Origin of the sequence: Micromonospora sp. NPDC049044, from assembly GCF_040649215.1 — a bacterium.
GTDB lineage: Bacteria > Actinomycetota > Actinomycetes > Mycobacteriales > Micromonosporaceae > Micromonospora.
The window spans coordinates 229,539-273,717 of record NZ_JBEZFA010000002.1; the positions used below are offsets into that span (position 1 = coordinate 229,539).

The 44,179-nt window shown below is 70.9% G+C and carries 41 protein-coding genes and 2 pseudogenes; 21 read left to right on the forward strand and 22 right to left on the reverse strand.

Annotation, left to right across the window (positions count from 1 at the left end):
- Positions 1-83: 83 nt before the first annotated feature.
- Positions 84-344: a hypothetical protein gene (locus AB0B85_RS02605; protein ID WP_357402773.1), complete on the forward strand. Its 261-nt coding sequence runs from the start codon at positions 84-86 to the stop codon at positions 342-344.
- 91 nt (positions 345-435) lie between these two features.
- On the opposite strand, the gene AB0B85_RS02610 is transcribed toward AB0B85_RS02605, so the two are convergent.
- Both AB0B85_RS02610 and AB0B85_RS02615 read right to left on the reverse strand, forming a co-directional pair.
- Positions 436-1,275, reverse strand: a complete 840-nt coding sequence (locus AB0B85_RS02610; protein WP_357402775.1) for an alpha/beta hydrolase — start codon at positions 1,273-1,275, stop codon at positions 436-438.
- Between the two features lie 37 nt (positions 1,276-1,312).
- On the reverse strand, positions 1,313-1,978 hold the full coding sequence (locus AB0B85_RS02615; RefSeq protein WP_357402777.1) for a DUF4097 family beta strand repeat-containing protein: 666 nt from the start codon (positions 1,976-1,978) through the stop codon (positions 1,313-1,315).
- Positions 1,979-2,217: 239 nt separating this feature from the next.
- On the opposite strand from AB0B85_RS02615, the pseudogene AB0B85_RS02620 reads away from it, so the two are divergent.
- Both AB0B85_RS02620 and AB0B85_RS02625 read left to right on the forward strand, forming a co-directional pair.
- Positions 2,218-2,424 (forward strand): annotated as a pseudogene (locus AB0B85_RS02620) (helix-turn-helix domain-containing protein); the annotation flags it as partial.
- Positions 2,425-2,538: 114 nt separating this feature from the next.
- A pseudogene (locus AB0B85_RS02625) lies at positions 2,539-3,030 on the forward strand (MarR family transcriptional regulator); the annotation flags it as partial.
- A 63-nt stretch (positions 3,031-3,093) separates the two neighbouring features.
- On the opposite strand, the gene AB0B85_RS02630 reads toward AB0B85_RS02625, so the two are convergent.
- The 4 genes from AB0B85_RS02630 to AB0B85_RS02645 all read right to left on the reverse strand — a co-directional run bounded on the left by AB0B85_RS02630 (position 3,094) and on the right by AB0B85_RS02645 (position 7,095).
- Positions 3,094-3,603, reverse strand: a complete 510-nt coding sequence (locus tag AB0B85_RS02630) for a hypothetical protein (RefSeq protein ID WP_357402779.1) — start codon at positions 3,601-3,603, stop codon at positions 3,094-3,096.
- A 95-nt stretch (positions 3,604-3,698) separates the two neighbouring features.
- On the reverse strand, positions 3,699-4,982 hold the full coding sequence (locus AB0B85_RS02635) for an MFS transporter (protein WP_357402781.1): 1,284 nt from the start codon (positions 4,980-4,982) through the stop codon (positions 3,699-3,701).
- A gap of 69 nt (positions 4,983-5,051) precedes the next feature.
- A complete protein-coding gene (locus AB0B85_RS02640; protein ID WP_030329638.1) occupies positions 5,052-5,501 on the reverse strand; it encodes a MarR family transcriptional regulator in 450 nt (149 codons plus the stop codon).
- Between the two features lie 115 nt (positions 5,502-5,616).
- Positions 5,617-7,095, reverse strand: coding sequence for an NCS2 family permease (locus AB0B85_RS02645; protein ID WP_357402858.1), 1,479 nt, complete (start codon positions 7,093-7,095; stop codon positions 5,617-5,619).
- Between the two features lie 88 nt (positions 7,096-7,183).
- Here AB0B85_RS02645 and AB0B85_RS02650 point away from each other — a divergent pair, with 88 nt between their 5' ends.
- Positions 7,184-7,429, forward strand: a complete 246-nt coding sequence (locus AB0B85_RS02650) for a DUF2530 domain-containing protein (RefSeq protein WP_278137114.1) — start codon at positions 7,184-7,186, stop codon at positions 7,427-7,429.
- 37 nt (positions 7,430-7,466) lie between these two features.
- On the opposite strand, the gene AB0B85_RS02655 is transcribed toward AB0B85_RS02650, so the two are convergent.
- Positions 7,467-8,288 carry a DUF3027 domain-containing protein gene (locus AB0B85_RS02655; protein ID WP_357402784.1) on the reverse strand — a complete coding sequence of 274 codons (822 nt, stop codon included), beginning with the start codon at positions 8,286-8,288 and terminating at the stop codon, positions 7,467-7,469.
- A gap of 106 nt (positions 8,289-8,394) precedes the next feature.
- On the opposite strand from AB0B85_RS02655, the gene AB0B85_RS02660 reads away from it, so the two are divergent.
- Together AB0B85_RS02660 and AB0B85_RS02665 are read left to right on the forward strand one after the other, a co-directional pair.
- A complete protein-coding gene (locus AB0B85_RS02660) occupies positions 8,395-9,996 on the forward strand; it encodes an MFS transporter (protein ID WP_357402786.1) in 1,602 nt (533 codons plus the stop codon).
- A complete protein-coding gene (locus AB0B85_RS02665) occupies positions 9,993-10,643 on the forward strand; it encodes a futalosine hydrolase (RefSeq protein ID WP_357402788.1) in 651 nt (216 codons plus the stop codon). Before AB0B85_RS02660 ends, AB0B85_RS02665 begins: the two co-directional genes overlap by 4 nt.
- A 7-nt stretch (positions 10,644-10,650) precedes the next feature.
- Here the strand turns inward: AB0B85_RS02665 and AB0B85_RS02670 are convergent, their stop codons facing one another.
- A complete protein-coding gene (locus AB0B85_RS02670) occupies positions 10,651-11,517 on the reverse strand; it encodes a GNAT family N-acetyltransferase (protein ID WP_357402790.1) in 867 nt (288 codons plus the stop codon).
- Between the two features lie 478 nt (positions 11,518-11,995).
- Between AB0B85_RS02670 and AB0B85_RS02675 the strand changes: the two genes are divergently transcribed.
- Positions 11,996-12,844, forward strand: a complete 849-nt coding sequence (locus tag AB0B85_RS02675) for a 1,4-dihydroxy-6-naphthoate synthase (protein WP_357402792.1) — start codon at positions 11,996-11,998, stop codon at positions 12,842-12,844.
- Here AB0B85_RS02675 and AB0B85_RS02680 read toward each other — a convergent pair.
- The gene (locus AB0B85_RS02680; RefSeq protein WP_357402794.1) at positions 12,805-13,191 is read right to left on the reverse strand and encodes a cold shock domain-containing protein; all 387 of its coding nucleotides are present in this window, start codon (positions 13,189-13,191) and stop codon (positions 12,805-12,807) included. The genes AB0B85_RS02675 and AB0B85_RS02680 overlap by 40 nt on opposite strands.
- Positions 13,192-13,218: 27 nt before the next feature.
- On the reverse strand, positions 13,219-13,842 hold the full coding sequence (locus tag AB0B85_RS02685; RefSeq protein ID WP_357402796.1) for an HAD family hydrolase: 624 nt from the start codon (positions 13,840-13,842) through the stop codon (positions 13,219-13,221).
- A gap of 84 nt (positions 13,843-13,926) precedes the next feature.
- Here AB0B85_RS02685 and AB0B85_RS02690 point away from each other — a divergent pair, with 84 nt between their 5' ends.
- Positions 13,927-16,413 carry a helicase-associated domain-containing protein gene (locus AB0B85_RS02690; RefSeq protein WP_357402798.1) on the forward strand — a complete coding sequence of 829 codons (2,487 nt, stop codon included), beginning with the start codon at positions 13,927-13,929 and terminating at the stop codon, positions 16,411-16,413.
- 18 nt (positions 16,414-16,431) lie between these two features.
- Here the strand turns inward: AB0B85_RS02690 and AB0B85_RS02695 are convergent, their stop codons facing one another.
- On the reverse strand, positions 16,432-16,668 hold the full coding sequence (locus AB0B85_RS02695; RefSeq protein WP_357402800.1) for a hypothetical protein: 237 nt from the start codon (positions 16,666-16,668) through the stop codon (positions 16,432-16,434).
- Positions 16,669-16,765: 97 nt separating this feature from the next.
- The gene (locus AB0B85_RS02700; RefSeq protein WP_357402802.1) at positions 16,766-17,653 is read right to left on the reverse strand and encodes a L,D-transpeptidase family protein; all 888 of its coding nucleotides are present in this window, start codon (positions 17,651-17,653) and stop codon (positions 16,766-16,768) included.
- Between the two features lie 172 nt (positions 17,654-17,825).
- Here AB0B85_RS02700 and AB0B85_RS02705 point away from each other — a divergent pair, with 172 nt between their 5' ends.
- Positions 17,826-19,505 carry a DNA repair helicase XPB gene (locus AB0B85_RS02705; protein WP_357402804.1) on the forward strand — a complete coding sequence of 560 codons (1,680 nt, stop codon included), beginning with the start codon at positions 17,826-17,828 and terminating at the stop codon, positions 19,503-19,505.
- A 317-nt stretch (positions 19,506-19,822) separates the two neighbouring features.
- Here AB0B85_RS02705 and AB0B85_RS02710 read toward each other — a convergent pair whose 3' ends face one another.
- Complete coding sequence (locus AB0B85_RS02710; RefSeq protein ID WP_357402806.1) at positions 19,823-20,395, reverse strand: TetR/AcrR family transcriptional regulator; 573 nt, start codon at positions 20,393-20,395, stop codon at positions 19,823-19,825.
- Positions 20,396-20,483: 88 nt separating this feature from the next.
- On the opposite strand from AB0B85_RS02710, the gene AB0B85_RS02715 reads away from it, so the two are divergent.
- On the forward strand, positions 20,484-20,855 hold the full coding sequence (locus AB0B85_RS02715) for a DUF4267 domain-containing protein (RefSeq protein WP_357402808.1): 372 nt from the start codon (positions 20,484-20,486) through the stop codon (positions 20,853-20,855).
- Between the two features lie 135 nt (positions 20,856-20,990).
- Here AB0B85_RS02715 and AB0B85_RS02720 read toward each other — a convergent pair whose 3' ends face one another.
- Positions 20,991-22,256 carry a glycosyltransferase gene (locus AB0B85_RS02720; protein ID WP_357402810.1) on the reverse strand — a complete coding sequence of 422 codons (1,266 nt, stop codon included), beginning with the start codon at positions 22,254-22,256 and terminating at the stop codon, positions 20,991-20,993.
- 4 nt (positions 22,257-22,260) lie between these two features.
- Positions 22,261-22,836, reverse strand: coding sequence for a tetratricopeptide repeat protein (locus tag AB0B85_RS02725; RefSeq protein ID WP_357402812.1), 576 nt, complete (start codon positions 22,834-22,836; stop codon positions 22,261-22,263).
- 264 nt (positions 22,837-23,100) lie between these two features.
- On the opposite strand from AB0B85_RS02725, the gene AB0B85_RS02730 reads away from it, so the two are divergent.
- A complete protein-coding gene (locus AB0B85_RS02730) occupies positions 23,101-24,231 on the forward strand; it encodes a hypothetical protein (RefSeq protein ID WP_357402814.1) in 1,131 nt (376 codons plus the stop codon).
- 671 nt (positions 24,232-24,902) lie between these two features.
- On the opposite strand, the gene AB0B85_RS02735 is transcribed toward AB0B85_RS02730, so the two are convergent.
- Positions 24,903-25,865, reverse strand: a complete 963-nt coding sequence (locus tag AB0B85_RS02735) for a zinc metalloprotease (RefSeq protein ID WP_357402816.1) — start codon at positions 25,863-25,865, stop codon at positions 24,903-24,905.
- 156 nt (positions 25,866-26,021) lie between these two features.
- Positions 26,022-26,774, reverse strand: coding sequence for a TIGR03089 family protein (locus AB0B85_RS02740; RefSeq protein ID WP_357402818.1), 753 nt, complete (start codon positions 26,772-26,774; stop codon positions 26,022-26,024).
- A gap of 144 nt (positions 26,775-26,918) precedes the next feature.
- Here AB0B85_RS02740 and AB0B85_RS02745 point away from each other — a divergent pair, with 144 nt between their 5' ends.
- Entirely contained in the window at positions 26,919-27,989 is a 1,071-nt protein-coding gene (locus AB0B85_RS02745; RefSeq protein WP_357402820.1) for a hypothetical protein, read from the forward strand.
- Between the two features lie 54 nt (positions 27,990-28,043).
- Entirely contained in the window at positions 28,044-30,341 is a 2,298-nt protein-coding gene (locus tag AB0B85_RS02750) for an esterase-like activity of phytase family protein (protein WP_357402822.1), read from the forward strand.
- Positions 30,342-30,742: 401 nt separating this feature from the next.
- On the opposite strand, the gene ligD (AB0B85_RS02755) is transcribed toward AB0B85_RS02750, so the two are convergent.
- On the reverse strand, positions 30,743-31,657 hold the full coding sequence (gene ligD, locus AB0B85_RS02755) for a non-homologous end-joining DNA ligase (protein ID WP_357402825.1): 915 nt from the start codon (positions 31,655-31,657) through the stop codon (positions 30,743-30,745).
- Positions 31,647-32,588 carry a non-homologous end-joining DNA ligase gene (gene ligD, locus AB0B85_RS02760; RefSeq protein WP_357402827.1) on the reverse strand — a complete coding sequence of 314 codons (942 nt, stop codon included), beginning with the start codon at positions 32,586-32,588 and terminating at the stop codon, positions 31,647-31,649. The genes ligD (AB0B85_RS02755) and ligD (AB0B85_RS02760) overlap by 11 nt, the downstream gene beginning before the upstream one ends.
- 85 nt (positions 32,589-32,673) lie before the next feature.
- On the opposite strand from ligD (AB0B85_RS02760), the gene AB0B85_RS02765 reads away from it, so the two are divergent.
- The 6 genes from AB0B85_RS02765 to AB0B85_RS02790 all read left to right on the forward strand — a co-directional run bounded on the left by AB0B85_RS02765 (position 32,674) and on the right by AB0B85_RS02790 (position 38,006).
- Entirely contained in the window at positions 32,674-33,702 is a 1,029-nt protein-coding gene (locus AB0B85_RS02765) for a Ku protein (protein ID WP_357402829.1), read from the forward strand.
- Between the two features lie 74 nt (positions 33,703-33,776).
- Positions 33,777-34,415 (forward strand): DUF4241 domain-containing protein, encoded by a 639-nt coding sequence (locus AB0B85_RS02770; RefSeq protein WP_357402831.1) that lies wholly within the window; start codon positions 33,777-33,779, stop codon positions 34,413-34,415.
- Positions 34,416-34,561: 146 nt separating this feature from the next.
- Positions 34,562-35,245 (forward strand): FKBP-type peptidyl-prolyl cis-trans isomerase, encoded by a 684-nt coding sequence (locus AB0B85_RS02775; RefSeq protein ID WP_357402833.1) that lies wholly within the window; start codon positions 34,562-34,564, stop codon positions 35,243-35,245.
- A gap of 188 nt (positions 35,246-35,433) precedes the next feature.
- Positions 35,434-36,261, forward strand: coding sequence for a hypothetical protein (locus AB0B85_RS02780; RefSeq protein ID WP_357402860.1), 828 nt, complete (start codon positions 35,434-35,436; stop codon positions 36,259-36,261).
- Positions 36,258-36,947: an HAD family phosphatase gene (locus AB0B85_RS02785; protein ID WP_357402862.1), complete on the forward strand. Its 690-nt coding sequence runs from the start codon at positions 36,258-36,260 to the stop codon at positions 36,945-36,947. Before AB0B85_RS02780 ends, AB0B85_RS02785 begins: the two co-directional genes overlap by 4 nt.
- A gap of 48 nt (positions 36,948-36,995) precedes the next feature.
- Positions 36,996-38,006 (forward strand): NADPH:quinone reductase, encoded by a 1,011-nt coding sequence (locus AB0B85_RS02790; protein WP_357402835.1) that lies wholly within the window; start codon positions 36,996-36,998, stop codon positions 38,004-38,006.
- A gap of 186 nt (positions 38,007-38,192) precedes the next feature.
- Here the strand turns inward: AB0B85_RS02790 and AB0B85_RS02795 are convergent, their stop codons facing one another.
- Positions 38,193-39,842 carry a fatty acid--CoA ligase gene (locus AB0B85_RS02795; protein ID WP_357402837.1) on the reverse strand — a complete coding sequence of 550 codons (1,650 nt, stop codon included), beginning with the start codon at positions 39,840-39,842 and terminating at the stop codon, positions 38,193-38,195.
- Positions 39,843-39,898: 56 nt separating this feature from the next.
- Here AB0B85_RS02795 and AB0B85_RS02800 point away from each other — a divergent pair, with 56 nt between their 5' ends.
- Positions 39,899-40,390: an NUDIX domain-containing protein gene (locus AB0B85_RS02800; RefSeq protein WP_357402840.1), complete on the forward strand. Its 492-nt coding sequence runs from the start codon at positions 39,899-39,901 to the stop codon at positions 40,388-40,390.
- Between the two features lie 35 nt (positions 40,391-40,425).
- Here the strand turns inward: AB0B85_RS02800 and AB0B85_RS02805 are convergent, their stop codons facing one another.
- Positions 40,426-41,460 (reverse strand): aldo/keto reductase, encoded by a 1,035-nt coding sequence (locus AB0B85_RS02805; protein ID WP_357402842.1) that lies wholly within the window; start codon positions 41,458-41,460, stop codon positions 40,426-40,428.
- A gap of 125 nt (positions 41,461-41,585) precedes the next feature.
- On the opposite strand from AB0B85_RS02805, the gene AB0B85_RS02810 reads away from it, so the two are divergent.
- Entirely contained in the window at positions 41,586-42,218 is a 633-nt protein-coding gene (locus AB0B85_RS02810; RefSeq protein WP_357402844.1) for a TetR/AcrR family transcriptional regulator, read from the forward strand.
- Between the two features lie 124 nt (positions 42,219-42,342).
- Here the strand turns inward: AB0B85_RS02810 and AB0B85_RS02815 are convergent, their stop codons facing one another.
- Positions 42,343-44,019, reverse strand: coding sequence for an MDR family MFS transporter (locus AB0B85_RS02815; RefSeq protein ID WP_357402846.1), 1,677 nt, complete (start codon positions 44,017-44,019; stop codon positions 42,343-42,345).
- Positions 44,020-44,179 lie beyond the last annotated feature (160 nt).

Below are 44,179 nucleotides of genomic sequence, written 5' to 3' on the forward strand. Positions count from 1 at the left end.
TGGCCAATCAGCGATAGATGCAAGTTGGCCTAGCTGCTGCCCCGATTGCTTTGGCCTACAGAGGTTCCAGGAAAGATGGCCAAGTGGATCTCGAACGGGCTATGCGCGCACTGAGGGCCGCCGAAGAGGCGCTACCCCAGGCGGAAGATCAGGCCGCACGTGCCGCCCGGCAGATCAAGGCCGAAGCTCGGACTCGGGTCGAGCAGGCCCGCACTGAGCTGCACCGTGCCATGGCGGCGGAGTACCGGGCCGGTGTCCGCCAGGTGGAACTGGTCAAGCGGACCGGCTACAGCCGCGAACGGGTCCGCCAGATCCTGCGGGCCGCCGGCATTGAGGCGGACTAGCGGGACCCTTACAGGACGAACGCCCAGCCCGAATCCCGCCCTTCGACGGCGACACGGACTGGGCGTACCCAGGAGATGCTGGCCTCGCCCACTACAGCAGGCCATCTCGCGGGGTTTCCGCCGCCCGGTCGAGAGCGGCAACCGCACGTACGGCCTCAGCGACGGCGGAGAAGTCCTTCTTGAGGATCGCGCCGTGGTTGCTGGCGACCTTCGCGGCGATCTCGATGTGCGGGTTGCGGACGGTCACCGCGTCGAGGCTGGTACGGATCTTCTCCTGCTCGTCACCGCGACTGCCGAGGGACGTGCCGGAGGCGACGACGTAGCGCACCGGCACGCTGATGTTGTCGAGCACGGGGCCCAGTTCGCGCTCACGGGAGAGTCTGCCCAGCTCGATGTTGCTCTCCGCCATCTGCGCGGCATTCATTCGCGGGGTCAGACCGGTCGGGCGCAGCAGCGGCATGAACACGTTCATCCGGCGGAACAGCTTCCGGATCCGCTGTTCCATGGCCTCGTCGAGCCAGTCGTGGGGAAACGCGCCGTCGACCAGGACAGCGCCGAGAGCGCGGTCCGGGTTGCGGTTGGCCCAGTGCGCCCCGACGACGGCCCCGTACGACCAGCCGACCACAAGCGCGCGGTCCACCTTCCGGGCGGCGAGGACGGCATCGACGTCGCGGACGGCCGCCTCGAAGGAGTAGTCCGCCGAGCGCTTCGACTTCCGGCCGCGGGCCCGCTCGTCGTAGGTGATGTGCCGCCAACCGGTGCCCAGTTCGGCGATGACTCGACGCCAGTATCCCTGGGTGGCGAACTGGCCGTTGAGGTAGAGCACTGGGACACCGGGGCCGCCGGTGTCGGTGACGGCCAGGGCGGTGTCGTCGATCGGCACCATGCCGGTCCACGTCGAGCGGGTCGCGGAAGCGTTGTTCATCGTCATGTCCGCACTCCTTGTCGCGTCGGGGGTCGGGTCGGGATCAGAGGCTGCGGGCGGTGATGTCGCCGTGGGAGGTGGTGGCGCGGATGTCGAGTGCGACGGTGCCGTCGTTGCGCAGGGCGTTGCTCACCCGGCCGTGCCCGGTGCCGGCGTCCAGGGCGGCGGAGACGCCAGCGGCGGCGGCGACCGAGATGTCGCCGGACTGAGTCGTCAGCACCACGGTGCCGCGCCCGGCTTCGGCGATCCGGATGTCGCCGCGGAGGGTGTTGATCTCCGCAGCGCCGGTGAGCCGGCCGACCTGGACGTCGCCGTCGATCGCGGTGAGACGGACGCTCGCGGCCTCGTCGATCTTGATCTCGCGGTACGCGCCGTCGAAGGTGATGTCGCCGAGGCGTCCCACTCCCCGCAGCTCGGCGCTGGCGGCCTTGGCGTCGATGCGGGAGTCGGCGGGCAGTTGGACCGTCACCTGCACGGACCCGGAGGGGCCGACGAGCGCGTTGCCGGGGGTGGCGGCCGTGATCCGCAGGACGCCGTCGGCGTACGCGACGATTGTCTGCTCGGCGGCCCTGGTGTCGCGGCGCTTGGCCGGATCGGTCGGCAGCACCTCGACAGTGGTGTCGGCGCGGTCCGCGGCGATGAGCTGGATGCGCCCGGCGGGGATGTTCAGGATGGCGGTGATCGGGGCGGGGGTGGCGTACGAGTTCATCGTGCTCTCCAGTGCTCGCGCGGCGTTTCTGATATCGGAAACGCTACGTTGCTTTCAATCCGTCGGCAACGCTCATATTGCATTAGCATGCTGTTTTGGCAGCTAAGAGCCACGACATTGTTGCAACGATAGGTCAAGTAACGCAACGGCCCGACAAGCAGTCTGTTGCAATGAGTGAGAAGTGAACGCTATGGTGAGCGGGCCACGAGGGCGCCATGAAGAATCACCAGGGAGATCAGATGCCCGGAGGCCGACTCACCCAGCAGGAACGCCACCAGATCGCGCTGGGGCTTGCCGACAGCCTCTCCTACGCCGAGATCGCCCGGCGTCTCGACCGACCCACCTCGACGATCACCCGCGAGGTGATGCGCAACGGCGGCCCCCTTGCCTACCGCGCCGACCTGGCCCACCGCGCCACCGAACGCCGCGCCCACCGGCGCCGGCCCGACTCCTCCGCTCCGACCGGGTCCGTCGTCCAGCAGCACGGGGGCGACGCCGAGGCTGTGGCCGAATACGAGGAGGCGTTCACCACCGTCCTCATGGGGTCGGGGCTGAGCAAGATGGCGGCCCGCGTGTTGACCCGCCTGTTCACCACCGACGCGGGCAGCCTCACCGCGTCCGAGCTCGCCAAGCGCCTCCAGGTCAGCCCGGCGTCCATCTCCAAGGCGATCACCTTCCTGGAGAGCCAGAGCCTGGTGCGGCGCGAACGTGACGAACGCCGCCGCGACCGCTACGTCGTCGACAACGAGCTCTTCTACCAGGCCACGATCGCCGGCGCCCGAGCCAACGACCAGCTCGTCGCCGTCGCACGGCAGGGTGTCGCCCTGCTCGGCCCACACACGCCGGCCGCCGCCCGCCTGGAGAACATCGCCCGGTTCCTCGACTTCATCAGCGAGAGCATCATCCGCGCCGCCGAACAGGCCCGCGAAGTCCTCCACATCAGACCCGGTACGGCGGCCGACCAACCGACTTCGGACCAGGGCCAGGCTCCCGTGCCGGCTGTCGCGCCGACGGCACCGGGTCAGCACGACCAGGCGGAGAGCCGTTCGTAGCGCGAGCCGAATCCATCGGGTCGCCGGGCCAGGGTCAGGGTGGGGCGGAACCGCGACCGTCGCTCAGCGGTGCCGTTGCCGGTGCCCGGCCCGGGCCGCGGGCAGGGCCAGCCCGGCGGCGTGCAGCACGCCCTCCACCCGGACCCGCTCGATCTCCTGGTCGACGCCCGTCAACTCGGCGAGGTGTTCGGTGATGCCGAGGGCGCGACAGGCCAGCCGGAGCCGGTCGTCGTACGCCTGTAGGAGCGCGCCGTGCCACACCATCGACCGACCGCTGCCACCGAGCCGCTGACCGCCGAGGCGGCGCAGGTCGGCGGCGAGCTGCTGCAGGGGTCGCCGGTCGGCCCTGTCGAACTCGGTGAGGTCGATGTCGCGGGTCAGCGCGTCGGCCTCGACGGCCCGGTCCAGGCGGGCGATGGTGCGCCGCTCCCGGCGGCGCTCCCGCCACTCGGACCAGCCGCAGACGACCCGGTCGAGGATCTCGTCGTAGCAGAAGAGCAGGGCGAAGGCAGCCGGCAGACTGGCGACGGCAAGAAACGCCAAGGCCAGCATCAGCGCGCGTCCGACTCCCACACATCGACGCTAAGTCCCGTCGTGCCGACTCGCCAGCGGTTTGGCCGCATCCGCAGCATCCGCTCAACCAGGCGCGACCCCAGCGGCGGTAAACCTCAGCAGTCGGTGGAGGTCACGTAGAAGCGGGGCATCGGGAGCACCCGGAAGCGCAGCCGGGCGCCGGAGCGGCGCAGTTGCCAGGTGAGGGCGATCAGCGCGGCGGCCAGCGAGATCAACGCGCCCATCCAGATGCTGGCACCGGCCCCGAAGTGCTCCGCGACCCAGCCGACCAGCGGCGCGCCGACCGGATTGGTGCCCAGGAAGACAAGCACCCACAGGGACATCACCCGACCCCGGAAGGCCGCGTCCACCCCCAACTGAACCCGCTGGTTGGCCGCCTGGGCGAAGAAGACCATGAAGAAGCCGGTCGGCACCAGCAGCACCACCACCAGCCAGTACGCCGACGCGAGGCCGACCAGGGTGCCGAAGCTGGCACAGGCGATCGCGGCGCCGAGCACCAACCAGACCGACGGGCGACTGCGCCGGCCGGTGCCACTGAGCGCACCGCCGAGCGCGCCGACGGCCAGAGCCGTGCTGAACAGGCCAAAGGAGGCGGCCCCGGTGTTGAAGACCGTCTTCGCCAGTGCGGCCAGGGTGAGCTGGAAGTTGAAGAGCGACATGCCGATCACCGACATGACCGCCATCGGCAGCAGCAGGTCGGGCCGGCGCCACACGTACCGCAGCCCGTCGATGACCCGGGCGGACGCCCGCTCGTCGCGCGGCAACAGGGCGTCACGGTGCAGGTCGGCGGTGCGCATCCGGACGACGTTCACCAGGGGCGCGATGGAGCTGACGGCAGTGAAGAGGAAGACCGGGCCGACGTCGAACGCGGCGATGGCCAACCCGGCGACGGCCGGGCCGACGATCCGGGCGGAGTTGAACACTGCGGCGTTCAGTGACAGCGCGTTGGGCAGCAGGGGCGTGCCGACGAGTTCGGAGACGAACGCCTGGCGGACCGGGGTCTCGACGGCGTTGGCCGTGCCGAGCAGCGCCGCGAAGGCGAAGACGTGCCAGAGCTGCACCAGGTCGGTGAGGACCAGCAGGGACATGCCCAGCGCCAGCAGGCTCCAGAAGGCGTTGGCGACGAAGAGCAGCACCCGCTTGTCGTACCGGTCGGCCAGCCGGCCGGAGAGCAGGGTGAGCAGCAGCACCGGGGTGAACTGGCAGGCGGTGACCACGCCGAGCGCGGTGGCCGAGTTGTTGGAGAGGTCGAGGACGAGCCAGTCCTGGGCGATGAACATCATCCAGACGCCGACCAACTTGATCAGCTGCCCGGATGCGAAAAGGCGGTAGTTGCGAACCTGTAGGGACTGGAACATCGTGCTCAGCTTGGCCTGCACTCTTGGTGCGCCTCCTCGGACGTACGCGTCATCGACAGGTGACGGCACGGCCCGGTGGGGTGGTGCGGCTCAGGCGCGAGCGAGCTGCTGAAGAATCTCGGCGGCCCGCTGCAGGGTCTCCCGTTCGTCCTCGTCGAGTGCGGCCAGCCGGTGGGCCAGCCACTCGTCGCGGGCCCGCTCGAACTGGTCGAGCACGGCCTGCGCTCCCTCGGTCGCCGCGAGGATGACCTGCCGGCCGTCGGTCGGATGGGGTGTCCGCTGCACGAGGCCGCGGTCCTCCAACTTCCCAACGATCTTGGTCATCGTCGGTGGCTGCACCCGCTCGACGTCGGCCAACTCCCGGGGGGTCATCGCACCCGCCAGCCGCAGGCTGGTGAGCGCGGAGACCTGGGTGACCGTGAGGTCGCCGACCGGTCGGGCCTGGCGGACCCGCCGGTTGAGTCGAGTTATCGCATCACGCAACTGGGGGGCCAGCTGCGCCGGTGGCACGCGTTTCGCCGTCACCGTCCGCTCCGTCACAGTAGTTAGCTTAACTAATGAGCATGGCTAACGACATCGGTTATGACCAGGCTCACGAGGACGTTAATGCTGATCCGGGCGGGAAATCCTGTTTCATCTCCCGCCCGGACACGCGTCAGAGCACCAGCGACTCGATGGGCCCACGCAGGAAGTACAGCACGAACAGCGCGGCCACCCCATACAGCAGCGGGTGGACCTCCCGGGCCTTACCGCGCGCCACCTTGAGCACCACGAAGGTGATCAGGCCGGCACCGATCCCGTTGGAGATGGAGTAGGTGAACGGCATCAGCACGATGGTGAGGAACGCCGGGATGGCGATCTCGTAGTCCGACCAGTCGATCGTCCGGACCGCTGTCATCATCAGGAAACCGACCACGACCAGGGCCGTCGAGGCCGCCTCGAACGGCACGATCACCACCAGCGGCGCCAGGAACATCGCCAACAGGAACAGCACGCCGGTGACCAGGCTGGCCACACCGGTCCGGGCGCCCTCACCGACACCTGCGGCACTCTCGATGTACGACGTGTTGCTGGAGGTGCTGGCCACACCGCCGGCCGCCGCGGCGACCGAGTCGACGAACAGGATCTCCTTGGTCCGCGGCGGAGTGCCCTGCTCGTCGAGCAGGCCGCCCTCCTGGCCCACCGCCACCATCGTGCCCATGGTGTCGAAGAAGTCGGTGATCAGCAGCGTGAAGACGAACATCAGCACGACCACCCAGCCGGCCCGCCCCCACGAGTCCAGCACGTTGAACTTGCCGAGCAGCGACAGGTCCGGCAGGTCGACGATCGTCTTCGGCAACTCCGGCACGTTCAGCGCCCAGCCCTTCGGGTTGGGCTTCCCGTCGACGAACGACGGGCCGATGTTGCCGACCGCCTCCACGATCACCGCGAGCACCGTGGAGGTGAGGATGCCGATCAGGATCGCGCCCTTCACCCGGCGCACCACGAGCACCAGGGTGATCAGCAGACCCACCACGAAGACCAGCAGCGGCCAGCTCACCAGCTTGCCGCCGATGCCCAGGCCGACCGGGACTGTGGTGTTTGCGGCGTCCGGGAGCCGTCGGACGAAGCCGGCGTCCACCAGACCGATGATGGTCAGGAACAGACCGATACCGACCCCGATCGCGGTCTTCAGCTGGGTCGGCACCGACCGGAACACAGCGGTCCGCAGACCGGTCAGCACCAACACCGCGATGATCACACCTTCGATCACCACCAGGCCCATCGCGTCGGCCCAGGTCATCTCGGGCGCGATCTCGTACGCGACGAGCGCGTTGACGCCCAGCCCGGCGGCGAGCGCCAGCGGGAATCGGCCGACCACGCCCATCAGGATGGTCATCAGGCCGGCGACCAGCGCGGTCGCGGCAGCCAGCGCGGGAATCGGCAGGGTCTTGCCGTCACCGTCGACGGCACCACCCAGGATCAGTGGGTTGAGCACCACGATGTACGCCATCGTGAAGAAGGTCGCCAGGCCGCCGCGTACCTCACGGCTCATCGTCGAGCCACGGGCGGAGATCTCAAAGAACCGGTCGAAGCCGTTACGTGGGTGAGCGGGGTCGGGAGGTGTGCCGTTGTCGGGCGGCAATACTGCCATCAGGTCCTCGCAGGTGATCTTCCGGTTGACGCGCGCATCGTCCCAGATCACGAACGGGCAGGGGAAGTGGATCGCGTACGCTTGCCGGATGCCGAACGAGCAGCCACCGCGGCCCGCACCACTGGACCCGCCGATGGTGCCGTTCGCCCTCGCCGGTCTGATCGCGTGGGCGCTGGCCGGGCTGATCCTGCTGATCTTCTTCCGCGGCTGGCTGACCGACCACGGTCACCAGAACTGGCTCTGGACCTGCCTCGCCGGCTTCCTGTGGGGCTTCCCGGGACTCGCCGTGATGATGCGGCACGACGCCAACCGTCGCCGCCGCCGCGCGAGCTGACTTGCCCACCGCCCCCGGAGCACCCCGGCGCGAACGGTCAGGAGTGCCCGTACGGCTCCGCCGGCTCGGCCGCCTCCACCGAACCCAGGGCGCGACTCACCGACATGGCCTCCACCGCGCTGTCGTCGTACACGGTCGGTAGCTCTTCGACGGCGGTCTCGGCCGCCTCGATAAGCGTCTCGGAGTGCGCGCCGCAACCGTGGTCGGCACTCACCACCCGGCCGTCGTCAGGTGCGTAGAAGTTGCCACAGGCCCCGAACGCCTGCCGCATCGCACCCGCAAGCGGCAGGTAGAAGCCGCAGGTGCCGCACCGGGCAGCGGCCGGCGCGGCGGTGGAGATGGGCGCGGCGGGGCCGTGGTCGCCGTCGTACCAGCGCTGCGCCGCGTCGGCGCGGCCCTCTCGGGAGAGCACGCGCGCCCGCCCGAGGCCCAACTCCCACGCCGCCTCCTCGACCGCCGGGTCGTCGGAGAGCAGGTAACCGGGGACCAGGCGATCGTCGTCCGGGGCCGTGGGCAGCAGGTCACCCGGACCCAGATCGCCCGGCTTGAGCCGCTCCTGCCAGGGCAGCCAACCGGGCGCGAGCAGCGCGTCCGGGCCGGGCAGCAACACCGTCTCGCAGATTGTCACCGTCTTGCTGCGCGACACCCGGGTGACGGTGACCGCCCACCGCCAACCGCGGTAGCCAGCGAGGAGGCATTCGAAGTAGTGGGTGACAAGCCGTTCACCCTCGGCCACGACCTGCAGGTGGTCGCCGACATCGTCGGCGTCGACCTCGGTGATGCCAGCGCGGGCCACCTCGACGGCGGCGGCGCAGACCTGGTCGAGACGGGCGGCACGGGTGGAGACAGGCCTGGTCACCTAACCATTGTTCCCCATGCGCCCCGCAGGGGTGACAGTGACTCCCGGGGAACCTTTCCCCGCAGTGGTGCGGCGTACCCGGATCAGATGGGCGAGGATGGTGCACATGCCGTCGTACTCCCGCTCCGGGCGATCCGTCCTCGGGCGCACTGTCGGCACCGGCATCCGCGCCGTTCGCCTGCTGCTGCGTGGTTCGCTGGGCAGCGGCCGTTGGGTGACCCGGCGGGCCGGTCGGGCCCGGGCCCGGGGGGCCGGTGGCGAGGTCGGCATGGTTCGCCTGTTCGACCTGCACGCGGTCTCCTGCGCCGGTGACACGCTTATCGCCATCGGCCTGGCCGGGACGATCTTCTTCAACGTCCCGCTGGGCGAGGCCCGCAGCAAGGTCGCGCTCTACCTGCTGGTGACCATGGTGCCGTTCGCCATGCTCGCCCCCGTGGTGGGCCCACTGTTGGACCACTTCCGGCACGGTCGGCGCTACGCCCTGGCCGCCACCATGCTCGGCCGCGCGTTCCTGGCCTGGTTGATCTCCGACTACATCCACGGCTTCGGGCTCTATCCGGCCGCGTTCGGGGTGCTCGCGCTGTCCCGGGCGTACGGTGTGGCCCGGTCCGCGGCGGTGCCCCGGTTGTTGCCGGAAGGGCTCGGCCTCTCCCAGGTGGGTGCCCGAGCCAGCGTCTACGGCACGGTGGCGGGTGCGCTCGTGGCACCGATCGGGTTGGCCGCGTTCTGGTTCGGCCCGCAGTGGCCGCTACGCGTCGCGTCGGTGATCTTCCTGATCGGCATGGTGATCTCGCTCCGGTTGCCGCCGAAGGCCGACTCGGAGCCGCCGGAGCGGGTCCCCCGGCCGCTGCGCGCGCTGGGCCGGCACCGCGGCGACCGGCCACTGGGTCGAGGGCGGCCCGCCGGCCGACTGGTGATCGCCACCCTGATCGGTGCCGCGACGCTCCGTGCGGTCTACGGCTTCCTACTGCTCTTCCTCGCCTTCGCGATCAAGAAGGGCGACCTGACCACCGTGGCGTTCGGCCGGGAGTTGGGCGCCGAGTGGGCGTTGGGGCTGGTCGGCGGGGCGCTAGCGGTCGGCACCTTCCTGGCCACCGCCGTCGGCACCCGACTGCGCATCCACCGACCGACCGCCATCCAGTCGAGCAGCATGATCATTGTGGCCGGGGTGGGGGTGCTCACCGTCATCCAGTTCTCGCTGGTGATGGTCGCCCTGCTCTGCCTGGTCGCGGCGCTGGTCAGCGGGATTTCGAAGCTGGCCGTGGATGCCTCGATCCAGGAGCGCATCCCGGAACGGCTGCGCGCGAGCTCGTTCGCCCACTCCGAGACGGTGCTGATGCTCGCCTTCGTCGCCGGCGGCGGGCTCGGCCTGGTGCCGTTCGACGGTCGGGTGGGCATCGCGGTGGCCGCCGGCGTGGGCATCCTGGCCGCGATCCGGGGTGCGCTGATCGCCTCCCGGCTGCGCGGCGAGAAATTGGCCGGGCGCCCGCTCGGCGACGACGAGCTGATCGAGGAAGAGCCGGCGGAGGAGCCCGGGGACGCCGCGCCCACCTCGCCGGCCCCGGCGCAGGCCAGCTCGCCGCAGTACGACGACCCGAGCCTGGCCCCGCCGGGCTACCACATCTACCGCCCGTCCTCGGCCGTCGGCGGCCCGGGTGGCGGGGCGGACGACGAGACCCGCCGCGAATCCCCCGGCTCGGTCTCGTGACCGGTCTGCTGGTGGTGACGGCGGTTCCCGCCGAGGCGGACGCGGTCCGCGCCGGTCTGACCGACCACACAGTGACCGTCGCCCCGGTCGGTGTGGGCCCGGCCGTCGCCGCTGCCGCCACCGCGCGCCTGCTGGTGCTTGCCGAAGCAGCCGGACAGCCGTACCGCGCGGTGGTCAGCGCCGGCGTGGCCGGCGGCTTCAGCGGGCGGGCCGAGGTCGGCGACACAGTGCTCGGCACCGCCAGCATCGCCGCCGATCTGGGCGCCGAGTCACCGGACGGGTTCATCCCGATCGACGAGTTGGGCATGCCGCCGGCGATGCTGGGCGTCGGTGGCGCGGTGTCGACCGACCCGGGCCTGCTGGCGGCACTGCGGGCTGCCCTCCCGGCGGCGACGACCGGCCCGGTGCTCACCGTCAGCACGGTCACCGGCACCGAAGCCGGCACGCGGGAGCTGCGCCGACGACATCCGGAGGCGGTCGCCGAGGCCATGGAGGGGTACGGGGTGGCGGTCGCCGCCGCCCAGGCCAAGGTGCCCTTCGCCGAGCTGCGGACCATCTCCAACCCGATCGGCCCGCGCGACCGCGACGCCTGGCGGCTGCGCGAAGCTCTCGCCGCCCTGACCGTCGCGGCGCCCGCGCTGCGCTGAGCGGGGTTCAGCTGTAGCTCTGCCGTCCGGCGCGTCCCAGCCGAAGCGCGGCGGGCCGGCGGGCCTCGATCTCGAAGCCGCAGGCCAGCAGCAGGTCGATGCCGCCGCCCTCGGCAAGCGCGGCAGCGTCGTCGACTCCCGCCGCACGCATCTCGGTGAGCAGAGCCGTGACCAGCCGACGTCCGAGCCCCAGCCGCCGGTACCGGGCGTCGACGAGCACGCCGTCGAGCACCATCTCCCGCTCCGCCATACCGGGATGCCACTCCCCCTGCTCGAGGAACGGACTCCGCTCATGTGCCCGCAGTTCCCCGATCACCTGCCCGTCGGGCAGCTCGGCGGTGTACCGCCAACTTGTGGCCGGTAGATCGCCGACGACCCGGCGAACCTGGACCGTCCGACGGACCTCCGCGCCCCACCGCCGGTTGTCGCGGTAGCGCCGGTTCAGCTCGTACGCGGCCGGTGGCAGCGGCAAGGGATATCGCTCGGGCGGCAACCTGTACCACTCCGCCCACCAGGCACCCGGCCAGTCCCGAGGCTCGTGGACCGGCCACACGTCAAGGTGAGCCGGGTACCGCCGCCCAGCATCGTCCCGCATGTCATCGTGCGGAACCGTCGTCGGCGCGACGATGGCGAGGGCCGCCGACGGCACCCCGACGGCCAACTCCCCACCCGCAGCCCGGACGAGACGCTCCACCGTCCGGAACCGGGGATTGACAGCGCGCCCCGACTCGATCCGCGCCAGCGTCGGCTGCGGCACTCCCGACCTCTCGGCCAGCTCCCGCTGACTGAGATCGGCGCGCCGGCGCAGAGCTCGCAGAGCCCGGCCAAGATCAGTTTCGCCGCCTTCTTCCGGACGGTCGGTCGCCTCGGTCACGCGTCGATGGTCCCGGGCGGTGAACCGGCTATCAACAGCCCGGCCAGAGCTGTGGATAACCCTGTGGAAAAGGCCGTGGGTCGGTGGATGGTCACTTCGCGGGCCCTTTGGAGCTGAATCGTTTGAGGCATCACCGCCCGCCGACTCGCATGGCCCGGATGGCGCAGCCTGGCGCAGGGCAGCTCGCCCCGGCCCGGCTCATCCCGTCCCGGCGCGGCTCATCCCGGCGCGGCTCGGCTCATCCCGGCACGGCTCGGCGCGGCTCGGGACGGGGCGGGGCGGGGCGGCTCAGGGCAGGGCGGCTCGGGGCAGGGCAGCACGGCGCTGCGGCGCGGGCGGCACAGGGCGATTCGTTTACGACATCAGCTCCAAAGGGAGCCTGCAGCAGGTGCGCGACCGGCCCGCCAGGCCGTCACGGATCACAGTGGGCGGGGGTGGGCACGGGCCCCGACGCGGGGGCAGGGCTAACGTGAGGGACGTGGCGCTCTCTCTGGCGATCTCGCCCTGCCCCAACGACACGTTCGTCTTCCACGCCCTGGTGCACGGGCGGGTGCCCGGCGCGCCGCCGGTCGAGGTGACGTACGCCGACGTGGACGTTACCAACACGGCGGCCGAGCAGGGCGCGTTCGACCTGGTCAAGGTGAGTTTCGCGGCGCTGCCGTGGCTGCTCGACGACTACCACCTGCTGCCCTGCGGCGGCGCGCTCGGTCGTGGCTGCGGCCCACTGGTGCTCACCCGCAGCGATCGTGACGGCGGGCCGGACCGCACCGACCTGACCGGGGCCACGGTGGCGGTGCCGGGCGACCGGACCACCGCGTACCTGCTGTTCCGACTCTGGTCGGCCGGACGACCGCCGGCCCGGATCGAAGTGGTCCCGTTCCACGAGATCATGCCGGGCGTAGCGGCCGGCCGCTACGACGCCGGGTTGGTCATCCACGAGGCACGGTTCACCTACCACCGGCACGGCCTGACCGCCCTTGTCGACCTCGGCGAGTGGTGGGAGGCCGACACCGGGCTGCCCATTCCCCTCGGCGCGATTCTGGCCCGACGCGGCGCTGTGGATCCGGAGGCCGCGGCCGGCTGGGTCCGCGAGTCGGTCCGGCAGGCCTGGGCGGACCCGGCCGCCAGCCGGGAGTACGTGCTGGCCCACGCCCAGGAGATGGAGCTCGACGTGGTGGACCGGCACATCGGCCTCTACGTCAACGAGTTCACCGCAGACCTGGGCGAGGCCGGATTCGCCGCGGTGGCGGCACTGCTCGATCGAGCCGCCACCGCCGGCCTGGTGCCTCAGACCTCCAGCTCGCGGGCAACCGCGTGGACCAGCTGAGCGATCTTCTGCGCCGTCTTCTTGTCCGGGTACCGACCGCGGCGCAGGTCCGGCTGGACCTTCGCCTCCAGCACCTTGATCATGTCCTCGACGAGGCCGTGCAGTTCCTCGGCCGGCCGACGGCGCAACTCCGCCATCGACGGCGGCGCGTCCAGCAGCTTGACTCCCATGGCCTGTGCACCCCGGCGACTGTCAACCACGCTGAAGTCGACCCGCTGGCCACCCTTGAGGTCGGTGACACCCGTCGGCAGCGCCCCCTTGGGCAGGAACACGTCGCCGCCCTCGTCACTGGTGACGAAGCCATATCCCTTGGCCGTGTCGTACCACTTCACTCGACCCGTAGGCACCTGACAACCCCTGCTTCACTTGAGCCGCTACTGCTTCCAGGCTAGCTGGATCATGCCGTCCAGCGCCGCCGGGAATTCGGTGAGATCGTCAAGCACCGCGTCCGCCCCGGCCGCGCGCAGCTCCTCCCGGGAGCACGGGCCGGTGGCGACACCGATGCCGGGCACCCCGGCGGTCGCCGCGGCGACCATGTCCGCGACGTGATCACCGACGTAGTGGGTCGCGTCGTGTTCCCGTAGGGCCGTCGCCTTCTGCTCGGCGAACAGGTCACCGGCCAACTCGTCGACGGCGAGGCCGAGGTGGTCCAGGTGCAGCCGGGCCAGCCGACCGATCTTGGACGTGACGACAAGCACCCGGCCGTTCCGGGCACGGATCGCGTCGATGGCCTCCCGCGCGCCCGGCAACAGGACAGCCGGGGTGATCGCGTACGCCGGGTACAGCTCGCGGTACACCCGCACGGCCGACTCGATCTGGTCCGGCGGGAACCAGTGCGCGATCTCGGTACGCAGCGGCGGCCCGAGCCGGGACACCGCCAGCTCGGCGTCCACCGGCACGCCGGTCCTCGCGGTCAGCGCCCGATAGGTCGCGGCGATGCCGGGGCGGGAATCCACCAGGGTCATGTCGAGGTCGAATCCGACGGTCAGTGCGGGCATGTCGAGAAACCTACCCGCCGACTCCCGGCCGACCGGACGTCCGAGAGGCGCGAAAGCCCACTGCCGGGCTAGCGTGGAAAGACGATGACCACCTCACTCGCCGACCACCTGCGGTCGCTGCCCGACGAGTCACTGGCCGCGCTCCTCCAGTTGCGGCCCGACCTCGTCGTGCCCGTGCCAGCCGACATCTCCGCCCTGGCCATCCGGGCCCAGTCCCGGGTGTCGGTGGCCCGCGCGCTGGACGGGCTGGACCAGTTCACCCAACAGATCCTCGACGCCGCCCGCCTCACCCGGAACCCGGACGACGGCACCACCGCCACCGACGCCGTACTCGCCATGGCGACCGCCGGGCCGCACCCGCCCGCTCCGACGGCCGTCCGAGCCGCCGTGGGCCGGCTCCGCGCGCTCTTCCTGCTGTACGGGCCGGAGCACGCACTGCACGTGGTGCCCGCCGTCGACGAAGTCGCCCCGTACTCCGCCGGGCTCGGCCGGCCCGCGGCGGAGCTGGACCCGCGCTCGGCCGCGCTCTGCGCGGACCCGGCGAAGCTGCGACGGACGCTGCTCGCCGCTCCACCCTCGGCCCGGGCGATCCTCGATCGGTTGGCGGCTGGCCCGCCGGTGGGCAGCGTCCCCCCGGGCGCACTGCAGGCGCCGCCGCTCGGTGCCGACGACCCGGTGCTCGCCGACCCGACGAACGGTGGCGCCCCGGCCGGTTCCCCGGTGCGTTGGCTCGTCGACAACCGGCTCCTGGTCCCGGTGACGACCGGCTCGTCGACGGCCAGCGGCACTGTGGAGTTGCCCCGTGAGGTCGGCCTGCTGCTCCGGCGCGACAGCGGGCCGCTCGGGCCACTGCGCACCAGCCCACCGCCGGTGGCCGCCGCGCCGCGTGAGCCGAAGGCGGTCGACTCGGCTGGCGCCGGTCAGACGATGGAGGTGGTCCGGCACACCGAAGGGCTGCTGGAACAACTCGCCGACGAGCCGGCCCCGGTGCTGCGCTCGGGCGGCATCGGGGTGCGGGACCTGCGTCGGCTGGCGCGGACCGCCGGGTTGGACGAGCCGACGACCGCGCTGCTGCTGGAGGTGGCGTACGCGGCGGGGCTCGCGGGTGAGCTGGAGATGCCCGGCGCGACCACCAGCCGGTACGGGGCGGACCAGCAGGTGCTGCCGACCGGCGGTTACGAGGTGTGGCGGGCCGCCTCGCTTGCCCAACGGTGGGAACAGCTCGCCCGAGCCTGGCTGACCATGAGCCGGCAGGTGGGGCTTGTCGGTCGCCGCGACGACCGGGACCGGCCCATCACCGCGCTGTCCGCCGAGGCCGAACGGGCCAGCGCGCCGGCCACCCGGCGGGCGGTGCTCGGCGTGCTCGCCGACCTGGAACCGGCGACCGCGCCCACCCCGCAGGAGGTGCAGGACCTGTTGGACTGGCGGGCACCGCGGCGTAGCCGGGGCCGGGACGCCGTTCACCGGGAGGTGCTGGCCGAGGCGGCGCAGCTCGGCGTCACCGGGCTGGGGGCGCTGACCTCGTACGGTCGGCTGCTGCTCGGTGACCTGACGTCGGCCGACGAGCGGGGCGGCGACGACCCGCTCGGCGTGCACGCCGACGTGGAGAGCGGGGACCCGTCCAGTGCCGCCCGGGCCCTGGACGCGCTGCTGCCCGCCCCGGTCGACCACTTCCTGGTGCAGGCCGACCTGACCGTGGTGGTGCCCGGCCCGCCCGAACCGGCGCTCGCCGCCGAGTTGGAGGCGATGACCGAACTCGAATCGGCAGGTGGGGCCAGCGTGCACCGGGTCACCACGGCGAGCGTGCGGCGGGCGCTGGATTCGGGCTACACGGCCGACGACCTGCACGACGTCTTCCGGCGACGGTCGCGTACCCCGGTGCCACAGGGGCTCACCTATCTGGTGGACGACGTGGCCCGTAAGCACGGTGGGCTGCGGGTGGGACTGGCCGGGGCGTACCTGCGCAGCGATGACGAGACCCTGATCAGTGAGGTGCTTGCCGACCGCCGGTTGGAGTCGTTGGCGCTGCGCCGGCTCGCGCCGACGGTGCTGTGTACGCCGTACCAGGTCGGTCGGTTGTTGGGCGCGTTGCGGGACGCCGGGTTCGCCCCGGTGCAGGAGGACGGCACCGGCAGCACGGTGCTGGCCCGGCCACGGATCCGGCGGGCCCCGGCCCGGGTGTCGGTGACCACCCGGACACTCGACCCGTTGGCCGCCCCGAAGCTGCCGATGCCCCGGCTGCTCGGGGTGGTGGAGCACATCCGGCGCGGGGACGCGGCGGCGCGGGCGGCCCGGCGGGCACCGGCTGTGGTGCGCGGCGGGGCGGCCGGGCTGGGCGGCGGCCCGGTGCCGGCGCACACGCACAGCGAGGCCCTGGCGGTGCTGCAACAGGCGGTTCGTGACAAGGCGTTGGTCTGGGTCGGTTACGTCGACGCGCACGGGGCGACCGCGTCCCGGTTGGTCAAGCCGGTCTCGATCGGTGCCGGCTACCTACGCGCCGAGGACGAACGGACCGAGATGCTGCACACGTTCGCGTTGCACCGGATCACCGCGGCGGTGCTTGCGGACTGAGCGGCGCCGCCGCCGTGTTCAGCGGCGGCTGCGGCGTACGGTGCCGACCACCGAGATGACAAGCAGCAGCGCGAAGCCGGCGCCGGCGGACTCGCCGACCGAGTCGACGAAGCCCTGGCGCAGCACCAGCCAGCCGAAGAGGAACCACCCGACGAGGAGCGTCGCGGCGACGGCATAGGCGACCACGGTCGCCCGGGACACCTCGTCGGGTGATGTTTGCTCATGCTCTGCGATCACGTCACGGTCGACCGTCATACCCAGCCTCCCCGCCCGGTCCGGCCCTGGACCCCAAGGGTGACACTCGGGAGACCGGTCGGACAGGGGGTTATCCCCGCGATTCGCTGCGTGTCGGTCAGGTGCCGGGGCGGCGGCCGATCAGCACCACCCGGGTGCCGACCTTGCCCAGCTCCCACATCCGGACCGCGTCGGCGTGCAGCAGGTTGACGCAGCCGTGCGAGCCGATCGACTTGTCGTGCAGGTAGGTGGTGGTCTCGTGGAAGCCCATGCCCTGGGTGAAGTGCTGCCAGTACGGCAACCACACCTCGTACGGGTCGGACCACTCCTTCGGGTTGCGGAAGTTGACGGTGAACGTGCCGGCCGGGGTGCGGTAGCCGGCCATGCCGGTGCGGGTCACCGTCGGCGGCATGATCACTTTGCCGCCCCGGACCGCCCAGACGGTCTGCCGGGTCAGGTCCACGCAGAACGTGGTGCCCGTGCCGGCCCTGCACCGCGCCGGGTCGGTGGTGGCGAGGCGCTGGGCCACGTCGTAGGTGGTCGGTCCGGCGCGACCCTCGACGGGGCGAATGCCGTACCTCTGCTGGAACCTCTTGATCGCGGCGCAGTCGGCGGCGGACTGCCGGCCGTCCACTGTCACGGCGCCGAAGCCGCCCAGGCGGGACAGATAGGTCTCCACCTCGCGCTGGTGCTGGCCCTGCGGGCAACCGGCGACCGTCCGCGCCGCGGGGCTGGTGGTCGGCTTCGGCGTCGCGCTGCGGCTTGGTTTCGGCACCGGCGGCCGGGTCGCCTTCGGTGTCGGGGTGGCTGCGGCGGGTGTTGGCTGGCCGCGCTGGCCCGGTCCGGACGTGGCGCTCGCCCCCGATGCCTGTTCCGCCGCACCGGCCGGGGCGGCTCCCCCGCCACCACCCCCGCCGGACTGCGGATCGAACGCGCACGCACCGGCGCCGACCAGCACAACCACCGCCAGGGCGACCAGCCGAGAAGAGATCCGGACGAGTTGCATCGAACCTCCCCAACCATCGTCCCTTTACTAGACGTTCGTGAGTGCCGTCACGGTTGCCGCCGGTGAGCATCTTTCTTCGGGGATCCCACATCGTGCAACACTGGATGGTCGGCCAGCGGCGGGTATGCGACCCCGTTCCAGCCGGACGACCAACCGAGGAGAGGACGCTGGCGTGAGCGGTGGACCACTGATCGTGCAGTCGGACAAGACGCTGCTGCTGGAGATCGACCACCCCGACGCGCAGGCCTGCCGGATGGCGATCGCGCCGTTCGCCGAGCTGGAGCGCTCACCGGAGCACGTGCACACCTACCGGCTGACCCCGCTGGGACTGTGGAACGCCCGGGCGGCGGGGCACGACGCGGAGGGTGTGGTCGACTCGTTGATCAAGTATTCCCGCTACCCGGTGCCGCACGCGCTGCTGGTGGACGTGGCCGAGACGATGGACCGCTACGGCCGGCTCCAGCTCGCCAACGACCCCGCGTACGGGCTGGTGCTGCGCGCACTCGACCGGCTGGTGCTGATCGAGGTGGCGAAGAGCAAGAAGCTCGCCGGGATGCTCGGCGACAAGATCGACGACGACACGATCCGGGTCCACCCGTCCGAGCGGGGCCGGCTCAAGCAGGCGCTGCTCAAGCTGGGTTGGCCGGCGGAGGACCTGGCCGGTTACGTCGACGGTGAGGCGCACCCGATCGAGCTGGCCGAGGCCGGCAAGGACGGGCGCAAGCCGTGGACGTTGCGGTCGTACCAACGGGAGGCGGTCGAGGCGTTCTGGGCCGGCGGGTCGGGTGTGGTGGTGCTGCCCTGCGGCGCCGGTAAGACCCTGGTCGGCGCGGCGGCGATGGCCGAGGCGAAGGCGACCACGCTGATCCTGGTCACCAACACGGTCGCCGGCCGGCAGTGGAAGCGGGAGTTGATCGCCCGCACGTCGCTGACCGAGGAGGAGATCGGCGAGTACTCGGGTGAGCGCAAGGAGATCCGCCCGGTCACCATCGCCACGTACCAGGTGCTCACCTCGCGGCGCGGCGGCGCGTTCACCCACCTGGACCTGTTCGGCGCCCGCGACTGGGGCCTTGTCGTCTACGACGAGGTGCACCTGCTGCCCGCGCCGATCTTCCGGTTCACCGCGGACCTCCAGGCCCGTCGTCGGCTGGGCCTGACGGCGACGCTGGTACGCGAGGACGGCCGCGAGGGTGACGTGTTCAGCCTGATCGGCCCGAAGCGGTACGACGCGCCGTGGAAGGACATCGAGTCGCAGGGCTGGATCGCCCCGGCCGAGTGCACCGAGGTTCGGGTGACCCTCACCGACGCGGAGCGGATGTCGTACGCGACGGCGGAGGCCGAGGAGCGCTACCGGATGGCGGCGACCGCCCGCACGAAGCTGCCGGTGGTGCGGGCGCTTGTCGACCGGCACCCGAACGACCAGGTGCTGGTGATCGGGGCGTACATCGACCAGTTGCACCAGCTCGGCGAATACCTGGACGCGCCGATCATCCAGGGTTCGACCACGAACAAGGAGCGGGAGCGGCTGTTCGACGCGTTCCGGGCCGGTGAACTGCGCACCCTGGTGATCTCGAAGGTGGGCAACTTCTCCATCGACCTGCCCGAGGCGGCGGTGGCGATCCAGGTGTCTGGCACCTTCGGGTCGCGGCAGGAGGAGGCGCAGCGGTTGGGGCGGGTGCTCCGGCCGAAGGCCGACGGGCGGCAGGCGCACTTCTACACTGTGGTGTCCCGGGACACCATCGACGCCGAGTACGCGGCGCACCGGCAGCGCTTCCTCGCCGAGCAGGGGTACGCGTACACGATCGTCGACGCCGACGACGTCCTCGGCCCGTCCCTACCGTCCTTCGACTGACCGACACACGGCCTTAATCGACTCGGTTTTCAGGGAGTCGGGGTGTCCCGGGCGCTACGACACCCCGGTTTTTCGGGTAACCGAGTCGATCAGTGCGCTTGGTCGCGGCGGCGGCGCGGGACGCGTGGGGACGGTGCGGAGACGCGTGGGACGGTGCGGGGGACGGGTGTCTCGTGGGCTTCCTTTGGAGCTGATGTCGTAGACGAATCGGGCGTCGGCGTTTGCCAAAGGGCTTGCCGGACTCCGGGACCCGGACTCCGCGACGAAGACACCCGGCCCGGCCGACCGCCAGGCGCGCACGGCCGTGACGGCAACGCTCAGCGAGAGAAGCGGTCCACCAGGACCGCAAGCCGGCGGTCGTGGTCGGCGCGGCGGAGCCGACCGCTGCGCATCAGCGTGACCAGCCCGTGCAGGCCGCTCCAGAACGTCTCGGTAATCGCCTCCAGGTCGTCGTCACCGGCGATCGGACGCACCGCGTCGGCCAGTTCGGCGAACCCCCGGGCCAGGTCGGTCGGGACGTCTTGGCTGGCGAACGGCAGGTCCACGGCGAGGGTGAACATCGCGTCGTAGAGGGCGGGGCGCTGTTCGGCGAAGGTGACGTACGCCGCCGCGACGTCGGCGACCGCCTGCCGTGGACCGGCGGCCGAGGCGCGGGCCGTGGCCAGCGCGGTGGCCAGCTCGGCGAAGCCCTCGACGGCGACCGCCGCCATGATCGCGTCCTTGCCCTTGAAGTGGCTGTAGAGGACGGGCTGGCTGTACTCGATCTGGGCGGCGAGCCGTCGGGTGGTGACCGCGTCCCAACCTTCGGCCAGGGCCAGGGCACGCGCTGCGGCGATGATCGCCCGCTCGCGTTCCGCCCGCTCGCGCTCCCGGCGCGTTCCCGTTGCCATGACACCGATGCTAGCACCGCTAGCGATCCTGTCATTGCTCTGCTAGCGTCGCTCACATATCTAGCAGCGCTAGGAATTGGAGCCGATCATGTTGTCACCCCTCGCCTACGGGCTCGCCGTCGTGCTCAGCCTCTTCGTCGCCTTCATCGGTGCGCGGTTCCTGCTGGTGCCGCAGGCCGCAGCCGCCGGGTACGGCGTGCCGGCCCGACCGGACGGCGACCCCGCCTACCTGACGGTCAAGGGCCTGAAGGACCTCACCTTCGGGTTGCTCGGCCTCGCCCTGATCGCCTTCACCACCGCCGACGCGGTCGCGTGGTTCATGCTGATCGTCGCGCTCGTCCCGCTTGGCGACACCCTCATCGTGCTGCGCAACGGCGGAACGAAGGCCGTAGCCTTCGGCATCCACTTCGCCACCGCCGCAGTGGTCCTCCTGGACGCCGCACTGTTGTTCGCCCTGTGACCGTCGGGCAGACCGTCGGGCCCGCCGTCCATGGTGGTTGGTCGGTGCCGGGATTGGGGCAAAATGAGGACCGAAACCGACCCCCTGATCAGTACACCCAGCCGGAGGCCGCACTGCCGCGTTACGGCCGTCGGCTCAGATCGTCAACAGACCTCCGTTGCGGGTCTCGTCCTTCACCGCGATCAGGTTCGCGACGACGTACGGGATGTTGTTCGCCTGGTGGAAATCGCTCGGGAAGTACGTGCCCAGGCGGGACACCTGGAATCGGCAGCGGATCTCCGGCACGAAGCGTGCGTACTGTTCGTTGGTGAAATACCAGAACGAGTTCTCGTTGTAGAACGCGACATGCGTCGGGTCCTGATACGCGCCCCGTCCGTCCGAGCTGGGTGTCAGGGACAGCAACAACCCGTTCGGGGCGAGGACCCGGTACAACTCGTTGAAGATCCCGATCTTGTCCGGGATGTGCTCCAGGAAGTCGACTGCCCGGATCACCCCGACGCTGTTGTCCGGCAGGTCGATCCCGTTCGTGACGTCACAGACGATGTCCACGCCGTCCCCGGCACGGCGGTCCAGCCCGAGGAAGCCCTCCGGCTTGTTGTATGCCGCTCCCATATCCAGGGCCAGCAGGTCCCGCCGTTTCGCCCAGGCCAACGCGTTGAACTGGATGTTGCGGTCGTAGATCTCCACGGACCGCCGCTGGATGCGCGCGTTGACCTCAGGGTCGCGCTGGGTGTTTCGGGTGTGCATCCGTTGCAGGTAAAGGCACTTGGGGATCTGATGGAACTCGGCCGCCTGGTACAGCCGGCACATCAGGTCGAGGTCGTCGGCCACGTCAAGCTCCTCGTTGTAGCCGCCCACCTTCTCGTACAGATCCCGTCGGAACGCCCGGACGTGGTTCGGGGCGTACCAGATGTAGCTGACGTTGTGCGGTGTCGGCTCCAGCGAGTAGCAGGCCAAAACCTCACGCCCGTCGGTTCGCTCTTCGCGGTAGCGCCACCCGTGCGCGGCGGCGAACCGCGAGTCGTCCCGGCCGCCGTCCTCGTTGATCTGGGCCGTGTCGCTGTAGACCAAGCCAGCCCCGGGGTTCGCGTCGAAGGCGGCCACGACCTCCGCCAGGCAGTCGCTGCTGAGCAGGTCGTCGTCGTCGAGTTCGACGAGGATGTCCCCGTACGCCTCGGCGCAGGCCTGTCGCTTCACCGCACCGACACCGGACAGCCCGTCCCGCACCAGGAGGCGGATCCGCGGATCGTTCGCTTCGGGGCGCCACCGAGTGCCCTGGTTGAGGATGACCACCCATTCCCAGTTTGCGTACGTCTGCGCCAGCAGGGACAGCAGACAGTCGTCCAGGAAGCGGGTTCGGTTGCTACCCGTGAAAACCGTGACGTGTGGCGCCGTCACCACGCGATCACCTCTTTGTCTTCTGCGGGCGGAAGTCCTCGGGGACCGCCGACGCCAGCTTCGGGTCTGCATCGATCGCCGACGCGAACGCCGCTCGCGCGCCCGTCCGGTCTTGCTGCTTGACGAGCATCAACCCCAGCCGCAGGTACGCCGTGGAAGCGCCGTCATCGGTATCGACGATCTTGCGATACAGCGCGACCGCCTCGTCCGGCTTCGCCTCCTCCAACAGCATTGCCTTGTTGTAGAGGGCGGGCCGGTAGGAGCCGTCGATTCGCAGCGCCTTGTCGTAGTCCGCCACCGCTTCGTCGGCTGCATTACGCGACTGGGCGAGGTAGCCGAGGTTGAACCAGGCGAACTTGTTGTCCCCCTGAAGCGCGACCACCTTCTCGAAGGTTGCCTTCGCCTCGTCGGACTTGCCGGCCTGACCCTGCTCGATACCCTGCTGGAGCAGGACCCCCGGGTCCCCCTGCCCGGCCCCTGGAGCGACGGTTCCGCCGGATTCCTTCGCTACGGGCGTCTTGTCGTCACTGCACGCACCCGCCCCAGCCAGCAGCACAGAGCCGCAGGCAAGTGTGCCGAACACCTGTCGCATTCTCACTGTCTTCCTCTTCCTGCCGATCAATCTGGGTGTGCTCGCCGATCACGATGTGGCGGGCGCGCAGATGGCGTAGACCTGGCCGATTTCTCCCCCCAGGATGCTGACCTGCCATCCGACCGGAGTCTCTCCTTCTAGGACCGGGCTATCCACGGTCACGCTTCCGTTGCTGGTGTAGCCGCCGCCCGACGCCACTTCGCCGGTGGGGCAACGGACGGTTATCAGGCCGGTACCCGGATCAGAAGATTCGACATGAACGCCCGTCAGGGCGCCCTGTGGGCCCTGTGGGCCCTGTGGGCCCTGGAAGCCCTGCGCGCCCTGCGCACCGACCTCACCCTGCGCACCTTGCGGACCGACGTCGCCCTGCGCACCCTGGAAACCCTGCGGGCCCTGGGGACCGGCCTCGCCCTGCGCACCCTGCGAGCCCTGCGCACCCTGCGGACCGACATCGCCCTGCGCACCCTGCGGACCAACATCGCCCTGCGCACCCTGGAAACCCTGCGGACCGACCTCACCCTGCGCACCTTGCGGACCGACCTCGCCCTGCACACCCTGGAAACCCTGCGGACCCTGCGCACCGACCTCGCCCTGCGGACCGACCTCGCCCTGCGCACCCTGGAAACCCTGCGCACCTTGCGGACCGACCTCGCCCTGCGCACCCTGGAAACCCTGCGGACCCTGCGGACCGACCTCGCCCTGCGCACCCTGCGGACCAACATCGCCCTGCGCACCCTGGAGACCCTGCGGACCGGCCTCACCTTGCGGACCGGCCTCGCCCTGCGCACCCTGCGCACCTTGCGGACCGACCTCGCCCTGCGCACCCTGGAAACCCTGCGCACCCTGCGCACCTTGCGGACCGACCTCGCCCTGCGCACCCTGCAGACCCGGCGCACCCTGGAAACCCTGCGCGCCGGTAGCACCCTGGAAGCCACGCGGACCACGCCCCCCGCGTTCGCCCTCGGCACCCTGCGGACCCTGCGGACCCTGCGGACCCACCTTGCCGCCTTCATGGCGGCGCCGACCCGGCCCCTGGTCCTGCCACTGCCAACCCTGCGGATCGGACCATCCGTCGGGGCCGCCGTCCCGCACGAGGGTTGCGCCGGGCTGCCACGCCTGCGCCTGCCCGAACGGCCCGGGCGTGCCCTGGTAGCTGCGCTCGGCGCGGGCCTTGTGGACCACCCCGGCCGCCGCCTGAGCGGGGGTGACACCGGTGGTCAACCCGGCCACGATCAGCACGGAGCTCAAACCCGATGCGGCCTTGAAGTGCCTCGGACTCGCCAGCGGCTTACGTTCCGTATTTTCCTTCATGTCCCCTCCACCGGAACGGGCCGACACATCGCGAGCGCCCTCGCAGGACGCGCAGAAGCCACAATATCGGCGTAAATACCCAATAGAGGACGAATGTAGTTTTGAGCCCAAATACCCAGAGACCGCTCAAGGACAGGTCTCTCCGCCGGGCATCGCTTCGCACAGTGGCGTGTCAGACTCCCTGACCGACCGGTGCGCCGGTGCAGATCCACGGCATGGACCCGGACTCGTTCTCCACTGATTAGGGTGACCTGAGCGCCGCCCGCCCCTGGTCGTCGGCGCGCGGTTCCTGCTGGCAAGGCAGACGGCGGGCGCTGGCTACGGCGTGCCGACCCGGCCGGACGGGGACCCGCCTACCTGAGGTCAAGAGCCTGCGCGATCTCAGCTACGGGCTGATCGGCCTCGCCCTGATCGCCTTCAGCAGCGCCGATGCCGTGGCCTGTTCATGCTGATAGTCGCGCTCAACCCGCGGCAACACGGTTGACGTGCTGCCAACGGCGGGACGAGAGGCGTCGCATTCGGCGTCCACTTCGCCACCACCCTCGTCGTTCTCCTGGACGCCGCCCTGCTGTTCGCCAGCTGACCCGCGCACGGATCGTCGGGCCGACCCGTTCGGGTTGATCGGTCACGACGTCAGGGGTGGGCAACGTGAGGACCGGCGAAATCGTCGGGCTCCACCGGAAGGTGAGGCGAACAGGCTGGCAGGTCGCCGCAGAGCGACCCGCCGGCCCGTGACTTTCAGTGGGCTATCCGGCGCCGCCGGCGCGGAACGCCACCCAGGCGTCGCTCATCCGGTCCGCCTGCCCGGCGGTGAACATGTCCATGCAGGAGTCCTGCGTGTAGTCCATGAAGTTGTGGATCGGGTCCAGCCCCGGTGCGGTGCAGGTGTCCGCGCCGATCGGGCAGTCGAACTGCGGAGCCGCCTCGCGGGGGGTGTCCGCGACGAAGTCGCCGGACGCGGAACAGCCGTGCGCGAAGGTGTGCTCAAGCATCAGCCAGTGCCCCACCTCGTGGGTCAGCGTGTCACCGAGGGCGTACTTGCCTGCCGTGCCGCCCGGCATCGACTCGTCGAGCATCACCACACCGTCGATGTAGTCGCGGCCGTTGTTGTAGCCCTTCGGGAAGTACGCCCAGCCGAGCAGGCCGCCGCCGATGTTTGCCGCGTACACGTTCAGGGTGCGGGAGTCGCCGGTGTAGAGCGCCTTCTTCATGTCTCGCTCGTTCTTGCCCGGCTCGACCGTGTACCAGGCGCTGTTCACCGTCCACGTGGTGTCGACGAGCGAGAACCGGAACGGGGTGTCGGAGGCGTCCGCCGCCGTACGGCCCGCGTAGGAGTCGTTGAGCACCGTCATCTGCGCCGCGATCAGGGTGTTCCACCTGGCCGTCTCGGCGGCGGTCAGCGGGTGGTCGGAGACCATGTGGAAGACCGTCGGGATGGTCACGCTGCCGTTGGGCAGGCGCGGCGCGTCCTTGATGACGCCGTATGCCTTGGCCTCGTTCTTCGAGTACAGCTCCGGCTCCTGCGCGGCGGCACCCTTGGCGACCCGGGCGGCGGCGGGGGCGTCGGCCCCCGGGTCACACGCCGCGACACCCGGGGAGGCGGTCGCGGGGGCGGCCGTGGCCAGTGCCCCGGAGGCTCCGCCGGACGCCAGGAACGTGGCGGCGGTGGCGGTGAGAACCGCCAGTCGGAAGGTCAGTCTCGTGTGCATCGGTGCACCTTTCAGTGAGGGAGCGGTGCGGTGTCGATGACGTCGCTGTTCGGTATGAGAACACGCCGACGGCATCGACAAAACCCCTCTGAGCAGGGCAGATGCCGATGTAACGGAACAGGACTGGCCAGCGCTGTTAGCGCGGTCCGGCAGCGGTCAGAGGACCCGGGTCACCTGTTCGGCGGTGACGACAGCGTCCCGCCGCGTCGGGTCGAGATTGGCGCTGATCACCACTGACGCGCCAGCGGAAAGCGGCGCGAGCAACCACTTCAGCGGCTGCTCGGTCTCGGCGGCGTCGACGAGAAGCCGGTCACCGGCGCGCAGGTCGAGCATCCCGGCGACCTCCCGGGCGAGCGCACCCCACTGACCGTAGGTGGTGCCGTCCGCACCTGCCGGGTCCGACGGGCGGATGGCGGTGTGGTCAGGCGTCGTGTCGCTGTGGCGGAGCACCTCGGCGGACCAGTCCAACCAGCCCAGCGGCACGTCGACCAACCGCCCCGGCCCGGTGCCCACCAGGTAGCGGTGCGGCGCGTCCGGGACGTCCTCCAGCCAGTCGTCCTGCCGTTCGGGGGTCACGAAGACCGCGTCGAACGGCCGGTCGCCGCCGGGCTCCAGCACCGGCAGGCCCGCCGTGGCGCGCGGCCGGAACGACACCGCCAGGCCCGAGGCCCACGCGCCCAACAACACCGCGGCGGTACGCCAGTGCGGCGGCAGCAGCACCGCTACGCGGCTGCCGGGGCCGAGCCCGCAGCCGTCCCGCAGCAGGCTCGCGCTGCGCGCCGCCCAGGAACCGACCTGGTGTGCGGTGAGGTCGACCCTCTCTCCGGTCGCCTCGTCGCGGTAGCTGAGCAGGGGACTCTCGGGCTCGACGGGTCGGGCCGTCAGGTCAGCAGTGACGGTTGGCTGCATGTCGGCACGCTCCCCGGGGTGAGGTCGGTACCACACTACTCAACGACTTTGGTCGAGCCCTGCGTCGACCGACGGCCGTATCGGTCGGCCGGCTGACCCAGGCACGGTACGGGCACATCCCCGTAGCGCTGCCGAGGAGTTCTCATGCTGGCCGAGCCTGACCCCGCCGCCACCGAGCCAGCCGAACCTGCCGCCGCCAGCCGCGCCACCGCCCTCCCGCTGCGCCGCAGACTCCTGCCGGTGATCGCGTTGCTGCTGCTCGCTCCGTGGGCGGCGGAGTGCTCCTGGGGTGGCTTCGCCATCGACGACTTCCTACCCGTGCTGATCTTCCTGGGTCCGATGTACGGCGGGGCGGCGATCCTGATCCGGGAGACCGCCCGGCACCTCGGCGCGGGGTGGCCGTCGATCGTGCTGCTCGCCGCCGCGTTCGGTGTGCTCCAGGCCGGGCTTGTCGACCAGTCGCTGTTCAACCCCGGCTTTTTGAATGACACCCAGTACGCCGACACCCGTGCCGCAGCCGAGGCGACGCTGGTGCCGGGGCTCGGGTTCAGTCTCCGGCAGGCGTTCGACTACGTGGGCAACCACATCCTGCTGACCATCTGCGCGCCGATCGTGTTCGTCGAGTCCTTCCTCGGCGCGAAACGGCGGCTTCGGCCGTGGCTCGGCCGTTCCGGTCTCGCCGTGGTCGGCGTGATCTATCTGCTCGGCAGTCTGCTGATCTTCTCCGACAGCAGCGGTCGGAAGGATTTCCTAGCCGGTCCGCTTCAGTTGGCCTCCGCGACAGCGCTGGTTCTCGCACTTGTCGCAGCGGCGCTGCTGCCCCGCTGGCGCCGCCGCGAACCGCGCCGGGTCCGTCGGGTGCCGCACCCTCTCTGGGTGGGGCTGCTTGTCGTTCTCGTCCGCTTCGGCGCCGACCTGACGCCTGGCTGGCCGGGGGTGGTCATCGCGCTCTCGCTCGCCGGCGTTGTAGGAGGGCTCATCGCGTACTTGTCGTCGGGCAGCGGCTGGGGTCAGCGGCACGTGCTCACGGCCGGCACAGCGGGTCTGGTGAGCGCCGCCGCGTTCGCGTACCTGGTGCCGCCGTACTCCCCGGCCAGCCCGGTGGCGGCCCTGGCGGGCGACGTCGCGGTCACCGTCGTCACCGCGGCCCTGGTCGTCGGCGCCTGGTGGCGTCTGCGCCGCGCTTCGCCGGCTGTTCACGCAAGCGCAAGCTGATGCTCCCCAACGGGTGTCAGCCTCCGTGCGGGTACGACCTAACGGAGGAAGTCCTTGACACTCAGAAGAGCATTCACCGCGCTCACCGCAGCCGGTGTCGCCGCCGCCAGCCTGACCGGGGCCACCCCCGCTTCGGCCGGCGGACACCACCCGTCGCTCGCCTTCGACCGGGTCGCCACGTACCCGGTGTTCCAGAACCGCCCGGCCGGAGAGGACCCGGCGACCGCGACTGTCGCCGAGATCTCGGCGGTGAGCGAGGACGGCCGCACCCTCATCCACACCGACGCGCTGGCCCGGCGCATCGGCTTCCTGGACATCTCCCGTGCCGACCGGCCGCGCGGCCTCGGCACGCTCTCCCTGGCACAACTCGGCGACGCCGAGGACGAACCCACCTCGGTGGCATCGGTCGGCAGGTACGTGCTGGTGGTGGTGAATACCAGCAGCAGCTACACCGAGCCGTCCGGCCGCCTCGACGTGATCGAGTTGACCAGCCGCAAGCGGGTGGCCAGCTTCGACCTCGGTGGTCAGCCCGACTCGATCGCGATCAGCAAGGACAAGCGCTACGCCGCCATCGCGATCGAGAACGAGCGCGACGAGGAGGCCACCCCACCCGGCGGCGAGGAGGGCGACCTGCCGCAGGCGCCTGCCGGTTTCGTGCAGATCGTCGACCTGACCGGGAAGTCCCCGTCCGCGTGGCGGCTGCGCCCTGTCGCGTTGACCGGCGCCGACGGGAGCGCGCTGCCCGCCCTGGTCCAGGCCGGGCTCGCCGCGCCGACCGACCCGGAGCCCGAGTACGTCTCGATCAACAGCCGGAACCAGTTGGCCGTGACGCTCCAGGAGAACAACGGCGTCGCCCTCATCGACCTGCCTACCGGCCGGATCACCACGGTGTTCAGCGCCGGCACCGCCACGATCAGCGGGATCGACACCAAGAAGGACGGTGTCATCGACCTGACCGGCAGCAGCACCGACGTGCCGCGCGAGCCCGACGCGGTGGCCTGGGTCGACGACCGTTACCTCGCCACAGCCAACGAGGGCGACTGGCACGGGGGCACCCGAGGCTGGTCGATCTTCGACAGCCGTACCGGGCGTGTCGCCTGGGACGCCGGCAACACCTTCGAGCGGCTCGCCGTCACGTACGGGCTGCACAACGAGGATCGGGCCGGCAAGAAGGGCACCGAGCCGGAGGGTGTGGCCGTCGCCGAGTACGACGGCGTGCGGTACGCGTTCGTCGGCTCGGAGCGCAGCAACTTCGTCGCCGTCTACGACCTGGGCAACCCCACGAAGCCGGTGTTCAAGCAGGTGCTCCCGACCACCAACGGGCCGGAGGGGCTGCTGCCCATCCCGTCGCGGGGTCTGCTCGCGGTCTCCAGCGAGGAGGACGACGCCTCGGTCAACGTCCGCGCCTCGGTGTCGCTCTTCCATCTCGGCAAGGGCACCCCGGCGTTCCCGAGCATCGTCTCCGCCTCGGACAGCTCGGGTGCCCCGATCGGCTGGGGCGCGCTCGGCGCGTTGAGCGCGGTGCCGGGGAAGCGGGACCAGCTCTACAGCGTCACCGACGCCGCGTACAGCCAGACCCGGATCCTCACGATCGACGCGAAGCGCACGCCTGCGGTGATCACCGGCGCGCTGCCGGCGCGGGACGCGGCCGGCACACCTGTCGGGTACGACGCGGAGGGCATCTTCGCCCGCCCGCAGGGCGGTTTCTGGCTCGCCGTCGAGGGTGCCAAGGGCGCGGAGAACAAGCTGGTCCGGCTCGACGCGGCCGGGGTGACCCGGCAGACCGTCGCGCTGCCCGCCGAGGTCGCCGCCGGGCTCGGCAAGCAGGGTCTGGAGGGCGTCACCGCCACCACCGACCGGCAGGGTCGGGAGATCGTCTGGGTGGCCGTACAGCGGGAGCTGAGCACCGACCCGACCGGCATCGTCCGGCTGGGCCGCTACGACGTCACCGCGGGCACCTGGAGCTGGTTCGGATACCAGCTCGACGCCACCACGGTGCCGGGCGACTGGATGGGCCTCTCCGAGATCACCGTGGTCGGTGACCGGCTCGCGGTCATCGAGCGGGACAAGCTGAACGGCCCGGCCGCCACGGTCAAGCGGATCTACACGGTGCCGCTGCCGGGCGCGGCGACGACCGGCCCGCTGACCGTGCTGCCGAAGACGCTCGCCGTCGACGTGCTGCCCGCGCTGCGCGCCACAAACGGCTGGACCCAGGAGAAGCTTGAGGGCCTGACCGTGGCCGGCAACGGCGAGGTGTACGCGATCACCGACAACGACGCGGTGCAGGACGCCACCGGCGAGACGGTGTTCCTCCGGCTCGGCTCCAGCCGGAAGGTCTTCGGCCACCGCTGATCCGATTGCCGCCCGACGCCCACCTGCGCAGGGGTGGGCGTCGGGCCGGCCGCACATCTACCCCTGGCTGAGCGTCGGTCGCGAACCGTGACCACACGCCGACCCTGCCACCCCCTGCACCCATCCTTTGCTCTGCTTCAACGGACGCAACAGACACGCGCCGTGACCGCCGATCCGACCGCCCCACCCTCGGTGGACAGCAAAGCGGCAGGTAGGCCGAGTGTTTCGTCTATTGAAGCAGAGCAAAGGGGTTGAGCAGTCCTGCCGGCCGCACCGAGAGGCATCACGTTGAGTGGCCGACCTCGACCTGCCGCCCCGACACGAAGCGTCACCACGAACACGCGGACGCCGGGCGTGCGTCCGCGTGTTCGAACGGCTGACTCGGCTCCTGGACGCAGACTTCAGCGCGCGGGCAGTTCCGGGCCGCCGTCGAGCAGCGGGGCGAGCAGGTCGCCGTACTCCTCGACCCGGTCCAGGACCTCGGCGGCGGTGAACTGGCGGACGGCCGGCTTCCGGCCACGGGCGCCGGCCTCGACCTCGTCCCAGGTCAGCGGCGTCGACACCGACGGCACCGACTGTGCCCGCAACGAGTACGGCGCGACAGTGGTCTTCGCCGCGTTGTTCTGACTCCAGTCGATGAAGACCTTCCCCGGGCGCAGGTTCTTCGCCATCTTCGACACGATCAGCTTCGGGTGGGCCTGCTCCAACTCCTGGGCGATCCGCCGGGCATAGGCGGAGACGTCGTCGGAGGACTGGGTGCCGGCGATCGGGCAGCAGAGCTGCATGCCCTTCTTGCCGGAGGTCTTCGGGTACGACTCGATGCCGTCGTCGGCGAGCCGGTCGCGCATCAGCACCGCCACCGGGCAGCACTCGGCGAGCCCGGCCGGTGGCCCCGGGTCCAGGTCGACAACCATCATGTCCGGGTGCTCGCCGACCTTCCACTGCGGCGTGTGCAGCTCAAGCGCGGCCAGGTTGGCAAGCCACACCAGGGTGGGCAGGTCGTCGGCGACCACGTAGTCGATGGTCTCCCGGCCCTTCGTCGACCCGGGCGCGGGCAGGTTCTCCACCCGCACCCAGTCCGGGGTCGCGGCCGGCGTGTTCTTCTCGAAGAACGACTTGTCGTCCACCCCGTTGGGAAAGCGGATCCGGGTCACCGGCCGGTCCCGCAGGTGCGGCAGCAGCACCGGGGAGATGCGGGTGTAGTAGTCGATCACCTCACCCTTTGTGAAACCGGCCGCCGGGTAGAGCACCTTGTCCAGGTTGGAAAGCTCGAGCGGGCGACCCTCGACGTCCACCCGTAGCCGTTCAGCCGGCATCGTCGACCTCCTCCGGAGGTTTGTCCGGGCGCAACCGCAGCACCCGGGGGAAGCGCAGCCGGCCATCGGGGGTGCGCTGGCCGTACTTCACCTCCACCACCACCCGGGGTGCTACCCAGATCGCCCCCCGGGCATCCTCGCGGGGCACACCTGGTGCGAACGGTGACCCACCGGAGCGCAGCGGCTCCAACTCGGCGAGGAGCTGCCGCTCGATGGCCGCGCCGATCCCGCCGCCGACCCGCCCCCGGTAGATCAACGTGCCGTCCGGGCCGGGCACGCCGACCAGCAGCCCGCCGATCCGCCGCGCGCCCGGTCGCCAGCCGCCGATGACGAAGTCGCCGGTCACCTCCAACTTGACCTTCACCCAGTCCGGTGAGCGCACCCCCGGGCGGTAGACGGCACCGACCCGCTTGGCCATCACGCCTTCCAGACCGTGCTCGCCGGCCGCGTCGTAGGTGGCCGGGCCGTCGGCGAAGACCGGCGGCACCGCCCACCGGGGGCCGCCGAGGGCGAGCGCGTCCAGGGCCTGCCGGCGGCGCTCGTACGGCCAGCCGGTCAGGTCGTCCCCGCGCAGCCGCAGCAGGTCGAAGATCATGTACGTCACCGGCATGACCGCCGCCAACCGGGCCGCCTTGTTCCGGTCCCGCACGTGCATCCGCTCGGCCAGCGCGGTGAACGACGGCTGTCCGCTCTCGCCGAGCAGCACCACCTCGCCGTCGAGCAGCGCGTCGTCGACCTGCTCGGGCAGGGTGGCCAATTCCGGGTACGCGGCGGTGATCTCGACGCCGGATCGGGCATACAGGTGCTGACCGCCACCGGAGATGTCGGCCAGGGCGCGGACGCCGTCCCACTTGAACTCGTACGCCCAGCCGTCACCCGCCGGGAGCGGCCCGGTCATCGCGAGCATCGGCTTGAGCGGCGCGCCGGGCACGACCCGACTGTAGTAGCAGGCCGAACACCTCGCGTCCGGTTCTTTCGGATGCGAGCATTGTCGATACCGGGGAAGGGAGCGCAGGATGCGTGCCATCTGGAAGGGAGCCGTGTCGTTCGGGCTCGTCTCGATCGGGGTGAAGCTCTACTCCGCGACCGAGGAGAAGGACATCCGGTTCCACCAGGTGCACCGGGAGGACGGCGGCCGGATCCGCTACAAGCGCACCTGCTCGGTCTGCGGCGAGGAGGTCACCTACGACGACATCGCCAAGGGCTACGACATCGGCGGCGGCGAGATGGTGATCCTCACCGACGAGGACTTCGCCGACCTGCCGCTGACCAGCTCCCGTGCGATCGACGTGTTGGAGTTCGTGCCGGCCGAGCAGGTCGACCCGATCCTCTACAACAAGGCGTACTTCCTGGAGCCGGAGGGCACCGCCACCAAGCCGTACGTGCTGCTGCGCGACGCGTTGATCGACTCGGAGCGGGTGGCCATCGTCAAGGTGGCGCTGCGCCAGCGGGAGCAGCTCGCCACCCTGCGGGTGCGCGAGGGTGTGCTGCTGCTCAACACGATGCTCTGGCCGGACGAGATCCGTACGCCGGACTTCGGTTTCCTCGACGAGGACCTCAAGGTGCGCCCGCCCGAGCTGGCGATGGCCAGCTCACTTATCGACTCGATGACCGGCGAGTTCGAGCCGGACGTGTTCACCGACGACTACCGGGCCGCGTTGCAGGAGGTCATCGACGCGAAGGTGGAGGGCCGGGAGGTCGTCCAGCCGGAGGAGGTCGAGGAGGCCCCGGCCGCGGCGGTGGACCTGATGGCCGCGCTGAAGGCCTCGGTGGAGCGGGCCAAGGCGGCCCGCGGCGAGGAACCCACCCGTGGCGGTGGTGGTGGTGGTGAGCCGACACCCATCTCGTCGGCCCGGTCGGCGCAGAAGGCGGCGGAGAAGAAGGCCGCGGAGAAGAAGGCCGCCAAGGCCCCCGCGAAGAAGACGGCGGCGAAGAAGACGGCAGAGCCGGCGAAGAAGACCGCCGCCAAGAAGACCCCCGCGAAGAAGGCGGAGCCGGCGAAGAAGACGGCCGCCCGCAAGAGCGCACCCCGCAAGAGCGCCTGACCGGTACGGCAGCGACGGCGGTGTCCGGCGGGCCGGGTACGCTCCGCCGGCCGTTGGCCACCGGAGGAGCCCTCATGCCGTACACCCCTGACCTGGACCGGTTGTTGACGCCCGGCACCCGCTTCACCGACCAGCACGGCGCGTACCTGATCGAGGTCCATCCGGTGGGCGACGTCGTGCTGCCCACCGGCCAGGTGGTCGGGTGTGACCCGCTGGTGTGCCCGGAGGCCGAGCCGTTCACCGTCACAGTGGCCCCGGGGCGTTATCCGGCCCGCGCCTGGGTGGCAGTGGTGCTCCGGGAGGACGCCGAGGTGGACCGGCGCGTGGCCGCACTGGAGCTTGTCGTCTCCGCCGAACCCACCGCCCGGTGGGAGCCGGCCGTCGCGGGCGACCAGGACATCGCCACGCTCGGCGCGGACGACTACTTCGGCTACGGGGTCGACTCCGGAGCCGGCACCCTCGCCGACCCGACAGCGCTCGCCGCGCTCGAAGGCTGGGACGAGGACCGGATCGAAGAGGTCTTCATCCCCGCCGAGCTGCCCGCCTCGCCGGTGCGCGGGTTGATCACCGCCGTCCTGGACGAGGCCAGCGGCGCCAACGTCGTCACAGTGGCCACCGGTTGGGGCGACGGCTGCTACGGCACCTGGATCGGGCGTACCGCCGATGGCCGGGTCACCTCGTTCGTGACCGACTTCATGGTCGTTCCGGGATAACCGCCCGGGACGGCACCGGAACTGCCGCGCTGGGCGATCCGAGGCGTCCGCGGCGGGCACGGTGGGCCGTGGTGCGGGTACCGTGTGCGTCGGCTTTCCCCCCGGCACCGGGTGCCGGCCACACTTCGCAGCAGGGAGTCGACGACGTGAGCGAGCGGACGCAGCAGAACCGGTCGGCGGACCAGGACCAGAGCCCGGCGACCAAGTCGGGGCGCCGGCTGGCCGCCCAGTTGGCGGCGAAGAAGGCCGCCGACGCGAGGCGCCGCCGGAACGCGTGGCTCAGCGGCATCGCCGCCGTCGTCGTGGCCGGGGGGTTGATCGCCGTCTTCGTGACGATCGGCGGTGGCGAGGACAAGTCCAAGAACCAGGCCGACGCGACCCCGTCGGCGTCAGTGCCGGCCCCCGACGGTCCCGACGCCGCCGCGCCCCCCGCTCCGCAGCTCCCCGAGGGCGCCGACCCGGCGCTGGGCAGCAAGCCGACGGTGCAGCCGGGCACTGGTGAGCTCACGAAGCTCGCCGTCACCCCGCTGATCAAGGGCACCGGCCCGGCCGTGAAGAAGGGCCAGAACATCACCACCAACTACGTGGGGGTGTTCTTCAAGGACGGCAAGGAGTTCGACTCCTCCTGGAAGGGCGGGCAGCCGGCCATCTTCCCGATCGGCGTGGGCCAGGTCATCCCCGGTTGGGACCAGGGCCTGGTCGGGGTGACAGTGGGCAGCCGGGTGCAGCTCGACATCCCGACGGACCTGGCGTTCGGCAAGGACGCCGCGAGCAAGGGTCAGCCGGAGGGCCCGCTGCGCTTCGTGGTGGACGTGCTCGCCGCCCAGTGACCTGTCCGGATCGCCCCGGTTGTCGCCGGGCCGCGATGGAGTTGTTCACATGGGGCTTCCGGCCCGTCACCTAGCGGCAGTAGGTTCGGCGTCACCCCGGGCGGTTCGCCGCCCGGGGTGATCATCCGTAACCGGACGCGGAGGTGCAGATGACGGCGCTGGACGAGGCTGGACGGGCGGCCCGGGTGATGTGGGCCTACTTCGAGCCGGTGCACGCGGTCACCTACCTGCACCCCCGCGCCCGCGCCGCGTACGAGGCGGTCGGTCTGCGTGGTTACTGGCGCGGTTACTTCGCCGGCCGGGCCGCGCCGCTGGGCGCGACCGAGGCGGCCCCGGTGACCGCCGCCTTCTTCAGCTTCGCGCCGCACATGGTGGCGCGCGCGCTGCCGGCGGTGTGGCGGTTGGCCACCCCGCCGGAGGCGCTGCGGGCCCGCCTGACCGGTGCCGTGCAGGGGCTCGCGGAGCTGACCTACGAGCTGCCGGAGTCGCACCTGGCCGAGGCCGCCGACCTGCTGGAGCGGGCCGCCTCGGCGGCGCAGACCGCCGGCCGGGTGCTCGGCGCGGCCAACGCGGCACTGCCGGTCGGGGAATATCCGCTGGCCCGGCTCTGGCAGGCCGCCACCACGCTGCGCGAACACCGGGGGGACGGGCACGTGGCGGCGCTGGTGGCCGCCGGCCTGGACCCGGTGGAGACGCTCACCTGGCGGGTCGCCCGGGACGGTTCACATCCGCAGTACCTGCTGGGTCGGGGTTGGTCCGAGGAGCACTGGCACGCCGCCCGCGAGCGGCTCACCCAGCGGGGTTGGCTGACCGCGGACGGCGCGACCACCGACCGTTCGGAGGCCGGGTTCCAGGCCATCGAGGACGCCACCGACCGGGCGGCTGCCCACCCGTGGCAGGCGCTCGGCGCCGACGGCACGGACCGGCTCCGGGAGCTGTTGGAGCCGATCGCCCGGTCCGGTCACACGCTGACCGCGGCCGGCGGCCCGCTCGTCCTGCCCGCGCTTCCCGGCTGACCGGGCGCCCGCCGATCGGGCAGGATGGGCTCGTGGCAGATGCGGTGGTCTTCGACCTGGACGGCGTGATCGTGGATTCCGAGCCGGTGTGGGAGGAGGTCCGCCGGGCGTACGTGGCAGCGCACGGCGGGACGTGGCAGCCCGACACGCAACGTCGGCTGATGGGGATGAGCACCGGCGAGTGGGCCCACTATCTCAGCGGCGAGCTGGGCGTTGACCGCACCGCCGAGCAGGTCGCCGTCGAGGTGGTCGAGGAGATGACCCGCCGCTACCGGGACCACGTACCCCTCATCGACGGTGCCGACCAGGTGGTGCGGCGACTGGCCGCGCGGTGGCCGCTGGGGTTGGCCAGCTCGTCGCCGACCCGGCTGATCGAGGCGGCGCTGGCCGCCACCGGCCTGACCGACGCGTTCGGCGCGACCCTCTCCACCGAGCAGACCGAGCGGGGCAAGCCGGCACCCGACGTCTACCTGAGCGTCGCCCAGCGCCTCGGCGTCGATCCGGCCCGCTGTGTGGCGGTGGAGGACTCGTCGAACGGGGTGCGTTCGGCCGCGGCGGCGGGGATGCGGGTGGTGGCGGTGCCGCACGGTTCGTACCCGCTCGATCCGGACGCCGCCGGGCTCGCCGTGGTGACAGTGGGTGCGATCGGGGAGCTGACCCCGGAGCTGGTGGAGAGCCTGGGTTGACGCCGCCCCGGCGGGGTAGAGACCACTGATGAAAGGTAGCGACCACAGATGAAAGCGATCGTGTACGAGCAGACCGGCGACCCTTCGGTCCTGAAGCTTGTCGATCGGCCGGTACCCGAGCCGGGGGCTGGCGAGGTGCTGGTCCGGATGGCGGTGTCGGGGGTCAACCCGACCGACTGGAAGTCGCGGCGCTCCTTCACGCCGAAGGGCTGGCAGATTCCCGGGCAGGACGGCGCGGGAGTGGTGGAGGCGGTCGGCGCGGGGGTCGACCCTGATCTGATCGGTGAGCGCGTCTGGATCTGGGAGGCCGCCTGGCAGCGGCCGTGGGGCACGGCAGCGGAATACACGCTGGTGCCGGTCCGGCAGGCGGTCCGCCTCGGTGACGCACCGTTCGAGCTGGGCGCCGCCCTGGGCATTCCGTTCCTCACCGCGCACCGCTGTCTGACCGCCGGCGAATTCATGCCGGACACCCTGCGCCCCGGTGCGCTCGCCGACCACACGGTGCTGGTGCAGGGCGGGGCGGGCGCGGTCGGCAACGCCGCGATCCAGCTCGCCCGCTGGGCCGACGCCACGGTGATCGCCACGGTGAGCAGTGCCGAGAAGGCGCAGCTCGCGGCGGCGGCCGGCGCTTCCTTCGTGATCAATTACCGGGAGCAGGACGTGGTCGAGGAGGTCCGCAAGATCGCTCCCGACGGGGTGCACACGATCGTGGAGGTAGCCCCGGCCCACAACGCCGCGATCGACGCGCAGGTGCTGCGGCACGGCGGCGCGGTCTGCATGTACGCCGACGACGGCGGCGACGAGGTGACCATTCCGATCCGGGCGATGATGGTGCCGAACGCCCGGTGGCAGTTCGTGCTTGTCTACACCGAGCCGAAGGCGGCCAAGGCGCAGGGCGTCAAGGACGTGGCGGCGGCGGCCAGCCAGGGCGCTCTTCGGGTCGGCGTCGACGCTGGCCTGCCGCTGCACCAGTACGCCCTGGCCGAGGCGGCAGCGGCGCACCAGGCGGTGGAGGACGCGACGGTGGGCAAGGTGCTCATCACCACAAGCGACGCCTAATCGGGTCGCTGCACACCTGATTTCCCCGTCATCAGGACAGAGGCGAACAAGTTTCGCAACAATGATTCTGCGGGTCGCCCCGCGTGGAACGGGCGGCCCCGGCGCGGTGCGAACGCCGGGGCCGCCCCCTGCGGAGGAATGTCGAGCGGCACTTCACCCCGCCCGGCGACAGTGCCGGGGAAAACGTTACGGCGCTGTCAGCTCCCGGACAGTCAGGTCACCCTCGGCGTACCGCGAACGGACGACCTTCTTGTCGAACTTGCCCACGCTCGTCTTCGGCACCGAGTCGATGAACGCCCACCGCTCCGGCAACTGCCAGCGGGCCACCGAGCCGGCCAGGAAGTCCCGCAGCTCCTCGGCGGTCACCGAGACGCCCTCCCGGAGCACCACGGTGGCCAGCGGCCGCTCGTCCCACCGCTCGTCCGGCACGCCCACCACGCACGCCTCCAGCACCGCCGGGTGCCCCATCAGCGCATTTTCCAGCTCGACCGAGGAAATCCACTCACCGCCGGACTTGATCACGTCCTTGGCGCGGTCGGTGAGCGTGATGTAGCCGTCCGGCGAGAGGGTGCCCACATCCCCGGTACGCAGCCAGCCGTCCCGGAACTTCTCCTCGTCCGGAGCGTCGTCACCGACGTACCGCGCGGTCACCCACGGACCCCTGACCTCCAGCTCGCCCACGGCCTTGCCGTCGGCGGGCAGCGGCTCGCCGGCCGGGCCGACGATCCGCGCCCGCACCCCCGCCGGCACCCGCCCCTGCGTGTAGCGGTACCGCCACGCCTGTTCGCCGGTCGCGCCGGCCGGCGGACGCGAGACCGACCCCAGCGGGGACATCTCGGTCATCCCCCAGGCGTGGATGACGTCGATCCCGTGCCGCTCGTCGAACGCGTGCATCAGCGCCGGCGGGCAGGCCGAGCCGCCGACGATCACCTCGGTGAGTGAGGACGTGTCCACGTCGTGGGTGTCCAGGTAGGCAAGCAGGTCCGTCCAGATGGTGGGGACCGCACCGGCCAGGGTGGGCCGCTCGGCGGCGACCATCTCGGCGATCGGCGCGGCCTGCAGAAACCGGTCCGGCATGATCAGCGACGCGCCGGACAGGAAGGCCGCGTACGGCAGACCCCACGACATGGCGTGGAACATCGGCACGATGGCCAACTCCCGGTCGGTCGGGGCCAGCCCGAACCCCTCCGGCATGCAGACCTGCAACGAGTGCAGGTAGATGGAGCGGTGCGAGTAGGCCACACCCTTCGGGTTGCCGGTGGTGCCGGAGGTGTAGCAGAGCGCCGCGGCGTCCCGCTCGTCCACCTCGGGCCAGTCGTACACCTCGGGCCGGTCGGCGAGCAGCGCGTCCCAGTGGTGCACGGTGATCCGGTCACCGGCCGCCGCCACCAGTGGCGACGGGTCGCCGCCACCGACCACCACCACGTGCCGCACCGTGTCCAACTCACCGATCACCCGGGCCAGCAGCGGGATGAGCGTGCTGTCGACGAGCACCACCCGGTCCTCGGCGTGGTTGGCGATGTAGACGACCTGGTCAGGGAAGAGCCGGATGTTGAGCGTGTGCAGCACCGCGCCCATGCTCGGCACCGCGAAGTAGGCGACCAGGTGCTCGTTGTTGTTCCACATGAAGGTGGCGACCCGCTCGTCGCCGGTCACCCCGCAGTCGTCGCGCAGCGCGTGTGCCAGCCGGGCGGCGGTGCGGCCCACCTCGGCGTACGTCATCCGGCGGGGCTCGGCACCGGTCCAGGTGACCACCTCGGCGGAGCCGTGCACCTGGGCGCCGTGGTCGAGGATCCGGGAGACCTGCAGCGGGGCGTCCATCATCGTGCTACGCATGGGTAACAAGCTAGTGTCGGCGGTCACACCTTGGGAACCCCCGTACATTGTCGCAGGTGAGCATTTCCTGGGCCGACTCGTACGTGGGGCAGTTGCGCGCGCTCGCCGGTGACCGGACGCTGATGTTCGTCGGCGCCCGCGCCGTGGTCAGCGACAACGCCGGGCGCATCCTGCTGATCCGACGCTCCGACAACGGCCAGTGGGCCATGCCGGCCGGGGCGATGGAGTTGGGCGAGTCGATCGCCGACTGCGCGGTACGTGAGGTCCGCGAGGAGACCGGGCTGCGGGCGCTGCGGGTGTGCGCGTTCGCCCTCTACACCGGCCCCGACCGGACCAACACCAACATGTACGGGCACACGTACCAGGTCTTCACCACGGCGTTCCGGGTGGAGGAGTGGGACGGGGAGTTGGTCCGGGTCACCGACGAGACCACCGACGCCGGCTTCTTCCCCCGCGACCGGTTCCCCACCCCGCTCTCCGCGTCGGTCACCGAGACCCTCGCCGACCTGGACGTCTTCGAGCAGACCAACCGGCTCATCCTCAAGTAGGTCGGCCCCGGGGTCACCGACCCCGGGGCCGCGCCTCACTGCGGGTGGCGCATCTCCGCGAAGAACCCCTCCTGGATCCAGTTCGGGTACGCGACAGGCAGCTTGCTCACCTCGTCGAGTTCGGCGAGGTCCTGCGCGGTGAGCGTGAGGTCCGAGGCGGCGATGTTGTCCACAAGTTGCTCCTGCTTGCGGGCCCCGACGATCACGCTGGTCACGGCCGGCCGGGACAGCAGCCAGGCGACCGCCACCCGGGCCGGGCTGACCTCGTGCCGCTCGGCGACGCCCTTGAGCACGTCGACCACGCCGAAGGCGGTGTCGGGGTCGAACGGCGTGAAGCTGGAGTAGCCCGGCTGGGCGCTACGGGCGCCACTGTCGGCGACGACGCCGTCCCGGCTCACCTTGCCGGAGAGGAAACCACCGGCGAGCGGGCTCCACACGGTCAGCCCGACGTTGGCGTCGAGCGCCATCGGCACCACGTCGCGCTCGACGTCCCGGCCCAGCAGGGAGTAGTACTCCTGCACCGAGACGAACCCGGCGAGCTTCTCCCGGGCGGAGATGCCGAGCGCCTTGGCCAGCTGCCACGCCGCGAAGTTGGCGGCCCCGACGTAGCGGACCTTGCCCTGCCGGACCGCGTCGTCGAGCGCGCGAAGCATCTCCTCCATGGGAGTGACCTGGTCGAAGTTGTGGATCTGGTACAGGTCGATGTGATCGGTGCCGAGCCGGCGCAGGCTGTCCTCCAGGTTCTGCATGATGTGCAGCCGGGAGGTGCCGACGTCGTTCGGGCCGGGGCCGGTCCGCGAGTGCACCTTGGTGGCCAGCACGACGTCGCGACGCCGCTTGCCGAGCGCCTTGCCGAGCAGTTCCTCGCTCTCGCCGTCGCTGTAGCCGTCGGCGGTGTCGACGAAGTTGACCCCGGCGTCCAGCGCGGTGTCGACAAGCCGCTGCACGTCGGGCAGCGCCAGCGCGCCGAGGGTGCCCCAGAGCGGGTGCCCGCTGCCGCCGAAGGTCATCGCGCCGAGCGAGATCTCCGAGACGTACACCCCGGTGGTGCCCAGCAGTCGGTACTTCACGTGTATTGCTCCTCGTGGTGGGTCGGAGGCCGAGGTCGGGCACTCCGTGGTCACTATGTCGGACACTGTGTCCGGCAACGAGCGTACGTCGCCCACCCGACCCCCGGCCACCTAGGATTCCGGCTATGCCCTCGATCACCCGCCGCCGTCCGCACAACCCCGACGGGCGCGCGGCCGTCGAAGCGCGGGTGCTGGCGGCCACCGAGCGGCTGCTGAAGGAGGGCGTCCGCTTCACCGACCTCGGCGTACAGCGGATCGCCGCCGAGGCCGGCGTGGCCCGGTCGACCTTCTACACCCACTTCCGGGACAAGAGCGAGCTGCTCATGCGCCTCGCCGGCACCATGCGGGAGACCTCGTTCGACCGCACCGGCGAATGGGACCCGGCCGGCCCCGGCAACCCGCTCGATCGGCTGACCGAGGCCTTCGCCGACGTGATCCGGATATACCGGACGTACGCCCCGGTGCTGGCCGCGGTCAGCGAGGTCGCCGCGTACGACGAGGTGATCCGGGAGTACTGGGCCGCCGGGCTGGAACGGTTCGTGAACCGCACCGCTGACGCGCTCCGGATCGAGCAGCAGGCCGGGCGTACCCCGCCCGACCTGGACGTGACGACGGCCAGCCGGTTGATCGTGATCGGCGGCGACCGCTTCCTGGCCGACCACGTCAGCACCACCGCGGCCGACCCCGACACCGACGCGGCGGCCGCCCGGGAGTTGGCAGCGACCTGGTGGTACGGCGCCTACCGCCGCCCCGCCTGACCACCGACCGCCTTGATCGACTCCGACTCCGGGAAGTCGGGGCATCCTGTGGTCCGGACACCCCGACCTCACCGACCCCGGGTCGAGCACGCCGGCTGGCGCGTCGTTCCACCCGACGACCTGCTCAGATCATCGTCTGGGACTTGGCCTCCATGTCGGCGGCGGCCTCCTCCTTGGACTCGCGGGTGAGCGGCTTGCCACCCGGGGCCGGGGCCTCCCCGCCGAGCGGGTCGGCACCACCGGTGGCACCCTGCGGGCCGGCACCCCGAAGCTGCGTGTTGGGCAGCGTCAGGGTGACCACCACCGCCACGATCGCGATCAGGCCGGCGGTCAGGAAGACCATGTCCAGCGCGTCGACGAAGGCGCCCTGGATGGCGGCGCGCACCGGCCCCGGCAGGGCCAGGATGGTCGCCGGATCGTTGATCGAGATGTTGGTGCCGCCGCTCGCCGCCACCGCGGCCCGCTCCTGCGGCGGAAGCTGCGCGATCGCACCGGGCAGCCGGTCGCCGAGGCCGCTGGCCAGCCGGGACGAGAGCACAGTGCCGAGGATCGCCACTCCGAACGAACCACCGAGCGACCGGAAGAAGGTCGCCGAGGAGGTGCCGGCGCCCAGGTCACGGATGGAGACCGCGTTCTGCACTGCCAGGATCAGCGACTGCATACACAGACCCAGCCCGACACCGATCACCACCATGAACCCGAACGCCACCCAGAGGGAGGTGCTCACCTCCAGTCGGGTGAACAGGAACATGCCGACCAGCAGGGTCACCGAGCCGGCCACCGGGAACCACTTGTACCTGCCGATCCGGGTCATCGCGCGACCGGTCAGGATCGAGGTGATGATGATGCCGGCCATCATCGGCAGCATCAGCAGACCGCTCTGGGTCGGCGAGGCGCCCTTGACGATCTGCAGGTACAACGGGATGAAGATGATCGAACCGAACATCACCAGACCGATGATGAGCAACGCCGAGTTGGCCAGGGCGAAGGTGGCGCTGCGGAACAGCCGCAGCGGCAGGATCGGCTCGGCCACCCGGGCCTCCTGGAGGACGAAGAGCACCCCCAGCACCGCACCGACGACGAAGAGCGTGATGATCACACCCGATCCCCAGGCGTACTCGTTGCCACCCCAGCTCAGCGCGAGCAGCAACGAACTCACCCCGGCGACCAACAGCCCGGCACCGAGCCAGTCGATCGAGTGGTCCCGGCGTTCGAACGGGATCAGCCGCATCACGTGGTAACAGACCACGATGGCGAGGATCGCCAGCGGCACGTTGATGTAGAAGATCCACCGCCAGTCGGTCTCCGCGAAATATCCGCCGACAAGCGGCCCGGCCACCGACGAGATCCCGAACACCGCGCCGAAGAGTCCCTGGTAGCGCCCCCGCTCCCGGGGTGACACCACGTCCGAGATGATGGTGAACGCGAGCGTCAGCAGACCGCCGGCACCGAGGCCCTGGATGCCCCGGGTGACGATCAGCTGGGTCATGTTCTGGGACAACCCGGCCAGCAACGAGCCGACCAGGAACGTGCCGATCGAGAAGAGGAAGACCGGGCGGCGCCCGTACAGGTCGGCCATCTTGCCGTACAGCGGCGTCGACGCCGTCGAGGCGAGCAGGTACGCGGTGACCACCCACGAGTAGTGGTTGATCCCGCCCAACTCCCCGACGATTGTCGGCAGGGCCGTACCGACGATTGTCTGGTCGAGTGCGGCCAACAGCATGCCGGTCATCAGGCCGAGCATGAGCAGCCGGATCTGCTGACGATTCAGCACCGGCGCGGCGGAGGCTTCGGTGGTCATGTGGCCTTCTATCCCGCACGCCGCAGAACATGCGCCCAACCCCCAAAAAACCCCCTCCCACCCCCACCCCCGCCCCTCCCCGCCCACTCCGGGCCCCCTCCCAACCCCGCCCGCCGTGGAGATGTAGTTTTTTGCCCGGGACGCCCCGGGCGGGGGGCGG

Coding starts and splice junctions, on each gene's coding strand:
- AB0B85_RS02745 (WP_357402820.1), top strand. CDS start 26,919: ATGCTGGCCGAGCCTGACCCCGCCGCCACCGAGCCAGCCGAACCTGCC.
- AB0B85_RS02660 (WP_357402786.1), top strand. CDS start 8,395: ATGCCGTCGTACTCCCGCTCCGGGCGATCCGTCCTCGGGCGCACTGTC.
- ligD (WP_357402825.1), bottom strand. CDS start 31,657: ATGCCGGCTGAACGGCTACGGGTGGACGTCGAGGGTCGCCCGCTCGAG.
- AB0B85_RS02645 (WP_357402858.1), bottom strand. CDS start 7,095: ATGGCAGTATTGCCGCCCGACAACGGCACACCTCCCGACCCCGCTCAC.
- AB0B85_RS02795 (WP_357402837.1), bottom strand. CDS start 39,842: ATGCGTAGCACGATGATGGACGCCCCGCTGCAGGTCTCCCGGATCCTC.
- AB0B85_RS02765 (WP_357402829.1), top strand. CDS start 32,674: ATGCGTGCCATCTGGAAGGGAGCCGTGTCGTTCGGGCTCGTCTCGATC.
- AB0B85_RS02715 (WP_357402808.1), top strand. CDS start 20,484: ATGTTGTCACCCCTCGCCTACGGGCTCGCCGTCGTGCTCAGCCTCTTC.
- AB0B85_RS02685 (WP_357402796.1), bottom strand. CDS start 13,842: ATGCCCGCACTGACCGTCGGATTCGACCTCGACATGACCCTGGTGGAT.
- AB0B85_RS02815 (WP_357402846.1), bottom strand. CDS start 44,019: ATGACCACCGAAGCCTCCGCCGCGCCGGTGCTGAATCGTCAGCAGATC.
- AB0B85_RS02700 (WP_357402802.1), bottom strand. CDS start 17,653: ATGCAACTCGTCCGGATCTCTTCTCGGCTGGTCGCCCTGGCGGTGGTT.
- AB0B85_RS02790 (WP_357402835.1), top strand. CDS start 36,996: ATGAAAGCGATCGTGTACGAGCAGACCGGCGACCCTTCGGTCCTGAAG.
- AB0B85_RS02650 (WP_278137114.1), top strand. CDS start 7,184: ATGCCGAACGAGCAGCCACCGCGGCCCGCACCACTGGACCCGCCGATG.
- AB0B85_RS02615 (WP_357402777.1), bottom strand. CDS start 1,978: ATGAACTCGTACGCCACCCCCGCCCCGATCACCGCCATCCTGAACATC.
- AB0B85_RS02730 (WP_357402814.1), top strand. CDS start 23,101: ATGAACGCCCGTCAGGGCGCCCTGTGGGCCCTGTGGGCCCTGTGGGCC.
- AB0B85_RS02810 (WP_357402844.1), top strand. CDS start 41,586: ATGCCCTCGATCACCCGCCGCCGTCCGCACAACCCCGACGGGCGCGCG.
- AB0B85_RS02780 (WP_357402860.1), top strand. CDS start 35,434: ATGTGGGCCTACTTCGAGCCGGTGCACGCGGTCACCTACCTGCACCCC.
- AB0B85_RS02735 (WP_357402816.1), bottom strand. CDS start 25,865: ATGCACACGAGACTGACCTTCCGACTGGCGGTTCTCACCGCCACCGCC.
- AB0B85_RS02710 (WP_357402806.1), bottom strand. CDS start 20,395: ATGGCAACGGGAACGCGCCGGGAGCGCGAGCGGGCGGAACGCGAGCGG.
- AB0B85_RS02770 (WP_357402831.1), top strand. CDS start 33,777: ATGCCGTACACCCCTGACCTGGACCGGTTGTTGACGCCCGGCACCCGC.
- AB0B85_RS02740 (WP_357402818.1), bottom strand. CDS start 26,774: ATGCAGCCAACCGTCACTGCTGACCTGACGGCCCGACCCGTCGAGCCC.
- AB0B85_RS02610 (WP_357402775.1), bottom strand. CDS start 1,275: ATGACGATGAACAACGCTTCCGCGACCCGCTCGACGTGGACCGGCATG.
- AB0B85_RS02690 (WP_357402798.1), top strand. CDS start 13,927: ATGACCACCTCACTCGCCGACCACCTGCGGTCGCTGCCCGACGAGTCA.
- AB0B85_RS02695 (WP_357402800.1), bottom strand. CDS start 16,668: ATGACGGTCGACCGTGACGTGATCGCAGAGCATGAGCAAACATCACCC.